A 57,671-nucleotide genomic window follows, 5' to 3' on the forward strand; every position below is an offset into this window, starting at 1 on the left:
CGGGAGACCGGGATGGTGATCGTCGTCCCCGTCTTCGAGGTCGAGCAGTCCGGCTTCTACTACAACACCGCCGCCGTGATCGACGCGGACGGCAGCTATCTGGGCAAGTACCGCAAGCACCACATCCCGCAGGTCAAGGGGTTCTGGGAGAAGTACTACTTCAAGCCGGGGAACCTGGGCTGGCCGGTGTTCGACACCGCCGTGGGCAAGGTCGGGGTGTACATCTGCTACGACCGCCACTTCCCCGAGGGCTGGCGCGAGCTGGGCCTGGCCGGGGCGCAGCTGGTCTACAATCCCTCGGCCACCTCCCGCGGCCTGTCGGCCTACCTCTGGCAGCTGGAGCAGCCCGCCGCGGCCGTCGCCAACGAGTACTTCATCGCCGCCATCAACCGCGTCGGCACCGAGGAGTACGGCGACAACGACTTCTACGGCACCAGCTACTTCGTCGATCCGCGCGGCCAGTTCGTCGGCGACGTGGCCAGTGACAAGGAGGAGGAGCTGATCGTCCGCGACCTCGACTTCGGCCTGATCGACGAGGTGCGCCGGCAGTGGGCGTTCTACCGCGACCGGCGCCCCGACGCCTACGAGGGGCTGGTGCGGCCATGAGCGGCGACGACGTCAAGGGCGACGTCAAAGGCGGCGCCAAGGGCGACATCAAAGGCGGCGTCAATGGCGGCGTCGAAGACGGCGCCCACGCCACCCTCCACGCCCGCCACCAGGCCGTACTCCCCGACTGGCTCGCCGTCTACTACCAGCGCCCCATCGAGATCACCCACGGCGAGGGACGCCACGTCTGGGACGCCGAGGGCAACCGCTACCTCGACTTCTTCGGCGGCATCCTCACCACGATGACCGCCCACGCCCTCCCCGAGGTCACCAAGGCGATCAGCGAGCAGGCCGGCCGGATCCTGCACACCTCCACGCTCTACCTCGACCGTCCCATGGTCGACCTGGCCGAGCGGGTGGCCGCGCTGTCCGGCATCCCGGACGCGCGGGTCTTCTTCACCACCTCCGGCACCGAGGCCAATGACACGGCCCTGCTGCTCGCCACCACCTATCGCCGCTCCAACCAGATCCTGGCGATGCGCAACAGCTACCACGGCCGCTCCTTCTCGGCCGTCGGCATCACCGGCAACCGCGGCTGGTCGCCGACCAGCCTGTCCCCGCTCCAGACGCTGTACGTGCACGGCGCGGTGCGCACCCGGGGCCCGTTCGCCGGGCTGTCCGACGGCGAGTTCGTCAAGGCGTGCGTGGCGGACCTCGAGGACGTCCTCGGTCAGGCGCACGGCAATGTCGCCGCGCTGATCGCCGAGCCGATTCAGGGCGTCGGCGGCTTCACCTCCCCGCCCGACGGGCTGTTCGCCGCCTTCCGCGAGGTGCTGGACCGGCACGGCATCCTGTGGATCACCGATGAGGTGCAGACCGGCTGGGGCCGCACCGGCGACCACTTCTGGGGCTGGCAGGCGCACGACGGCTCCGGGCCGCCCGACATCCTCACCTTCGCCAAGGGCATCGGCAACGGCATGTCGATCGGCGGTGTCGTCGCCCGCGCCGACGTCATGAACTGCCTGGACGCCAACTCGATCTCCACCTTCGGCGGCAGCCCCATCACCATGGCCGCCGGTCTGGCCAACCTCAACCACCTGGTCGAACACGATCTCCAGGGCAACGCCCGCCGGGTCGGCGGGCTGCTGATCGAGCGGCTGCGCGCCGCCTGCGCCGGTCTGGACGGCGTGCGCGAGGTCCGCGGCCGGGGGCTGATGATCGGCATCGAGCTGGTGGACCCGGGCACCGGCGGCCCGTCCCCCGAGGGCGCGTCCGCCGTGCTGGAGGCCGCCCGGGAGGGCGGGCTGCTCATCGGCAAGGGCGGCGGGCACAACAGCAGCGTGCTGCGGATCGCCCCGCCGCTCAGCCTCACCGTCGCCGAGGCCGAGGAGGGCGCGGAGATCCTCGAGGCCGCCCTCAGGACCGCACTGGAGACCACCCGGTCCGGAAGGAGCGCGAGCTGATGTCCCGTACCGTGATCCGCGGCGGGCTGGTCGTCACCGCCGCCGAGGAGACCCCGGCCGATGTGCTGATCGAGGACGGCAAGGTCGCCGCCCTCGCCGCGCCCGGCGGCGAGTGGGCCCAGGGCTGGACCGCCGACCGTACGATCGACGCCACCGGCAAGTACGTCATCCCGGGCGGGGTCGACGGGCACACCCATATGGAGATGCCGTTCGGCGGCACCTTCGCCTCCGACACCTTCGAGACCGGCACCCGGGCGGCGGCCTGGGGCGGCACCACCACCATCGTGGACTTCGCCGTCCAGACGGTGGGCCACGCCCTGCGCGAGGGGCTGGACGCCTGGCACCTCAAGGCGCGCGGCAACTGCGCCATCGACTACGGCTTCCACATGATCCTCTCCGATGTGAACGAGAGCACGCTCAAGGAGATGGATCTCCTGGTGGGGGAGGGCGTGACCAGCTTCAAGCTGTTCATGGCCTACCCAGGGGTCTTCTACAGCGACGACGGGCAGATCCTGCGGGCCATGCAGCGCGCCTCCGGCAACGGCGGGCTGATCATGATGCACGCCGAGAACGGCATCGCCATCGACGTCCTGGTGGAGCAGGCCCTGGCCGAGGGCAGGACCGACCCCCGCTACCACGGTGAGGTCCGCAAGGCGCTACTGGAGTCGGAGGCGACCCATCGTGCCATCCAGCTCGCCCGGGTGGCCGGCGCCCCGCTGTACGTCGTCCACGTATCGGCCCAGGAGGCCGTCGCGGAGCTGACCCACGCCCGTGACCTGGGGCTTGACGTCTTCGGCGAGACCTGTCCGCAGTATCTGTTCCTGTCCACGGACAACCTCGCCGAACCCGACTTCGAGGGCGCCAAGTACGTCTGCTCCACCCCGCTGCGGCCCGTAGAGCACCAGGCCGCGCTGTGGCGGGGGCTGCGGACCAACGACCTCCAGGTGGTCTCCACCGACCACTGCCCGTTCTGCTTCGCCGGGCAGAAGGAGCTGGGCCGGGGCGACTTCTCCAAGATCCCCAACGGCATGCCGGGCGTGGAGCACCGGATGGACCTGCTCCACCAGGCCGTGGTGGACGGCCACATCTCCCGCCGCCGCTGGATCGAGATCGCCTGCGCCACCCCGGCCAGGATGTTCGGCCTCTACCCGCGCAAGGGCACCATCGCGCCCGGGGCCGACGCCGACATCGTCATCTACGACCCGGAGGCCCGGCAGACCCTGTCCGCCCGGACCCACCACATGAACGTCGACTACTCGGCGTACGAGGGCAAGCAGATCACCGGGCAGGTCGAGACCGTGCTCTCGCGCGGCCTCCCCGTCATCGACCAGCGGGAGTACACCGGACGTGCCGGGCACGGCCAGTTCCTCATCCGCGACACCTGTCAGTACCTGAGCTGACCCAGGGAGCGAGCATGGACTTCGGACTCGTGCTGCAGACCGATCCACCCGCCTCGGCCGTCGTCGAGCTGATGCGCCGCGCCGAGCGCAATGGCTTCGGCTACGGCTGGACGTTCGACTCCGCCGTGCTGTGGCAGGAGCCGTTCGTCATCTACAGCCAGATCCTGGCCCGCACCGAGCGGCTGATCGTCGGCCCCATGGTCACCAATCCGGGGACCCGCACCTGGGAGGTGACCGCCTCCACCTTCGCCACGCTCAACGAGATGTACGGCAACCGTACGGTCTGCGGGATCGGGCGTGGGGACTCCGCGCTGCGGGTCGCGGGGCGCAGGCCCACCACCCTCGCCCGGCTCGAGGACGCCATCGACGCCATCCGCGATCTGGCGGAGGGCCGGGAGGCCGTCGTGGACGGCAGCCCGATGCGCATCCCCTGGATCGAGGACAGCAGGCTGCCGGTGTGGATGGCGGCGTACGGCCCCAAGGCGCTCGCGCTGGCCGGGCGGAAGGCCGACGGCTTCATCCTCCAGCTCGCCGACCCTTATCTGACGGAGTGGATGGTCAAGGCGGTGCGCTCCGCCGCCGCCGAGGCCGGGCGCGACCCGGACGCGGTCACCATCTGCGTCGCCGCCCCCGCGTATGTCGGCGACGATCTGGACCACGCCCGTGAGCAGTGCCGCTGGTTCGGCGGCATGGTCGGCAACCACGTGGCCGACCTGGTCTCCCGCTACGGGGAGCACTCCGGCGCCGTGCCCGAGTCCCTGACCGCGTACATCAAGGAGCGGCAGGGGTACGACTACGCCCACCACGGCCGGGCCGGCAACCCGGACACCGCGTTCGTGCCCGACGAGATCGTGGACCGGTTCTGTCTGCTGGGCCCGGCCGAGGCGCATATCGAGAAGCTGGAGCGGCTGCGCGAGCTGGGGGTCGGCCAGTTCGCGGTCTACGCGATGCATGACGCGAAGGAGCGCACGCTCGACGCGTACGGCGAGCACGTCATCCCCGCGTTCACCGGCTGACCGGATCGGCGGCTGACCGGCTGAGCCGCGCACCGGTAAGCCCCCTTTCCTCAAGGACGGGTCAATTCCGTTTTCCATGGCCGCTCGTCGACTATCGACGGGCGGCCGGAGAATAAAAAGCGGCCCCCTGGAAGCCTTCGAACCTGGCTACAATCACCCTCGGTTTTTGTGCTCTGATGTGCGGTCGGCCGAACGACTCCTTGCCACAGAAGGGTTGGGCATGACACAAACCGAGGTACCGATAGATGTGGAGCTCCGGGGGCTCTACAAGGCCCACTATCGGTTTCAGTTCCTGAGCGCGGCATTCCAGTTAGGACTCTTCGCGCGGGTGGAGAAGGAGCCCGGCCTGGCCGTGGGCGAGATAGCCACCCGACTGGGGCTCAAGGAGCAGCCCACCCGCATCCTCCTGCTCGGCTGTACGGTATTCGGGCTTTTGGGCAAGAAGGGCGACGGCTACCACATCACCCCTCTCTCGAAGCCGCTGACCGCCAACTTCGACGAGGCGCCCGCCTCCAATATTCCCTGGGAACAAGACGGTATCTACCGGGCGATGGCCTGGTTCTGTGAATCCCTCAAGGAAGACACCAACGTCGGACTGCGGCGGGAGATTCCGGGAACGGCGCCCACCCTCTACGGGCGGCTCGCCGAAAATCCCGAACTGGAAGCCACATTCCACACCATGATGTCCTCGGTGAGCAGGCTCGTGGGCGCCGAACTGGGAGAGAAGCTCGACCTGTCCGGGTGCACCCACCTCCTGGACATCGGCGGCGGAACGGCCATCAACGCCGCCAACTTCGCCGCCCGCCGACCGGATCTGCGCATCACCATCGGCGATCTGCCCTCGGTGGCGGCGGCCGCCAACCAGAAGATCGAGAAGCTGGGGCTGGCCGACCGGGTGCGGGCGGTGAGCCTGGACGCCTTCCACGACGAGTTCCCGACCGGCTGCGACGGAGTGCTCTTCGCGCACTTCCTGGAGATCTGGTCGCCCGAGCGGGTCCAGGAACTCCTCGCCAAGGCCGCCCGCGCCCTCCCTCCCGGCGGCGCGATCTACGTGGTCACCCCGCGCCAGGACGACGACGGCACCGGACCCGAGCGGGCGGCGCTGCTGTCCGCGTACTTCCACACCATCGCCTCCGGCGAGGGCATGGTCTACACGGGCGCCGAGTACGAGGAGTGGTTCCGCGCGGTGGGCATCGAGCCCGCCGGACGGGTGCCGCTCGGCGCGGACACCGTCGTGATCACCGGCCGCAAGGCATAGTCCGGAACCAGGCGAGGACACCCCCCCGGCGGGCGCGCCGTGCGATGCGGAGGTCGCGGCGGCCCGTGCGCCGGGGCACGACCCGCCCCGATCGGGAGGCGAACCATGGCCGGCGCCACGAGCCCAGCCACCCCGGGCCACGCGGACGGCGAGGGCGACCGCCCGCCGCCGCGCGCCCGCCACAAGTGGCTGATCCTGGGGATCTGCTGCATCAGCCTGTTCATGGTGGGCCTCGACACCACCATCGTGAACCTCGCCCTGCCGTCCATCCAGGAGGATCTGGACGCCACGCCCTCGGGGCTCCAGTGGACGGTGGACGCCTACACCGTGGTGCTCGCCAGCCTGCTGATGCTCTCCGGATCCATGGCCGACCGGTTCGGCAGGCGCAGAACGTTCCAGACCGGGCTGCTGCTGTTCAGCCTGGGGTCGCTGCTGTGCGGGCTGGCCTCCGAGACCGGTTCGCTGATCGCCTTCCGGATGGTGCAGGCCATGGGCGGCGCCATGCTCAACCCGGTCGCGGTCTCGATCATCGCCAACACCTTCACCGACCTCAAGGAGCGGGCCAGGGCGATCGGGATGTGGGGCGCGGTCGCGGGCGTGAGCATCGCGCTGGGGCCCGTCGTCGGCGGCGCGCTGGTGGACTCCACCGGCTGGCAGGCCGTCTTCTGGGTCAACCTCCCGGTCGCCGCCCTCGCCCTGGCCCTCACCGCGCTGTTCGTCCCCGAGTCCAAGGCCCCGCGGCCGCGCAGGCTCGATCCGGTGGGGCAGCTGCTGGTGATCGCGCTGCTGGCGACGCTCACGTTCGGCATCATCGAGGGCCCGGGCAAGGGCTGGGGCTCGGCGCCGATCGTCGGCTGCTTCACCGTCGCCGTGGCCGCCGCCGTCTCTCTCGTCCGCTATGAACTCCGCCGCGTCGAACCGCTGCTGGACGTCCGCTTCTTCCGCAGCCCCTCCTTCAGCGGCGCCATCGCCTCGGCGGTGTGCGGCTTCGCCGCGCTCGCCGGGTTCCTCTTCCTCAACGCCCTGTACCTCCAGGACGTCAAGGACTTCTCCCCGCTGCACACCGGCCTGCTCACGCTGCCGATGGCGGCCATGACCCTGGTCTCCTCCCCGCTCGCGGGCCGTATCGTCGGCGCCCGCGGCCCGCGCGTCCCGATGGTGATCGCCGGGGCCGGTACGGCGGCGTGCGGACTGCTGCTGACCCAGGTGCGGGCGGACACCCCGATCTGGTACCTCGTCATCGCCTATGTGGCGTTCGGCATCGGCTTCGGCATGCTCGACGCCCCGCTCACCTACTCCGCCGTGTCCGGGATGCCGCGCTCCCAGGCCGGGGTGGCCGCCGCGGTCACCTCCACCGGCCGCCAGGTGGGGGCGGCCCTCGGCGTCGCCGTGCTCGGCTCGGTCTCCACCGCCCGGGTGCACGGCCCCTTCGGCTCCGGGTTCCCCGGGGCCAGTCATCTGGGCTGGGCGATCATGGCCGGGTGCGGGCTCGCCATCGTGACGCTGGGCCTGCTCACCACCGGCGCCCGGGCCCGCCGCCCGGCGGGGCCCAGCCCCGAACCGGCCCCCGGCCAGCCCGCAGAACGCGTGCCCTGACCCGTGCGGCACCCTCGGCGAAGGGCGCCTACCAGCAGGTGACGCCCCCGTCGACCAGCAGATCCACCCCCGTGACAAAGCTCGCCGCATCGCTCAGCAGGAACACCGTCGGCCCGACCATCTCGTCCACCGTCGCCATCCGGCCCAGTGGGGTGTCCGCTTCGAACCGCGCGACGCGTTCGGCCACCTCGGGGCGGCGATTCATGGGGGTGGCCGTATAGCCGGGACTCACGCTGTTGACCCGGATGCCGCGGTCACACCACTCCGTGGCCAGGCTCTTGGTCAACTGCGTCACGGCGGCCTTCGACGCGTTGTAGTGGGCCTGGGTCAATCCCCGGTTGGCGATGGTGCCCGACATGGAGGCGATATTGACGATGGAGCCGCCGCCGTTGCGCAACAGCGCCCGGCCTTCGGCCTGACAGGAGAGGAACACACCGTTCAGGTTCACCTCGATCACCTTGTTCCACTGCTCGACCGGCATGTCCTCGGCCGGAGCGGCGTTGGCGATCCCGGCGGCGTTGACCGCCAGCCGGAGTGGACCCAGCTCGCGTTCGACCCGGGCCACGGCCTCCGCGAGAGCCTCGGCCCGCGTCACATCGGCAGGGAGCGCGACCGCTCGTCGCCCGGTCTCCCCGATCGCCTCGGCCGTACTCGCAAGATCGCTCTGCGGCAGGTCGAGGCAGCCGACATCGGCCCCCATCTCCGCGAGCCCGATCGCCAGGCGTCGGCCGATACCGCTGCCGGCTCCCGTGACGAGGGCGACGCTGTCATCGAGTCGGAACGAGGGGACGGCCATGGGTTCCTCCACAGTTCGGTCGGCCGGTTCCCCGGCGTGTGTCGGCCGGTTCTACGGCGCATGTCGGTCGGGCCTGCCGGCCAATCGGCCGGCGACCCCGAGATCGGTGATCAGGACATCGATCCAGCCGCCCAGCAGCGCCGCCCGTATCGCGGCGTACTTGCGGTCTCCGCCGGCCACCCCGATACGGCGCGGGACGGCTCGGTAGACGTCTGGGGTGATGCCGATGACGCGGTCGTTGAGATCGGTGTCGAGCAGGGTGCCGTTCTCGTCGAAGAAGTGCAGACAGATATCGCCCACCGCGCCGAGACTGCGCAGCTTCTCCTGGTCGTCGAGGGCGAAGATGTTGCCGCTGCGGCGCAGCAACGGTGAGGGTTCGAGACTGCCGATGCCCACGATGGCCAGGGTGAGGTTCTTCCAGGCCGCGGCCACGCTGCTCACCTTGGGGTCGGCGAGGATCGCGTCCCGGACGGTGGCGCCGGCGACCAGGCCCGGGGCCGACATGAAGACCGGTTCCGCCCCGGTCATCTCGGCGAGCCGCCCCATCAGCCGGGTCGCCTGGACCTGGACCTGCGGCTCGCCCACCCCGCCCATCAGTTGGACGACCTCCTCCAGGAACCGCCCGCCGGGCCGGGACCGCATGGCCTCGACGGCCGCCAGCAGGGTGGCGCTCCACGAGGAGATTCCCAGTCGGTCGCCCTCCATGAGCGTCGTCTCCAGATAGACGGCGGCCGCCGCGCCGAGCGCCGGGATGACGGTGTCGGCCTCGCCCTCGACGTCGACCACGACCACGTCTCGAAGCCCGTAAGCCGCCGCGATCTCCTCTTCCAGATCGGCGAAGACACCGTCGGGGGGGACCACGATGGTGCGGACGATGCCGAGCTTGGCGGCCTGGGCGAGCAGCCTGGAGACGCGCGCCTGGGAGATGTGCAGCTCCTCGGCGATCCGCGGCTGCCGCATGCCCTGTTCGTGGTAGAGGCGGGCGATACGGGTCATCAGACGCAGTTGCTCGTCGCTGGTCGCCATGCGGGTGGTGCGGCGGGTCATCGGCTGACCGGTCCGGCTGTGGGGATTCATGTCGTCCTTTCAGGCAGGCCCGAGCGCTCGGGCGACGGCGCCCGGGCGAAGGCGGGCCGCCCTGTGCATCATGCCGTGGCGAGGCGCATGACCGATGCGTCGGTGGCCTCGGCCGCCTGAAGGATCCCCCGCGGCCGTCCCCGGCTGAGGACGAGCACACGGTGGGACAGCCCCAGGACCTCGTCGAGGTCGGAGCTGACCACGATGACCGCCATACCGGACCGGGCCAGGTCCGCGATCACCTCGTAGATCGCGGCACGGGCACCGACGTCGATGCCGCGGGTCGGCTCGTCGAGGATGACGACCTTCGGCTTGCGCTCCAGCCACTTGGCGATGACGACCTTCTGCTGGTTACCGCCGGAGAGCGTGCGCACCGGCTGGCCCGCCCGCCCCTTGACCGTCATGACCTTGATGGCGTCGCCGGCCACCGACGCCACCCGCCGCGGGCTCAGCCAGCCCCGGCGGGCGATCCGGTCGAGGTTCGGCAGGGCCACGTTGTCCCCGATCGACAGGTCGAGTACGGCCCCCTGGGCCTTGCGGTCCTCGGGAACCAGCACCATGCCCGCCTCGATGGCGTCGCGCGGCCCGCGCAGCCGCAGCACCCGGCCCTCGACGGCCACCGACCCCCTGGTCACCGGGTCGACGCCGGCGATCGCGCGCACCAGTTCGGTACGGCCCGCCCCGACGATCCCCGCGACGCCGAGCACCTCGCCCTCGTGAACCGTGAACGAGACGTCCCTGAAGGAGGCGTTCGCCAGGTCGCGCACCTGGAGCACCTCCCGCGGCCGGGGGGCACCGGTGTCGGGGAAGATGCGCTCGATGCTGCGCCCGACCATTTCCTCCACCAACTGGGTCACGGGCACGTTCGCGGTCGGGTGCGTGGCGACGCACTGTCCGTCGCGCATCACCACCACCCGGTCGCAGATCCGGGCGATCTCCTCCAGCCGGTGGCTGACGTAGATGAAGGACATGCCGTCCTTCCGCAGCGCGTCGATCCGTTCGAAGAGGTGATCGGTCTCCTCGCCGCCGAGAGCGGCCGTCGGCTCGTCGAGGATCAGCAGGCGTGCGTCGAGGGTCAGCGCCTTGGCGATCTCGACCTGCTGCTGCTGGGCCACGCGCAGCGTGCGGACCAGCCGAGTGGGGGAGATGTCGAGCCCCAGCCGCCGCAGCTGTTCCCGTGCCCGCCGGTTCATCTCGGCGCGGTCGATACGCCCCCGGCGGCGGAGAAGCCGGCCGAGAAAGACGTTCTCGGCCACGGACAAGTCCGGGAGCAGACGCATCTCCTGGTGGATGAGTCCGATGCCGTGCTGGATGGCGTCCCCGGGGGACCCGGGTTCATAGGGTCGCCCCTGCCAGGTCATCCGGCCGGTATCGGAGGGGAAGGTGCCCGCGACGATGTTGGACACCGTCGACTTTCCGGCGCCGTTCTCGCCGAGCAGCGCCACCACTTCACCGGGGCGTACGTCCAGGTCGATCCGGTCGAGCGCCTGAGTGGCCCCGAAGCGCTTGGAAATCCCTCGTACGGTCAGGCCCTGGGAGGACCCCGCCGCCGGGTGTCGGCCGATGTCTGTCATCGCCGCGTCTCCTCCATGCCGCCCCTCACGGGTGGGTCTTGATGAACTCGGTGGCCTTCTTCTGGTCCTTGCTGGTCAGCAGGAACGCGGGCTGCAGCTGTACGGCCGGGACCTTCTTGCCCTTGATGATGTCCACAGCGGTGTCCACGGACATCCGGCCCATCTTCCGCGTCTGCTGGACCATCGTGGCGTCGACGGTGCCCTTGCGAACGGCCTTCAGCCCGGCGATGTCCCCGTCGAAGCCGACGATCAGATGCTTCTTGTGCGAACCGGACGCCTTGACGGCCTGGGCGGCGCCCAGCGCCATCGCGTCCGCCTGCCCCCACAGGATGTCGATGCCGGGGTGCGCCTGGAGCATGTCCTGGGCCACCGAGTACGCCTTGTCCTGCGCCCAGTCGGCGGGCTGCTGGGCCACTACCTTGATACCGGGCGTCTTCTTGAGTGCCTGGCCGAAGCCCTTCTGCCGGTCGACCTGCGGAGTGGTGCCGATCTGGCCCTGGAGGATCGCGAGTTGTCCCTTGCCGCCGGACTGCTTGCCGACCCAGTCGCCGAGAGTCCGGGCGGCCGCGACGCTGTCGCTGGCGATGAAGGACTTGCCGGGCTGGCCGGGTGGGTTGCGGTCGACCGTGACGACCGGGATGTGCGCGCGGTCCGCCGCCTTCACCGGTACGCCGGCGGCCGTGGCGCCCGCCGGGATGTAGATGATGGCGCTCACCTGGCGGCTGATGAAGTCCTGGATCTGGTTGACCTGGGTGGCCGCGTCGCCATGGGCATCGGAGACGACGACCTTGATGCCCTTCTTCTTGGCCTCGGCCGTCACGGACTGCTTGATCTGGTTGAAGAAGTCGGCCTGGAGGTTGGCCACGGCCAGGCCGATCGTGATCTGCTTGCCGTCGGCCGTCTTGGCGCCGTCGCCGCCCCGCCCGCAGGCGGCGACGCCGACCAGCATGGTGGCCGCGATCCCGGTGGCTATCACTCGTCGCGTTGTCATGGAACTACTCCTTGGTGGTGCCGGGATGAGCAAAGGGGGAGAGACCGGGGTGATCAGCGCGTTTCCCGTCGACGGAGGACGTCGAGCATGACGGCCAGCGCGATCACCAGACCGATGACGATCTGCTGAATGAACGGGGACACGCCCAGCAGGTTGAGTCCATTGCGCAGGACGCCGATGATCAGCACGCCGAACAGCGTGCCGCTGACCGAGCCGACACCGCCGCTGAGGCTCGCTCCGCCGATCACCACGGCGGCGATGGTGTCGAGCTCATAGCCGGTACCGGCGCTCGGCTGAGAGGAGTCCAGGCGCATCGTGAGGAACACTCCGGCGAGACCCGCCAACAGCCCGGTCACGGTGTAGACGAGCACCGTCCGCCGCTTCACGTCGATACCGGCGAGCCGGGCGACCTCGGCGCTGCCGCCGATGGCGTACAGGGCGCGCCCGCCGGCCCGGTACCGCATATAGGCCCAGCCGGCTACGTACAGCGCCGCCAGCACGGCGGTGGAGGCGGTGAAGACGCCGAGGTACCGGGAGGTGGACAGATTGTCGAACCAGTCGGGGAACCCGACGATCTGCTGTCCGTCCGTGATGACGTTGGCGAGCCCGCGCGCTATCGACATCATCGCCAACGTCGCGATGAAGGGCGGCAGTTTGGTGTACGTGATGCCCAACCCGTTGGCCAGGCCGCACGCCCCCGCGACGCCGATCGCGGCCAGCGCGCTCAGCCACAGCGGCCATCCCTCGTTGTGGGAGAGCCAGCCGACCACCATGGTCGCCAGCGCGAGCACGGCGCCGACCGAGAGATCGATGCCGCCCATGACGATCACGGCGGTCATGCCCAGGGCGAGCAGACCCAGGACGGCGGTCTGGTCGACGATGTTGAGCAGATTGCTCTGGGTGAGGAAGTACGGCGTCGCGATGAAGAAGACGACGCACATGGCGACCAGCCCGAGGGCGGGCCCGCGCGATCCCGTGAGCGTGCCCGTCAGCCAGGACGGTAGCCGTATGCGGTGGGTGTCCGGTGGTGTGTCGACAGCTGTCGCGGCGTTGCCGGTCGTGCTCATGGAAATCCTCCGAATGGCTTTCGGTTGCCGACGTCGGTCGGCGCTAGTTCATGAACATCCCGCCGTCGACGTTGATCGTCTGGCCGGTGATGTACTCCGCCTCCGGTGAGGCGAGGAAGAGCAGCAGATGGGCGATGTCGTCATGGGTTCCGGCGCGCCCGAGCGGGATTCCCGCGATCCACTCGGCCATCAGTTCCCCGGGCTCGTACGTGCCGAGGAGCCCGCCCCAGACGCGGTCGTTGTAGTCCCACATGTCGCTGCCGACGATGCCGGGGGCGTAGGCGTTCACCGTGATCCGGTCCTTGGCGAGCTCCTTGGCCAGGCTCTGGGTGAGACCGACGACCCCGAACTTGCTGGCCGCGTAGTGCGGCGTATAGATGAACCCCTGCCGTGCCTGTCCCGAGGCGGCGTTGAGGATGCGCCCGCCGCGGCCGTGCCGACGCATCGCCGCGGCCGCGGCCTGGGCGCACAGAAAGGTGCCGGTGGTGTTGACCGACAGGACCTTCTGCCAGGCGTCGTGGGTGAGGTCTTCGAGCCGGCTGATGGTGATGACGCCCGCGTTGTTGACCAGGACGTCGAGCCGGCCCCAGGTGTCCTCGGCGAGGGCGAAGGCACGGGCCACGTCCTCCGGCGAGGTCACATCGGCCCGGAGGCCGAGGGTCCCGGTGCCGCTTTCGGCGGCCAGGTCCCTTGCCCTGTCCACCACGGAACCGTCCGCGTCGACCATCAGGACGTCGGCGCCCTCCCCGGCGAACCGGGAGGCGATCCCCAGGCCGATCCCGCGCGCGGCTCCCGTGACGACGACGACCCGTTCCGTGTATCTCCCGGTCATGACGTTCCTCCGGTGGTCGAGGGCTCGGGTGTCCGAGGAGAAGCGGCGGGCTCCCGCGGCGCGGGTGCCGGTTCGGCGGCAGTCCCGGTGCCGACGGGCGGGGACACCACGGGGGCGGCCGGTGCGGGGCCGTCCTGCCCGGCGGGTGCTTGGAGACGGGCGCGCCGCACCGCCGCATGCCAGGACGCGAGCCTCCGGACGCGGATGGCCTCGTCGTCGACCGGCGTGGAGATCTCGCAGGGCCGGTTCAGCCGGTCCAGGTCGGCCCAGTCCCACACCCCCCGGGTCAGCCCCGCGAGGTGGGCGGCGCCCAGGGCCGACAGATCGCGGGCCAGGGCCCGCTCCACGGCGCGTCCGCTGGTGTCGGCCTGCAGCTGCATCAGCACCGGGTTGGAGCTCGCTCCACCGTCCGCGAGCAGCCGGGCCACCGGGCCGGTCTCCCGCTCGACCGCCGCCACCACGTCCTCGACCTGGAACGCGATCGACTCCAGCGCGGCCCGTGCGATATGCCCGGCCTCGGTGCCGAGGGTGATCCCGCTGATCAGGCCGACCGCGTTCTCGTCCCACCATGGGGCGCCCAGACCCCCGAACGCCGGGACCATGGTCACGCCCTCGCTGCTGTCGGCGGCCAGCTCCGCCAGTTCGGACGGGGGACGCCCGAGCAGGCCCGCCAGCCAGTTGACGGTGGCCCCGGTGGAGCGGATGTTGCCTTCCACCGCCCAGGTCGGGCAGCCGCCGGTCTGCCAGGCGACGGTCAGGCACAGCCCGGAGGACACCCTGGTCGCGGTGGGTATCACCGCCATCACCGACGAACCGGTTCCGTACGTCGCCTTGACCGTCCCCCGCCGCCAGCCCGCATGGGCGAACAGCGCCGCGTGGGAGTCACCGAGCACGGCGGTCACGGGCACCCCGTCGGGCAGCGGCGCCAGCCCGCGCGTCCCGGGGAACGGGCCCTGTGACGGCACGACCTGTGGCAGCACCTCATGCGGCACGTCGAAGATCCGGGTGAGCCGCTCGTCCCATACGCACCGGCGGACATCGAGCAGTTGGGTACGGGTGGCGTTGCCGACCTCGATGAGATGGGCCCCGCTGAGCTTGAACAGGAGCCACGAGTCGACCGTGCCCAGGCACAGTTCGCCCGCGCGGCTGCGGCGCCGATCGGGGTCGTGCCGGTCCAGCAGCCAGGCGGCCTTGGGCGCCGAGAACATCGGGTCCAGCGGCAGACCGCTGACCTCGCGGATCAGCTCCGCATCGGGCTCGGCGCGCAGGAGCGCGTGATCGCCCGCCGTGCGCCTGTCCAGCCAGCCGAGCAGTGGGCTCAGCGGCGCCCCGGTCGCCCGGTCCCACAGCAGCAGCGACTCGCGCTGTGTGCTCAGGCCGATGGTGGCGACGCGTGAGACGTCCTGCCCGTCGAGGCACGCGGCGACGACTCGTCGGCAGCTGTCCCAGATCTCCTCCGCCGACTGTTCGACCCACCCGGGGGCCGGGGTGGCGAGGGTGACGGGGACGGACGCACGGGCGACGATGTCCCCGTGCCGGTCGACCAGGATCGCCTTGGTCGCGCTGGTGCCCTGGTCCACGGCGAGGACGAGCGGTTCAGCGGTGCTCATGGGACAGCAGCTCCCGGGCGGCGCCGGCGATGCCGTCCGCGGTCAGGCCGAAGTGTTCCAGCAGGAAGGAGGTGCTACCGGTGGGGGCGAACTGCCGGGGCACCCCCAGGATGCGCATGGGGACCGGATGGTTCTGGGTCACCAGGCCGGCCACCGCCGCGCCCAGCCCGCCCGTGGTGGTGGCCTCTTCGGCCGTGACGAGGCCCATGGTCTCGCGGGCCGCGCGCAGCACCGCTTCCTCGTCCATCGGTTCGACGAAGGTCATGTTCAGCACGCGTACGCCGATGCCCTCGGCGCGCAGCGTCCGGGCCGCGGCCAGCGCACGGGAGACCAGGGTGCCGATGGCCAGCACCGTGATGTCATCGCCTTCGGTGAGCTGGATGGCCCGCCCGGGTTCGAAGGGGGCGCCCTCCGGAGTGACGGAGGGGATCTTGAAGCGCGGGATGCGCAGATAGACCGGGCCCTCATGGCCGGCCGCCCAGCGTACGGCGGCGCGGGTCTGGGCAGGGTCGGCCGGGACCGCGACGGCCAGATCGGCGATGGCCCGCATCCACGACAGATCCTCGATCGAGTGGTGGGTCGGCCCCAGCTCGCCGTACGCCAGGCCGGGGCTCTGGCCGCACAGCACGATGGGCAGACCGTTGTACGCGGCATCTGTCTTGATCTGCTCGGTGGCCCGGCCGGTGAGGAACGGGCCGGCCGCGCTCACGAAGGGAATCAGCCCGCCGTTCGCCAGCCCCGCGCCCACGCCGACGAGATCCTGTTCGGCTATGCCCACATTGATCAGCCGGTCGGGGTACAGCTCCCGGAAGCGTACGAGGTTGCTCGATCCCACCGAGTCATTGCAGACGGCGACGATCCGCGGGTCCTCGGCGGCCAGGGCGATGAGCTCCTCGGCGAAGGCCTGCCGGCAGTCATGGGTCCGGGTGGCGTTGTCGGTTATCAGATCGGCGGTCATCGGCTCAGCTCTTCCAGTGCGGCGTGGACCTGGCGGTCGTCGGGCACCTTGTGGTGCCACTCCACGCGGTCCTCGATGAACGACACGCCCTTGCCCTTGACGGTGTGGGCCACCACGGCGACCGGCCGGCCCGTGGTGGAGGGCCGCAGCGCGGACAGCAGCTTGGCGTGGTCGTGTCCGTCGGCCTCGCGCAGCTCCCACCCGAAACTGGTCCACTTGTCCGCCAGCGGCTCCAGCCGCTTGGTGTCCTCGGTACGGGCGCCCTGCTGGAGGCGGTTGCGGTCGACGATCGCGGTGAGGGAGCCGAGGTCGTAGTGGGCGGCGGTCATCGCCGCCTCCCAGTTGCTGCCCTCCTGCAACTCGCCGTCGCCGAGGACGACATAGGTGCGGTACGACCGGCCCGAGAGCCTGGCGGCCAGGGCACAGCCGACCGCGACGGGGAATCCGTGCCCCAGCGGCCCGGTGTTCGTCTCCACACCCGGGACTTTGGTCCGGTTCGGATGGCCGTTGAGCGGGGACAGCGGGGCCATGAAGGTGGACAACTCGGACAGCGGGAAGTAGCCGCAGTGGGCGAGCGTGGCGTACAGGGACGCCGAGCAGTGGCCCTTGCTGAGGATGAACCGGTCGCGGTCCGGTCTCCGGGGCTCGCCGGGGTCCACGTCGAGGACCCGTCCGAAGAGGGTGGCGAGGATGTCGGTCACCGACAGATCGCCGCCAATGTGGCCGAGTTGGGCCTTGTCGATCATGCGCACCACGCTGCGCCGGACTTCTGTGGCCAGAAGTTGTAGGTCGTGGGTGTCGGTGGGGCTGCCTTCGTCGGCGATGCGGCGGCGTCGCACCCGGAACCGTTCGGCGCCGTCGGGGTCTGGCTTGAGCATCTGAACGTCCTTGGTCGCTGACTTCGGTGGTGTCCGGCGGGTCTGGTGGCGCACCGTCGGGACCGCTCAAGGGGGCGGTGGGGAGTGCGATTCGGAGGGAAGGAGTGAATATCTATTCACTAGTGAATTACTGTGCCCGCAACGTAAGGCGGGTTTCAGCCATGTGTCAATGGGGTGAACCGGGGTCAGGCGAGAAAGAAGATGACCCGGGGCGGGCGAGAAGGGACTCGCGCGTTCCGCCGCGCTCCGATGCCTTCACCTCGATGACGCCGTCCGGTAGCCGCCATGCCACCGGTGGTCGCCGAGCCGTGGTTCGATGAACGCATGATCGATGAATTTCTCGCCGGTGATCTCGGCGCGGTGGAGAAGGCGGTCCGCGCGGCGGTCGCCGACGAGGTCATGCCGCGCTTCCGGCAGCTCGCCGCCCATGAGATCGTCGAGAAGCAGGGCCCGCACGACCTGGTCACCACCGCCGACCGGCAGGCCGAGGAGCGTCTGACCGACGCCCTCACCAAGCTGCTGCCCGGCTCCGTGGTGGTGGGCGAGGAGGCGGTGCACGCCGATCCGGCCGTGCTCACCGCCCTCGGCGGCGACGCGCCCGTGTGGATCGTCGACCCGGTCGACGGCACCCGGCAGTTCGTCCACGGCGACCCCGGCTTCTCGACGCTGGTCACCCTCGCCCACCGGGAAGAACTCCTCGCCTCCTGGACGTACGCCCCGGTGCTCGACCTGATGGCCGTCGCCCGCCGTGGCGGGGGCGCGCTGCTGAACGGCGAGCCGATCCACAGCGGCTCCCCGGAGCCCGGCACGGCCCTTCACGTCGCCATCTCCCACTTCGACTTCACCACCGACGCGGAGAAGCGCACCCTGTCGGGCCTGCGGGCGCCGGGCGCCGAGGTGCGACCCTGCGGCTCGGCCGGTCTGGAGTATCTGAACGTGGCCCGGGGGCTGCTCGACGCCGTCGCCTTCACCTGGGAGAACGCCTGGGACCACGCCGCCGGTCTGCTGCTGGTCGAGGAGGCGGGCGGGGCACACAGCACGATCGAGGGGAAGCCGTTCCGGATCAGCGGGGGCAACGCCCTTCCTTTCACGGCGGCCAGGGACGAGGCGGCCGTTCGGCATATCCTGGGCCTGCTGGCCGCCGCCGGCTGACCGTTCCACTGATACCTCGAGGACGAGGGGGAGCCGACGTGCCGTCCATGCTCGACGCGGTCGTAGTGGGTGCCGGGCCGAACGGGCTGACCGCGGCCGTCGAACTCGCCCGCCGCGGCTGCGCGGTGGAGATCTTCGAGGCCGCGGACACCATCGGCGGGGGCTCACGCACCGAAGAGCTGACCCTGCCCGGCTTCCGCCACGACCCCTGCTCCGCGGTGCACCCCCTCGCCATCGGCTCCCCGGCCTTCGACCGGATGCCGCTGGCCCGGTACGGCCTGGAGTGGCTCCACCCCGAGCTGCCGCTGGCCCACCCCTTCCCCGACGGCACGGCCGCGGTGCTGGCCCGCTCGGTCGGCGAGACCGCCATGTCGCTCGGGCCCCGCGACGCCGGCACCTACCGCCGGCTGCTGGCCCCCTACCTCGGCCGCTGGGCAACCCTCGCCCCCGATCTGCTGCGCGCCCACTGGGACGGGGTGCCCCGCGACCCGATCACCTGGGCCCGCTTCGGGCTGCACGCGCTCCTGCCGGTCTCGCTGCTCGCCGGTCCGCTCCGCTTCCGCGACGAGAAGGCGCGCGCCCTGTTCGCCGGGCTGGCCGGGCACGCCATCGCGCCCACCAGCGCACCGGCCACCGGCGGACCCGCCCTGATGTTCGCCGTCGCGGCCCACGAGGTCGGCTGGCCGATCCCGCGCGGCGGCTCCCAGTCGATCGTGGACGCGCTCGGCGCGTACGTGCGCGCCCACGGCGGGACGATCCACGTCTCCACCGAGGTCAAGCGGCTCGACGAGCTGCCGCCCGCCCGCGCCTACATCTTCGACACCTCGCCGCGCGCCCTGGCCCGTATCGCCGGTCTCGGCAACGCCTACCGCCGCTACCGCTACGGGGCCAGCGCCTTCAAGATCGACTACGCCCTGTCCGGCCCGGTCCCCTGGACCGCGCCCGACGCCCGCCGCGCGGGCACCGTCCATGTCGGCCCCACCTCCGGCGAGATCGGCGCGGCGCTACGGGCCGCCGTCGAGGGCCGCGACCCCTCCGTCCCGTTCCTGATCACCGCCCAGCCCAGCCTCCTCGACCCCTCCCGCGCCCCGGAGGGCAAGCACACCTTCTGGGCCTACGGCCATGTGCCCAGCGGCTGGAAGGGCGACGCCACGGAGGTGATCGAGCGTCAAATCGAGCGCTTCGCCCCCGGCTTCCGCGATCTGGTCCTGGCCCGCGCGGTGGCCGGCCCACCCGAACTCGCCGCCCGCAACGCCAACTACATCGACGGCGACATCGCCTGCGGCGCCTTCGAGGGCCTCCAGGCCGTCATACGCCCCAAGCTCGCCCGCGTCCCCTACGCCACCGCCCACCCCGCGGTCTACCTCTGCTCCTCCGCCACCCCACCGGGCCCCGGCGTCCACGGCATGTCCGGCCACCACGCGGCACGGGCGGTGTGGCGGCGGCTGCGGGCGCGGTAGGGCCCAACAGGGGCCCGCGGCCGACTCGGTGCGGGACGCCGACTCGGTGCGGGACGCGCCGCCTCAGTGCGGGATCGTGTCGATGACCTCGCGGGCGCCCTGACGGAGCAGTGCCACCGCGACCGATGTGCCCAGGGTGGCCGGGTCCAGCGGGCCCGCCCATTCGTGGGCGTCCAGGACCGTCTTGCCGTCGGGGCTGAAGACCCGGGCGCGCAGGGAGAGGCGGCCGTCGCGTTCGGCCCTGGCGTAGCCCGCGATGGGGGAGTTGCAGTGGCCCTGGAGCACATGCAGCAGCATGCGCTCCGCGGTGATTTCCTTCCAGACGGCGGCGTCGCCGAGCCCGGCCACGGCCTCGATCGTCTCGGTGTCGTCCTCCCGGCACTGCAGCCCCAGCACCCCGGCGCCGATCGGCGGGCACATGGTGTCCACCGGCAGGATCTCGCTGATCCGGTCCGTGCGGCCGATCCGCTCCAGACCCGAGACGGCCAGCATCAGCGCGTCGCACTCGCCCGCGTCCAGCTTCTCCAGCCGGCGGTTGGCGTTGCCGCGCATCGGCACGCATTCCACGTGCGGGTGGGTGATGGCCAGTTGGGCGACGCGGCGGACCGAGGAGGTGCCGATCCGGGTCCCCGCGGGCATCTCGTCGAGGGTCAGCCCGCCGGGGTGGATCACGGCGTCGCGGATGTCGTCCCGCTTGAGGTACGCGGCGAAGACCGTGCCCGCGGGCAGCGGACGGTCGGCGGGCACGTCCTTGATGCAGTGCACCGCGAGATCCGCCTCACCGGCCAGCAGCGTGGCGTCCACCTCCTTGGTGAACGCCCCCTTCCCGCCCAGCTTCGACAGATCGCCCATCCACCGGTCGCCGGAGGTGGTGACCGGCACGACCTCCGTACGGATCCCCGGCCGCAGCGCGGCCAGCTCGGTACGGACCCGTTCGACCTGGGCGAGGGCCATCGGGGAGGAGCGGGAGACGATGCGGATCAGTTCAGCGGAACCGGAGTCGGAGGCGGAAGACATGGGTAGAGGATAGGGCGTCCCGGACCCGCCCCGAGCCACGCCCCCGGCAGCTATGCCGTAGATCTCAGCCGTCCGCCCGGGGCCCGGAGGGGAAACCCTCGGCGACCATGGCCGCGAGATCGAAGTACGCCTCCTGGCTCTTCGGCCGCATCATCTCCAGGTCCACTTCGGCGCCCACCGCGAGATGCTCGTCGAACGGCACGACGACCACACCGCGGCAGCGGGTCTCGAAGTGCGACACGATGTCCTCGACCTTGATCATCTTGCCGGTCTCCCGCACCTCCGAGATGACCGTGACGCTGCGGGAGACCAGATCGGCGTAGCCGTGCGCGGCCAGCCAGTCCAGCGTGGTGCTCGCGCTGCTCGCACCGTCCACCGAGGGGGTCGAGACGACGACCAACTGGTCGGCGAGGTCCAGGACACCGCGCATGGCGCTGTAGAGCAGAGCGGTGCCGGTGTCGGTGAGGATGATCGGATACTGCCGGCCGAGCACGTCCATGACCCGGCGGTAGTCCTGGTCGCCGAAGGTCGTGGAGACCGCCGGATCCACGTCGTTGGCGAGGATCTCCAGCCCCGACGGCGCCTGTGAGGTGAACCGCCGGATGTCCATGTAGCTGTGGAGATACGGGATCGCGTTGACCAGGTCGCGGATGGTCGCGCCGGTCTCGCGCTGCACCCGGCGGCCGAGGGTGCCCGCGTCGGGGTTGGCGTCGAGCGCGAGGATCTTGTCCGGGCGCAGTGCGGCGAGGGTGGAGCCGAGGGCGGCGGTCGTCGTGGTCTTGCCCACACCGCCCTTGAGGCTGATCACCGCGATGCGGTAGCAGGAGAGCACCGGCGTACGGATCAGCTCCTGCTTGCGCTGCCGCTCCGCCTCGTCTCTCCGGCCGCCGAAGCTGAACAGGGAGGCGAGCTGCGCTCTTCTGCGCTTCTGCGGCCTGCCGCGCATCAGCCGGTCGGACGACAGCTCGACCGACGCGGAGTACCCGAGCGAGGAGCCCGTCACCGACGGCGTCTGCGCGGGCGGGGCGCCGGTGGGCCAAGCGGGCGGCGGGGGCGGGAAGGCCGCGGGCTCATGCGGTGGGAGCTGGTGGCCGCAGTGCCCGCAGTAGCGGTTGTACGGCGGCGCGACCGCCCCGCAGTCGGGGCAGTGGTCGGTCCGCGAGGCTGGCAGGGGAACGCGGAGATCCGTGCCGCAAGAGCCACAGAAGCGGTCGTCCTGCTCCAGCGGGCTGCCGCAGGACGGGCAGATGGCCCAGCGCGGCGGCTGCCATGCTTCCGTGTCCTGCCGCTGCCCCGGGCCGTCCCCGGCCGGCTGGGGAAAGAGGGCCGCGAAAGCGTCCCCGGTCTCCAAGGTCTCCCAGTTTTCCGGGGTCTCCCGGAAATCCGGGGCTTCCGGCGGCGCCGCCGCGACGAACCCCAGGTCTGCCGCCCAGTTTTCGACGTCGTCCGGGGGCCTCGGCCCCACCGGGAGTTCCACCACCGACGGCGGGGGCGGGGGTGGCGGAAGCGCGGGGGCGCCGAACCGCGCCGCCAGGCGGGATCCCACCTCGGCGAAGGCCCGCGCCCCGGGGGGAAGGCTGTCGGGGCCGTCCGGATGGGCCAGCCACGCGGGGAAGTCCGGTGCGCGGCCCGCCAGTTGTTCCAGCCTCTGCCCGATGTGCCGCCCGGTGCCGATGAGTTCGGCCGTCGGCACGGCGTCCAGCAGGGCGTCCCGCGCCGTCTCGGTGAAGTCGAAGACACGGTGCTGCGGCAGCGGCTCATCCGCCGGCGGCCCCGCCGCGACCGGCCGCATCAGCCCGCCCAGAAAGACCTCGGCGAGGTGAGCGGTCTCCGCCTGCCAGGGGACGGAGGCCTGCACCAGCCGCATGACCGGCACGGACACGGGGGCGACGGCGGCGAGGTGCGCGGCGAGGCGGTAGGCCTCCGGGGAGGCCGCGTCACGGAAGCGCTGGACGGCGCCGAGCCCGTCGGCGGGCGCCGCTCCGCCCTCAGGGGCCGGTTCCGGACGGCACAGAAGGGACATCAGCGCGCTTCCGCCCGGGGAGGCCACGAGCCGGGCCCAGGCGGTCATCGACGTGGGATCCGGTTCGATGACCGGCACCGGAATGCCGTCGAACGGGGCCAGGTCCGGCGGGAGCACGGGGTCGCTGACCCTCCACTCGGTGTTCGGCGCGCCGCTCTGCCGGGTCGTCACCTGCCACCGCTGCGCCCGGATGCCGGAGCCGTCCCACATCCGGCGCGGCAGCGCGTGCAGGATGGCCGTGGGCCCGCACCGCGCCCACCGCTCCACCGCCGCGTGCTTGCGGCCGTCCCGCCAGGCCGGACCCATGCCGTCGCTCAACACCAGGACCAGCGTCTGACCGGACGGATCGGCGAGCGTCTGCGACGGCCTCGCGGCCGACGACGGATCGAAGGGGCGGGCGCTCAGCTCGGGCGGGCCGGCGGGGCCGCGGGAGTGCAGCCCGTACGTCCGTACCACCCGGAAGGCGCCGAGCCGCTCCATCATCGCGCGGATCTCCGTGGCCAGCCGTTGCCAGAGCAGCATCGACATGCCGTCGTCGATGACCAGCGCCAGATCCAGCCAGCGCTCGCGGGCGGGGCGCAGGGCGACGTCCGGCAGACCGGTCTCGGCGAGCGCCGCCACCGTCGCGTCCACATCCAGCTCCCGCTTGGAGACGCTGGGCCGGTGTTGCTTGAGCGGGCGCAGCGCCCGGCCGATCCGCAGCTCGGCGCGGAGCGCCTTGCCCTCCGGGACGCGCAGCGGCAGCGCGCCGGCCGTATCCGGGGCGCGCCGGTCCGCCGGGCGGGAGCGGTTCGGCGCGGCGTGCAGCGGGCCCGCGGGCCCCGCGTCCGACCCCGACGGCGGGCCCAGGGCGCCGCGGGACGCCGGCGGGGCGAGGAGGTAGTCCCCGTCCGCGACCGCCTCCTCCTCCGGCGGGGCGTCGGGAGGCGCGGCAACCGGCGGCCGGGTCAGGCAGCGCAGTAGCGGCGCGTCCTCGGCCCCGGCGGGCAGCCGACCCGCCAGCCACAGCGCGTCCAGCAGCTCCTCCTGCGCCAGCGGGACGCCGCTGTCCGCGAGGACCGCGAGCAGCGCGCCCAGGTCCTCGCCGAGCCGGCCGGCGTCCCTGGCCATCGGACTACACCGCCCCGGTCAGCCGGTGCAGCACGGCGTCCAGCAGCCCGTCCGCGTCCAGGTCCACGCCTCCCGCGCGGAGGAAGACCGCGTTCAGCAACTGGTCGGTGGCCAGTTCGCCCGGGGCGCGCCGGCGCAGGAACGCCTGGAGCAGATCGTCCACCTCGTGCAGCGCGTCCTCGCCGAGGTGCGCGGTGACGATCGCACGCAGCCGGTGCTCGTCCGGCGGCGGCAGCTCCAGCCGCACGCAGCGGCGCAGAAACGCGGGCGGGAAGTCGCGCTCGCCGTTGCTGGTGATGACGACGACGGGGAACTCCTCACAGCGCACCCGGCCGCGCACCACGATCGTCTTCTCCTCGATCCGCAGCGTCGGAACGCGCACGTCGGGCAGTTCGTCGGAGAGCCGCGACAGCTCGGGGATCTCGAACTCGCCCTCCTCGAAGATCGTCAGCAGATCGTTGGGCAGATCCACATCGCCCTTGTCGAGCTCGTCGATGAGCAGCACCCGGGGCCGCGACCGGGGCACCAGGGCGGTGCCGAGCGGGCCGAGCCGCATGAAGGAGCCGATGTCCGGCTCGGGGCGGCCCTGATCCCTGCTCATGGTCGTCTCACGCAGCCGGCCGACCGCGTCGTAGCGGTAGAGCGCGTCCTGCACGGTGGAGCGGCTGTTGACCGGCCAGCGGAGCACCTCGCCGAGGCCCAGCTCATGCGCCACCGCCTGGGCCAGCGACGACTTGCCCGTGCCGGGCTGGCCGGTCACCAGCAGGGGGCGGCGCAGATGGAGCGCGGCGTTCACGATGTCGGCGTGGGCCGGTGAGATCAGATACGGCGGAGGGGCGCCCCCGTCGGTCCCCGGGCGCGCGGTGCCGCCGAACCGCCGCCAGGGCGGGGCCGGCGGCAGCGGAGTCGCGCGCGCCACGCCGTCCCCGCGGAAGAGCCGCCATTCCGCCGGCGCGGCCGGGGGCGGGTCCTGCCGCGCCGGCGGCGCGGGGGACGGCGACGGCCCGGAGTTCTGCTGGTACCAGGCGGGAGGCGAGAAATCGATGGAGAACTCCTCCGCGGGGGGAGCGGGTCCGTCCGGTGGAGGGGCGGAGCCGTCATCGCCCGGGACGCCGTCCCGGTCGCCGTCGCGTGCCGTCATGCGACCTCCATCGCGCTGTCGTCGGTGTTCATCACGGCTCCGTCGGGTCGGCCAATTCCAGCTGCGGCAGTTCACGACCGGGCTCGGCCCAGGCCAGCACCGGACGCCCCAGGGAGGCCTGCGGGCGGCCGAGCGTCCGGGCGCGGTAGGCGCGCACCGTCTCGGGGAGGCGGCCCGGCGGGGTGCCCGCGACCGCCCGCACGGCAGGGGAGCCGGACTCCCCGGCCTTGTCCCGGTCCCAGACCACGACCGGCACCCCCATCGCCAGACACAGCTGCACGATCTCCACGCGGACATCGGCCGGGACGCCGTCCACGGTGGCCAGCGGGGCGTCCAGGTGGTCCATGAGCAGCCCGTACACCCCGTTCTTGCCGCCCGTGGAGCGGTCGATGTGCACGGCGCCCCCGTCGTCCAGCCGCTCCCAGCGGTGGCGCCGCGCCGCCTTGAAGCGCTCACCCCGCAGCAGCTCCGGGCAGTTGACGACCAGCGGATACTCCGCGCCCAGCACTCCGGGGAGCAGCCCGGCCGGACCCGGCCACTCCCACTGGTCGACCGGGACCTCCAGCCCCTCACGGTCCACGATGAGTTCGATGACCGGGCGGATGCCCGCCGGGAGCGCCCGGTGCAGCGGCTCGATCACGGTCAGGATGTCCTCGGCCGCCTGCGCCGCGCTGCGGGGCCGGTCGCCGCCGTCCGAGACGCGCCGCGGCCCGGCCCCCTCGTCACACCACAGCCGCAGGCGGTAGTGGTGGGTGCCGTCGTGGTCGGGGTGGGCGGTGAGCCGTACGAGCACCCGGGGCGCCGCCATGGGTGCCCGCTGCCGCTCCGCCCACTCATGGGCGTCCGCCCGGCGCTCCGCCAGGGCCGCCTCGTGGACCCCGAGGCGGGCGGCGACCGCCGTGCTCCAGCGGCGCAGCCCGTCGCGCGGCCCGGACGGGCTCAGCGCCGCCACATAGGCGGCCACGCGCAGCAGCCCGGGGACGACCGAGGTGCCCTCCGGGACCGGGTGGCTGTCCCCGCGCAGCCCCTCCAGATACTCGACGAGCGCCGTGATCCGAGCCATGCGGACGGTGGCGTCCGGACTGCCCCAGTCGGCTCCGGCCAGCAGCGCCCCGGGCAGCTCGGCGACCGGCAGCGCGGCCCGTATGACCGAGGGGAAGCGGGCCGCCGTCGCCGCGGGCACCTGCCCGAGCAGTGCCAGCAACTCGTCCAGCTCGGCGGGGGAGAGCAGCCGTGGCACGCCCGACATCCGCCCCGCCGCGAGGAGTTCGGCGACCGCGCCCGGGGCGGCGGGATGCAGCACCTCGGTGAGGGCGGGCAGCGCGCGTCCGTCGGCCGTGAGCAACCGCGCGAACTCGTCGACCGACGGCGCGGATCCGTCCGCCCGGTGATGGTGCCCGCACCGCGCGGCGACGGCTCGCGCGCAGTCGGCCCGCCGGACCGGGTCCGCCAGCGCCCGGCCGAGCACGGCGGCCAGCGCCCGGTGGGCCGGGTCGACGGCCCCGCCGTCCGCCGGCGCCGGCTCGTCGAGGACGTGCTCGGCCCCCGCGCGGGCCAGCTCGGCCCGGATCCGCTGCCAGGGGATGCCCCAGCTGCGGCGGGCGACATGCTCCGGGGAGTACGCGAGCGGGGTGCCGTATCGCGGGTGGCGCGGCGGCGTGAGGGCGGCCGCCACCAGGCCGACCACCGCGCCCGCGTCCCCCGACCACAGCGGCCCTCCGCTGTAGCCGTGGTCGATGGCGACCCCGGTCAGCCCCTCGCCGTCCACATAGCCGATCCGGCCGTCGCACGAGGTCACCCGAGCGGTGGCGACGGTGGCGTGCAGCCCGCTGCCGTGCCACGCGCGGACGAACTGCCCCTCCGCCATGGCCTGCCAGCGCGGCGGCCGCACATCGCGGGGGAGGGGCTCGACGAACTCGAGCACGGCCAGGTCGCCGTCCCACTCCACACCGTTCGCCGCGCCGGGCGGTATCCACACCGCCAGCCGGGCCGTGCACGCGTGCGGCTCGCCGTCCGGGCCGTGCACCAGCACCTTCAGGGTCTCCTGCGCCGGGCGCTCGGCGCAGATCGTGTTCTCCTTCCCGAGCGCGCAGTTGATGACGTGCGCGCAGGTCAGGAAGCGGGCGCGGGGCAGCAGCACACCGGAGCCGACCGCCTCGCGGTCGGACTGGCTCAGCACCGACACCGTGGCTGGACGCTGCCCGGTGGACCGGACGGGGAGAAACCAATCCATCGATCAGGCCGTACGCGAACCCGATAGCTGCCAGGTGGCCGAAATGGTCATGCTCGCCTGGCCGTTCGCCCCGACGATGCCCAGCTTCAGGTCCTGCCCGACCTGCACCCCGAACTGCACCTGGATCTCATCGGGCGGATTTGGCGCGGCGGAGACGGCGTTGTGCACCTCCTGCAACAGCGGCCCCAGCGGCCGCAATACGGCCTGCAGCCCTTCGACGGCCAGCGCCGCCGCGCCCCTGGGCGCCCGCCCCACCGGCGTCACACCCCCGATACCCCCGGGCATCGCGGGCCCTTTCCCGCCCTCGCCCGAGCCGTTGGGAGGCGCCGGGGTGGAAGCGGTGGCCACCGGGGTCAGCTCCAGGCGCACGGGGGTGCCATCGGGCAGGGGAAACTCCGCGTAGTCCGTCACACCCCCATCATGCCCACCCACAAGCCGCTGGTCTCCCCTTTTGCGGCAACATCCCACGTGGGGGCCACGCGCACGGCGCGGCACATCGATGTCGGATTCCCGCGAGCCTGCCCCCACCCCGCTGACGGATGCTGGACCCATGCACACCGACACCGACCGGTGCCTCCGCGCCGCCCAGGCCAAGGACGCCCGCTTCGACGGGTGGTTCTTCATCGCCGTCGTGACCACCGGGATCTACTGCCGGCCGAGTTGCCCGGTCGTCGGGCCCAAGCCCGAGAACATGCGGTTCTACCCCAGCGCAGCGGCTGCCCAGCAGGCCGGTTTCCGGGCCTGCAAGCGGTGCCGTCCGGACGCCAGCCCCGGCTCGCCGCAGTGGAACGAGCGGGCGGATCTGGTGGCCCGCGCCATGCGGCTGATCGCCGACGGCGTGGTGGACCGGGACGGGGTGCCGGGCCTGGCGGCCCGGCTGGGATACAGCACCCGGCAGATCGAGCGGCAGCTGCTCGCCGAGCTCGGCGCGGGCCCGCTCGCGCTCGCCAGGGCCCAGCGGGCGCAGACCGCGCGGCTGCTGATCGAGACCAGCGCGCTGCCGATGGCGGACATCGCCTTCGCGGCCGGGTTCGCCAGCGTCCGCGCGTTCAACGAGACCGTACGGGAGATCTTCGCGCTCTCCCCGACCGAGCTGCGGCAGCGGGCGCGGCGGGGGCCGTGCGCCAGCGTGCCGGGGGCGCTTACGCTGCGGCTGCCGTTCCGGGCGCCGCTGTGCCCGGACAACCTCTTCGGCCACCTGGCCGCCACCGCCGTCCCCGGCGTCGAGGAGTGGCGCGACGGCGCGTACCGGCGCACCCTGCGGCTGCCGTACGGGCCCGGGGTGGTCACCCTGAGCCCCCGGCCGGACCACATCGCCTGCCAGCTCTCCCTCGCCGACCTGCGCGACCTGGCCGGGGCGATCAGCCGCTGCCGGCGGCTGCTGGACCTCGACGCGGACCCGGCCGCCGTGGACGACCTGCTGCGTACGGATCCGCAGCTGGCCCCGCTGGTCGACAAGGCCCCCGGGCGGCGGGTGCCGCGTGCGGTGGACGCGGACGAGTTCGCGGTGCGCGCCGTGCTCGGACAGCAGGTGTCCACGGCGGCCGCCCGCACCCACGCCGGGCGCCTGGTGGCGGCGCACGGCGAGCCCGTGGAGGACCCGGCGGGCGGCCTGACCCACCTCTTCCCGTCCATCCAGGCCCTCGCCGGGCTGGACCCCGAGAAGCTGGCCATGCCCCGCACCCGCCGCGCCACCCTCACCGGGCTGATCGGCGCGCTCGCCGAGGGCCGGGTCGCGCTCGGCGTCGGCAGCGACTGGGACGAGGCCCGCGCGAGCCTCGGCACGTTGCCGGGGCTCGGCCCCTGGACCGTCGAGGTGATCGCGATGCGCGCCCTCGGCGACCCGGACGCCTTCCTCCCGACCGACCTCGGAGTGCGCCGCGCCGCCGCCGAACTGGGCCTGCCCGCCACGCCCGGCGCCCTCACCCGCCACTCGACCCGCTGGCGCCCTTGGCGCGCCTACGCCGTCCAATACCTATGGGCCACGGATGGCGCCCACGCCATCAACCGCCTGCCCGCCGCCTGACCGGCCACCGGCCCGCACCCGGCAACGAAACGGCGGCCCGTGATACGGGGAAGCCGCCCGACCGTTACCGCATCCAGCACCCAGCACCCGGACCCCGCCGAGGAACACCATGAGCCGCACCCACACCACCATCGACAGCCCTTACGGCCCCCTCACCCTCGTAGCCACCGGCACCGACCTCTCCGGCCTCTACATGGTCGAGCAGCGCCACCGCCCACCCGAGGAGACCTTCGGCGGCCCCGGCGACCCAGCCGACGCCCCCTTCGCCGAGACCATCCGCCAGCTCACGGCCTACTTCGCGGGCGAGCTCACCGAGTTCGACCTGCCGCTGCACCTGGACGGCACGCCCTTCCAGCGCCGCGTCTGGGCCGAGCTGCGGGCCATTCCATACGGCGAGACCTGGTCGTACGGCCGGCTGGCCGACCGCATCGGGCAGCCGACCGCCTCCCGCGCGGTGGGCCTGGCCAACGGCAAGAACCCGGTCGGCATCATCGTCCCCTGCCACCGCGTCGTCGGCTCGACCGGCAGCCTCACGGGCTACGGCGGCGGCCTGGACCGCAAGCGGCGGCTGCTGGAGTTCGAGGCCCGGCAGGAACTGCCCGGCCTCTTCTGACGCCGAAGTCAGTGATCAGCCCGCAGCGATGCGATCCAACAACGTGGGCAGCGCCACACTGATGGGCTCGCGAACGACCTCGTCCGCGAGCTCGTCATACGGCGTCGGCTCGGCATTGACGATGATCAGCCGGGCACCATGCTCGGCGGCCAGCCCGGCGAGCGAGGCCGCGGGCTGAACCTGGAGGCTGGTGCCGACCGCGATGAAGATCTCGCACGCCTGCGCCACCGCGACCGCTTCCGTCAGCACCTCCGGATCGAGGCTCTCCCCGAACATCACCGTGGCCGACTTCAGGATCCCGCCGCACTCCCGGCACGCCGGATCCGCCTCACCCGCCGCGACCCGCTCCAGCGCCTCGTCCATCCCGGACCGCGCCTCGCAGTGGGTGCACCGCACGGCCCGCGCGGTGCCGTGCAGTTCCAGCACCTTGCGCGCGGGCATCCCGGCGATCTGGTGCAGCCCGTCCACGTTCTGGGTGATCACCCGCACCGGCACCCCCGAGCGCTCCAGCCGGGCGACGGCCTCGTGCGCCGCGTTGGGCCGGGCGTGCAGCGCCTCGCTGTCGCGCCGCATCTGCCAGGAGCGGCGCCGGATCTCGGGGTCGGTCATGTAGTACTCGTACGTCACGAGCTTCTCGGCCTCGGGGTCCTGCCGCCACAGCCCCTGCGGACCGCGGTAGTCGGGGATCCCGGAGTCGGTGGAGATGCCCGCCCCGCTCAGGATCGCCACCAGCGGCCGATGCGTCGTCTCGCTGCTCATGCGGCGAGCGTACGTGGCGTTCACCCTCTCGGTGGAGAATCGCCGATTCCGGTGACTCCGCGTGGTCGGACCGTCCTACGCTGCGGCTTCTTGACCGGGCCGAGAGGAATGGGGGTGGCGATGGCGGACCCGACGGACGAGGACGCGGGCGATGGCGCGGTGGATCTGTTCCGCGCGCTGGGCCGACAGATCAAGGTGTTGCGGGAGCGGGCGGGGCTGACCCAGAAGGAACTGGGGGAGCGGCTGGGATACGCGGAGGCGACTATCTCGTCAGCCGAGCGGGGACTGCGGATTCCGCAGCCGGAGTTGCTGGAGGCGGCGGACGATCTGCTGGGCGCGGGCGGGGTGTTGAAAGCCGCCAAGGAGGACGTCGAGCGGGCCAAGGTGAAGGCCCGGGTGCGGCATCCGACGTGGTTTAGGGATTATGCGCGGCTGGAGGCGGAGGCGGTGGAAATCCACGAGTACGGCAACCATGCGATCCCGGGCCTGCTCCAAACGGAGCCACATGCCCGAGCGCTGCACGCCATGCGTATGCCCCTCCTTGATGAGGAGACGATCGAGCAGCGAGTTGCTGCACGCCTGGCCCGGCAGGACGTGTTGACACGCTGGCCAGCGCCCATCGTCACGTGCATCATCGAGGAGTCCGTGCTGCGGCGCCCGATCGGGGGAGGCGAGGTGAGGACGGGGCAACTCGAACAGCTCCTCAGGCTGGGGCAGTTGCGAAGTCTCCAGCTCCAGGTCATGCCGATGGATCGGGAAGAGCACGCGGGCATGGGCGGCCCGTTCATCCTGCTGACGCCAAAAGGGCGTCAGCAGGTGGGATACCTCGAGGTGCAGAATTTCAGCAGGCTGATCACGGACGTCGAGGAGGTCCGTATGCTGGCGGCTCGATACAGCAGTATCCGCGCTCAGGCACTCACTCCGCGTGAGTCACTGACCTTGATAGAGAAGATGCTGGGGGAGACATGAACTCGGAAGCGTCCGCTGAGACCACGTGGTTCAAGAGCAGCTACAGCACGAATGAGGGCGGGGCCTGTGTCGAGGTGGCCGTCACGGAGCAGAGCGTGCGCATACGTGATTCCAAGGACCTGACACGTCCGGCACTCACTGTCGGGCGGGACGGGTGGACCCGGTTCATACGGCACGTCGGGCGCGGCTAGATGAAGCCCGTAGCGCCCTCTGGGCCTAGCTGGTTCAAGAGCAGCTACAGCAGTGGTGAGGGTGGGGAATGCCTGGAGGTCGCCATTACCGCGCACGCGGTCTCCGTCCGCGACTCGAAGGACACCACACGGCCCGGCCTCACCGTAGACCGGCCGCATGGGCCCGCTTCGTGCGGTACGTCACCGACGCGTCGTGAGCGCCGACTTCAGGTAGTCCGCCACGCGCACAACGGGTCGACCGAGACATACGCATCGCCGATCCGGCCCATACCGCCGGCGAGCGGACCGAACCCTCTAGCCCGACCTAACCCGACACCGCCAGCCGGTGCGTACGCGCCGCGAGGTCGCTGACGCGGGCCCCGTCGAAGCCGAAGACGGCGCTGCGCACCCGGTCCTCCAGCGGCTCGGTCCACTGCGGCGGGATGGCCGCCGCGCCGCACAGCACCCCCGCGACCGACCCGGCCGTGGCGCCGTTGGAGTCGGTGTCCAGGCCGCCGCGTACGGTCAGGGCGATCGTCGTGGTGAAGTCGCCCGCGCCGTAGAGCAGCCCGGCCGTGAGGACGGCGGCGTTCGGGACCACATGGATCCAGGGCAGCCCGGCGGTCTCCCGCTCCAGCTGGGCGAGCGCGTCCGCCCAGGCCACGCCCGCGTCGTGCAGGGACGCGACCCGGCGCACCGTACGGGCCAGGCGGCAGCGCGGCGGGATCCAGTCCAGGGCGCTGTCGACGGCGGCGCGCGGACCGTCCTCCGTGAACGCGGCCGCGATCAGCGCGGCCGCCCACATCGCCCCGTACACCCCGTTGCCGGTGTGGGACAGGACGGCGTCGCGGCGGGCCATCGCGGCGGCGCGCCGCGGATCGCCGGGGTTGACCCAGCCGTGGACATCGGCGCGGATCAGGGCGCCGATCCACTCCTGGTAGGGGTTGTCGAGGGTCGCGCTGAGCGGCGGTTTCACCCCGGCCGTGAGATTGCGGTAGGCGGCCCGCTCGGCGGTGAAGGTCTGCAGATACGGCAGCCGCAGCAGCCAGACCTCGCCGACCTGCTCGGTGCTGAAGTCGGGGCCGTGGGTCTCCAGCAGGTGCAGGCCGAGGACGGAGTAGTCCACGTCGTCGTCGCGGCAACTGCCGTGGATCCGGCCGCGGACGCAACTCTGCCACTCGGGGCGCAGCTCGAACTCCACCGGGTCGGGCGGCGGCTCCAGCGCGGGGAGGTAGTCGGTCAGCGGGAGGGCGTCGGCGCGGCGGAGATACCGGTCGATGCGGTCGCGGGTCCAATGCGCGCCGTTCTCGACGGGTTTGCCGAGCATGTTCCCGGCGATCCGGCCGAGCCAGCCGCCGAGGATCCGGTCCGCGAGTGCGCTCCCGCTGAGGGCCATGGGTCAGGTGTACCCATCTGAGGTGGGTGTACCGGTGCGGCCGCGCCGGATAGGGTCACAGCGGCGCGACTGCCTGTGCGAATGCGAGGGGTTACGAAGGTGACGGACGCTTCGACGGAGGCTTCGGAGGACCCGGCGGCCTCGAAGACGGAATCCGCGGCAGAGACCAGGACATGGGCGCAGGGGCAGGCGACGCCCCCGAAGCGCGTGCTGATCGCCGCGGACAAGTTCAAGGGCTCGCTCACGGCGGTGGAGGTCGCCGAGCGCGTCACGGCGGGCCTGCGCCGCGGCGCGCCCCGTGGCGGCGAGGGGCTGCGGATCGCGGCGCTGCCGGTGGCCGACGGCGGGGACGGCACGGTGGACGCGGCGGTCGCGGCCGGGTTCGAACGGCGCGAGGCGCGGGTCACCGGGCCGCTGGGCGCGCCGGTGACGGCGGCGTACGCGCTGCGCGGGACCACGGCCGTGGTGGAGATGGCCGAGGCCTCCGGGCTGCGCCATCTGCCGAAGGGGGTCTTCGCGCCGCTCACCGCGACCACGTACGGCAGCGGGGAGCTGCTGCGGGCGGCGCTGGACGCGGGCGCCCGCACGATCGTGTTCGGCGTGGGCGGCAGCGCCACGACGGACGGCGGCGCTGGGATGCTCAGCGCGCTGGGGGCGCGCTTCCTGCGGGAGGACGGCACCCCCGTCGCACCGGGCGGAGGCCCGCTGCGCGACCTCGCCACGGCCGATCTGTCCGGCCTCGACCCGCGTCTCGCCGCGACCGAGACCGTGCTGGCCAGCGACGTCGACAATCCGCTGACCGGGCCGAAGGGCGCGGCGGCGGTCTACGGCCCGCAGAAGGGCGCGGGCGAGGACGATGTGGCGGCCCTGGACGCCGCCCTCGCCCACTACGTACGCGTCCTGGAGCGCGCGGTCGGGGCGTCGGCCGCCGACTACGCCCTCGCGCCCGGCGCGGGCGCGGCGGGCGGCATCGGCTTCGGCGCCCTCGTCGGCCTGGGCGCGACCTTCCGCCCCGGCATCGAGGTGATGCTCGATGTCCTCGGCTTCCCCGCCGCGCTGGAGGGCGCGGACCTGGTGATCACGGGGGAGGGCTCGCTGGACGAGCAGACCCTTCACGGCAAGGCCCCGGCAGGCGTCGCGGCGGCGGCCCGCGCGCGGGGCATCGAGGTGGTCGCGGTCTGCGGCCGCCTGGCCCTGGCTCCGGCTGCCCTGGGCAACGCGGGCATTCGCCGCGCCTACGCCCTCACCGAGCTGGAACCGGACCCGGCCCGGTGCATCGCCGAGGCCGGCCCCCTCCTGGAACGCACCGCGGAACGCCTGGCGGCGGACTTCCTCGGCTGATTTCGGCTTTCGGCGCATCTTCCCGAATTCGGGTACGGGTACGGGTACGGGTACGTACCCGTACCCTGGTGTCATGAGTGGAGGGAGCCTCACCATGGCCGATGCCAACGTACGAATTCCCACCGAGGCACGAGACCGGCTGGCCGAGATAGCGGCTTCGGAGGGGCTTTCCCTGCGGGCGTATCTGGCCCGCCTCGCCGACACCCTGCTCACCCCGGCCGAGCGGGCCGAGCGCGCTGAGCGAGCTCGCGCCGTGTTGCGGGAGTGGAACGGGTACAACCCCAGCGAAGCCGAGATCGCAGACTTGGACGCCGACCTGGATCGGCGTCTGGCCGAGGCGGACGCTCGGTGACCGAAGCTCTGCACATCGTGCTGGACGACACCGCCATGGTGGCCGCCGGGCGCGGCAATATCCTGCTCTCCCGCCTGATCCACCGTGCTCACGCCGAGCCGGGCTGGTTCCTCTACGCTCCCGCCTGTGCCCTTGTGGAGGCCGACCGGGCCCGTCCCGGAACGGCGGAGCACATCGCCGCCCTGCCCAGCCTCACCGTCCTGGACCTCGACCTGCCTGCCGCCTTGGCGGTGGCACGCGCTCCCGCCGGATGGGCGGCTGCCCACACCGCGTACGTGGCCCAGCCGACTCCTGAGCGCCCTGCCGGGGCGGTGGTCGCGACGGCTGCGGCGGATGGGTGGAAGGGGCAGCCGGTGCGGATCCTCGACATGGGGCCGTAACCCCGGTCGTCACCAGAAAACGCCGTGGGGCCCGAGCGGGAAGCTCGGGCCCCACGGCGTTCCGTCCAAGGGACGGGCGGCCTTACGGCCGCTACGGCAGCTGCGCTGCCCTCGCCTCGCGGCGGTTGTCGCGGAACGCGTTCACCCGGCGGGCCGTGGCGAAGAGCGGGATCACCGCGCCCATGACGACCTGAAGGGCGCAGGCCGACTGGAGCAGGAGCTCACCGCCGGGGGCCTCGAAGGCCCAGGCGGCCAGCAGGGCCATGCTGGTGACGATCCAGCCGAGCATGGCCACCGCGAGCCGGCCGCGCGGCTTGGGGTACTCCACCCGGCTCACCATCAGCCACGCGACGCCCACGATCGCGAGCAGCGTCGGCACGAACGGCAGCCCCAGCAGGACCACCGAGACCACCGTCAGGGCGCCGAAGGGACTCGGCATGCCCTGGAAGACGCCGTCCCGCAGCGTGACACAGGAGAATCTGGCAAGCCGCAGCACCACCGCCAGCAGCACCACGATCGCGCCCACCACCGAGACCCGCTGATACGCGTCGTCGGACACCATCCCCCAGACGAGGACGAAGTACGCGGGGGCCAGCCCGAAGCTGATCAGGTCGGAGAGGTTGTCCAGCTCCGCGCCCATCGCCGAGCTGCGCAGCTTCCGCGCGACGAGCCCGTCGAAGAGGTCGAAGACGGAGGCGAGCAGCATCAGCATCACCGCGGAGGCGGCGCTGTGCCGGGTCATCCCGCCGTCCTCGCTGCCCGTGAGGTGCGGGATGAGGACGCCGGTGGTGGTGAAGTAGACCGCCAGGAAGCCACACGTGGCGTTGCCCAGGGTCAGCGTGTCGGCTATCGACAGGCGCGTCGACAGCGGCATGTCGTCCGCCTCGTCGACATCGGCGGCGTCCACCTCGGCCTCGGGTACCCAGGCGGCCTGCGTATCGGGATCAATCACGGTCAAGGCGAGTCACCCCCGCGGTGGTGGCCTGGCCGACCTCGACCGCGACATCGACACCCTCGGGAAGGTAGACGTCGACCCGCGAGCCGAAGCGGATGAGACCGATCCGCTCACCCTGTTCGACCTTCGTGCCCTGTGGCACATACGGCACGATACGCCGGGCGACGGCGCCGGCGATCTGGACCATCTCGATGTCGCCGAGCTCGGTGTCGAAGTGCCAGACGACCCGCTCGTTGTTCTCGCTCTCCTTGTTGAACGCGGGAACGAAGCCGCCGGGGATGTGCTCCACGGAGGTCACCGTGCCGGCCAGCGGGGCGCGGTTGACGTGGACGTTGAGCGGGCTCATGAAGATGGCGACGCGGGTGCGCCCGTCCTTCCACGGCATGATGCTCTGCACCACACCGTCGGCCGGGGAGATCACGCGGCCCTGCGTGATCTCTCTCTCGGGGTCGCGGAAGAACCACAGCATGCCCGCCGCGAGCGCGGTGGCGGGCACGGCGACCGCCGCCCAGCGTCCGGAGCGGCGGGACCGAGCGAGACTGACCGCCGCGGTGGCGACGGTCGGGAGGAGCCACGGCGACGCTCCGCGCGCGAGGCGGACGCGGCCGCGTTGTGCAGAGGATTGGCTGTGGGGCATGGATGACCTTCGTAGCGGAGGATGCCGCGACGCAAGACTGGGGACGGCGGCTTTACGGGATGGTATCGGTTGCGAGCGGTAACTGGGCAAGCGCCAGGGCCCGTCGGTGGCTGGTCAGTGACCGAAGACCCTCGGCGCGGTGTGACCTTCTTCTCTCGGATACCACCCCAAAAGGGACGTTCAGTCTTGGGTTCGGTATTCCTCGAGAAGCCTCCGTCCAATAATCATTTTCTGAATCTCGGCGGTTCCTTCGCCGATGAGAAGCATCGGCGCCTCTCGGTAGAGCCGCTCGATCTCGTATTCCTTGGAGAAGCCGTACCCGCCGTGGATGCGGAAGGCGTCCTCCACGACCTCTTTGCAGTACTCGGACGCCAGGTACTTCGCCATTCCCGCCTCGAGGTCGTTGCGCGCGCCCGAATCCTTCTTCCGGGCCGCATTGACCATCATCGCATGCGCCGCCTCGACCTTTGTTCCCATTTCAGCCAGTTTGAACTGGATGGCCTGGTGCTGGGCGATCGGCTTACCGAAGGTATGCCGCTGCTGTGCGTATGCGACGCCCAGCTCGAAAGCGCGCCGCGCCACTCCGCAGCCGCGGGCGGCGACATTCACCCGGCCGACCTCGACGCCGTCCATCATTTGGTAAAAACCTCGGTTCGGCGCCCCGCCGAGCACCCGATCGGCCGGAATGCGCAGTCCGTCCATGATGAGCTCGGTGGTGTCGACCCCCTTGTAGCCCATCTTCTCGATCTTGCCGGGGATGGTCAGACCGGGCCGGACCTCCCCGAAGCCGGGCTCCTTCTCGACCAGGAAGGTGGTCATCGCCTTGTGCGGCGCGACCCCCTCCTGGGCCTCGCCGGTCCGGCACAGGACCGCCACCAGGGTGGAGGTGCCGCCGTTGGTCAGCCACATCTTCTGGCCGTTCAGGACGTAGTCGTCGCCGTCCCGCACCGCCTTGCTGGTGATGGCCGACACATCCGAGCCCAGGCCCGGCTCCGACATCGAGAAGGCGCCCCGGATCTCGCCCAGCGCCATCTTGGGAAGGAAATACTCCTTCTGCTCCTCGGTGCCGTGCTGCTTGAGCATGTACGCCACGATGAAGTGGGTGTTGATGATGCCCGACACGCTCATCCAGCCGCGGGCGATCTCCTCCACGCACAGTGCGTAGGTGAGCAGTGACTCACCCAGGCCGCCGTATTCCTCCGGGATCATCAGCCCGAAGACGCCGAGCTCCTTCAGTCCCTCGACGATCGCGGTCGGATATTCGTCGCGATGTTCCAGTTCGGTCGCGACCGGCAGGATCTCCTTGTCGACAAAATCCCTGACCGTGGCGAGGATCTCCCGCTGGATGTCGGTCAGGCCCTCCGTCTGCGCGAGGCGGCTCATTTCACTGCCCTCCCAGCTCCGGGCGGCCCGGCTGCTCTCCGCCCCGCTCCTTGATGTAAGTGGCGGTCGGCACCATCACCTTGCGCCGGAAGACACAGACCAGAGTGCCGTCCTGCTTGTAGCCCTTGGTCTCCACGTGCACGATGCCCCGGTCGGTTTTGGACTTCGACGGCGTCTTGTCCAGGACCGTGGTCTCGCCGTAGATCGTGTCGCCGTGGAAGGTGGGCGCCACATGCCGCAGTGACTCGACCTCCAGATTGGCGATGGCCTTTCCGGAGACATCGGGCACGGACATGCCCAGCAGCAGGGAGTAGATGTAGTTACCGACCACCACGTTCTTGCCGAAATCGGTCGTCTTCTCGGCGTAGTTGCTGTCCATGTGCAGCGGGTGGTGGTTCATGGTGAGCAGACAGAAGAGGTGGTCGTCGTACTCGGTGACCGTCTTCCCCGGCCAGTGCCGGTAGACGTCGCCCACCGTGAACTCCTCATAGGTACGGCCGAACTGCATGGCTCACGCCTCCGGGGGCTGGAAGGTGGAGGTACGGCTCATCCCGGCGGCGCGGCCCTTGCCCGCGACGACCAGGGCCATCTTGCGGCTGGCCTCGTCGATCATCTCGTCCCCGAGCATCGCGGAGCCCTTCATACCGCCCTCCGCCGAGGTGCAGTAGTCATAGGCGTCCAGGATCAGCTCGGCGTGGTCGTAGTCCTCCTGCGACGGCGAGAAGACCTCATTGGCCGCCTCCACCTGGCCGGGGTGCAGCACCCACTTCCCGTCGTAGCCGAGGGCGGCCGCGCGCCCGGCCACCTCGCGGAAGCCGTCCACGTTCCGGATCTGGAGGTACGGGCCGTCGATCGCCTGGAGGTCGTGCATACGCGCCGCCATCAGGATCCGCATCAGGATGTAGTGATACGCGTCCGCCGGATAGCCGGGCGGCTGCTCGCCCACGACCAGCGACTTCATGTTGATGGACGCCATGAAGTCGGCCGGGCCGAAGACGATGGTCTCCAGACGCGGCGAGGCGCCGGCGATCTCGTCCACGTTGACCAGGCCCTTGGCGTTCTCGATCTGCGCCTCGATGCCGATCCGCCCGATCTCGAAGCCCATCGTCTTCTCGATCTGGGTGAGCAGCAGGTCCAGCGCGACGATCGCTTCAGCGTCCTGCACCTTGGGCAGCATGATGCAGTCCAGGTTCGGGCCCGCGCCCTCGACCACCGTGATGACGTCCCGGTACGTCCAGTGGGTGGTCCAGTCGTTGACCCGCACCACCCGGGTCTTACCGGTCCAGTCGCCCTCGTTCAGCGCCTTGACGATGGTGTGCCGGGCGTCCTCCTTGGCCAGCGGCGCGCAGGCGTCCTCCAGGTCCAGGAAGACCTGGTCGGCCGGGAGCCCCTGGGCCTTCTCCAGGAAGCGCGGATTGGAGCCGGGGACGGCGAGGCACGAGCGGCGCGGCCGGAGGCGACTGGCGGCATCGGCGCGGTCGGGGGCGGTCATACGAGAACCTCCAGAGGGGGAAGCGTGTTCGCGGCGCGGATCTCATCGACGATACGGCCGATGATCTCCGTGATACCGAAGTCCTTGGGGGTGAAAACGGCGGCGACACCCGCCGCGCGCAGGGCGGCCGCGTCCGAGGACGGGATGATCCCGCCGACGATGACGGGGATGTCCTGGGCACCCGCGGTGCGCAGCCGCTCCAGGACGTCGGGCACCAGCTCGGCGTGCGACCCGGACAGGATGGACAGCCCGACGCAGTGCACGTCCTCGGCCACGGCCGCCGAGACGATCTGCTCCGGGGTGAGCCGGATCCCCTGGTAGACCACCTCGAAACCGGCGTCCCTGGCCCGTACGGCGATCTGCTCGGCGCCGTTGCTGTGCCCGTCCAGACCGGGCTTGCCGACCAGCAGCCGCAGCCTGCCGCCGCCGAGCTCGGCGGCGGTCTTCCCGACCTTCTCGCGGACCGAGGCCAGCAGGGAGCCCGCCTCCGCGGGGACGGACAGGGGCGCGCCGCCGACCCCGGTGGGGGCGCGGTACTCGCCGAAGACATCGCGCAGCGCCCAGGCCCACTCCCCGGTGGTCACGCCCGCGCGGGCACAGCGCAGGGTCGCCTCCATCAGGTTGTCGGTCCCCACGGCGGCCTTACGGAGGGCACCGAGGGCCTCCTGGGCGGGTCCCTCGTCGCGCTGCTCGCGCCAGGCGTGCAGGGCCGAGACCACCCGCGCCTCGTTCTCCGGGTCCACCGTCATGATCGCGGTGTCGAGGTCGGCGGTGAGCGGATTGGGCTCGGTGGACTCGTAGCAGTTGACGCCGACGATCTTCTCCTCGCCCGCCTCGATCCGCGCCCGGCGCTCGGAGTGGGAGGCCACCAGCCGCGCCTTGAGATAGCCGGACTCGACGGCGGCCATCGCCCCGCCCATCTCCTGGATCCGCTCGATCTCGGCCTCGGCCTTCTCCACCAGCGCGGCGACCTTGGACTCGATCACATGCGAGCCCTCGAAGATGTCGTCGTACTCCAGCAGATCGCTCTCATGGGCGAGGACCTGCTGGATGCGCAGCGACCACTGCTGGTCCCAGGGGCGGGGCAGGCCCAGCGCCTCGTTCCAGGCCGGGAGCTGGACGGCGCGGGCGCGGGCGTCCTTGGAGAGGGTGACGGCCAGCATCTCCAGGACGATGCGCTGGACGTTGTTCTCCGGCTGGGCCTCGGTCAGGCCGAGCGAGTTCACCTGGACGCCGTAGCGGAACCGGCGGTGCTTGGGGTTCTCGATGCCGTACCGCTCGCGGGTGATCCGGTCCCAGATGCGGCCGAAGGCGCGCATCTTGCACATCTCCTCGATGAAGCGGACGCCCGCGTTCACGAAGAAGGAGATCCGGGCCACCACGTCGCCCTTACGGTCCTCGGGAACCTGGCCGGAGGCGAACACCGCGTCCAGTACGGCGACCGCCGTGGACATCGCGAAGGCGATCTCCTGCACCGGAGTGGCCCCGGCCTCCTGGAGGTGGTAGCTGCAGATGTTGATCGGGTTCCACTTGGGGATGTGGTGGACCGTGTACGCGATCATGTCGGTGGTCAGCCGCAGGCTCGGGCCCGGCGGGAAGACATGCGTCCCCCGCGACAGGTACTCCTTGACGATGTCGTTCTGCGTCGTCCCCTGGAGCTTGCCGATATCGGCGCCGTGCTCCTCCGCGACGACCTGGTACAGCGCCAGCAGCCACATCGCCGTCGCGTTGATCGTCATGGAGGTGTTCATCCGCTCCAGGGGGATGTCCTGGAACAGCCGTCGCATGTCGCCCAGGTGCGAGACCGGGACCCCGACCCGGCCCACCTCGCCGCGGGCGAGGATGTGGTCCGGGTCGTAGCCGGTCTGGGTGGGCAGGTCGAAGGCGACCGAGAGCCCGGTCTGGCCCTTGGCCAGGTTGCGCCGGTACAGCTCGTTGGACGCCTCGGCGGTGGAGTGCCCGGCGTAGGTGCGCATCAGCCAGGGCCGGTCCTTGGGGCGGGGTGTGTCACTCATCGGACATCCCGGCCGTTCTTGTGGTCGTCACGGAACAGGTTGATGGCGTCGATGTGCTGCTCGCGCATCGCCTGGTCGCGCACGCCCATGCCCTCCTCGGGGGCCAGGCACAGCACGCCGACCTTGCCCTGGTGGAGGTTGTGGTGGACGTCGTACGTGGCCTGGCCGGTGTCCTCCAGCCGGTACGTCTTGGACAGCGTCGGGTGGATCCTGCCCTTGGCGATCAGGCGGTTGGCCTCCCACGCCTCGCGGTAGTTGGCGAAGTGCGAGCCGATGATCCGCTTCAGCGACATCCACAGGTAGCGGTTGTCGTACTCGTGGGTGTAGCCGGAGGTCGAGGCGCAGGTGACGATCGTGCCGCCCTTACGGGTGACATAGACGGACGCGCCGAAGGTCTCCCGGCCCGGGTGCTCGAAGACGATGTCCACGTCCTCGCCGCCGGTCAGCTCGCGGATCTTCTTGCCGAACCGCTTCCACTCGCGCGGGTCCTGGGTGCCGTCGTCCTTCCAGAACGCGTAGTCCTCGGCGGTGCGGTCGATGATCGCCTCGGCGCCCATCCGGCGGCAGATCTCGGCCTTCTGCGGCGAGGAGACCACACAGACCGGGTTGGCCCCGCCGGCCAGCGCGAACTGGGTGGCGTACGAGCCGAGCCCGCCGCTCGCGCCCCAGATCAGGACGTTGTCGCCCTGCTTCATCCCGGCGCCGTTGCGGGAGACCAGCTGCCGGTAGGCGGTGGAGTTGACCAGGCCCGGGGCGGCCGCCTCCTCCCAGCTCAGATGGTTGGGCTTGGGCATCAGCTGGTTGGACTTGACCAGTGCGATCTCGGCGAGCCCGCCGAAGTTGGTCTCGAAGCCCCAGATGCGCTGCTCGGGGTCGAGCATGGTGTCGTTGTGGCCGTCGGCGCTCTCCAGCTCGACCGACAGACAGTGCGCGACGACCTCGGCGCCCGGCTTCCAGGAGTTCACACCGGGGCCGGTGCGCAGCACGACGCCCGCGAGGTCGGAGCCGATGATGTGGTACGGCAGGTCGTGCCGCTTGGCCAGGGGGGAGAGCTTGCCGTACCGCTCCAGGAAGCCGAAGGTCGGCAGCGGCTCGAAGATCGAGGTCCACACGGAGTTGTAGTTGACCGAGCTGGCCATCACGGCGACGAGCGCCTCTCCGGGGCCCAGCTCGGGCACCGGCACCTCGTCCACGTGCAACGACTTGCGGGGGTCCTTCTCCCGGGTGGTGAGGCCGGCGAACATCTCGGCCTCGTCCTTGCGCACGGTCACCGCGCGGTACGACTCGGGGACGCGCAGTGCCGCGAACTCCTCGGGTGCTGTGTCCGACGCCAGGATCGCGTCAAGTATCTCGTTCATCGGTGCCTCCGGCGAAGCGTCCATGGGGGACGCCTGAGGGAACGCTGGGCTCGTGACGGGTGATGCTGATGCGGTGCCGTCGGTTCGGCGGAGGTGGTGCTCGATGCGGCGCGGGTGGCGCCGGGTGCCTGGTGACGCAGGCGTCGTCCGGGCGCGCAAAGCGGCTTGCGGGGACAGCCGACGCACGGAGGTTGGCAGTGCGCCGGCCGCCCGGACACCCTCACCGTATGGCACGCTGTGCCACCTCGCAAGACACTGGGTGCCAACAATTTCCCTCAGTTGTCATCTCCGGTGCACACATGAGCAACAACGGCCGCCCCAAGCGGGGCGGCCGTCGCGGTGTGTATCGGTGGTGCCGGTGCCTGTCAGTCGCCCTTTTCCAGCGAGAGCGCGAAGATGTGCGCCCGTGCGGTGCCCGAGGGGGCGCCCAGGGTGATCGCCGACAGCTCCTTGCCCGGGTCCAGCTCCACCACCTGGTGGAAGATCGCGGCCTTGGTGCCCAACGGGCCGGTGCGGGTGTGGATCTGACTCGTCCGCACCGCCTCCGTCTCCCCGTACGCCGGACCCGACATCCAGGCCGTCAGCCGGATGGTCAGCTTGCCCGTGGAGCCGTCGGCGTACGTGGCCTCGGCGGGGACGGACACGTTGCCGGTGTCGCCCGCGCCCAGCACATGCAGCTTGGTGTAGCCGCCCGCCGTGACCGCGACCTTCTGACCCGCGGCGATGACGTTGTTGTTGGAGCCCTCGCTGCCGTTGGTGAACGCGAAGGTGATCCCGTCGTCCTCGGTCTGCCCGGTCTGCGGCAGCTGCGCCATCGGATAGGTGCGGCCCGTGCCGTCGAAGTCGCCGTCCCCGTAGTACATCTCGGTGGTGATGGCGTCGTTGTCGAAGTGCCCGGTCAGATCGACCTGGGTGACCGCGCCGGCCTGCGGCAGCTCCGGCAGGCCCCAGGGCTCGGCCGGGGTGGTGACCTTCACCGGGGCGATCCGGAAGTCCGGCTCGGTGCCGGCCGGGTAGATCACCGCCTCGTCCTCCCGGCCCAGCTCCAGCTCGATCTCGCCGTTCCCCAGGTCACGCCACTTCGGTGCCGGGCCGCCGACCCCGGCGACCGTGACCCGGCCGCCGATCGAGTGGCGCACGCGGCAGGGCTCCCCGGCCAGGCTGCGCACCCGCACCCAGCGCGTCGTCCCGCCCGTACGCACCCCGCTGACCAGGAACGCGCCCTGGGTACGGAAGTCGTGCAGCGTGACGTCCTTCCACTCGCCCGGCACCCCGGGGAAGAAGCGGATGGTCCCGCCCCAGCTCTGGCAGAGCATGTCGTGGATCGCCTGTGCGCCCGACAGCGGGGTCTCGATCACCGGACCCGCCTCGTAGTAGTGGGTGTTGGGCTGGATGAACCGCGCCACCAGCTCCCGCAGATACTTCAGCGCGTCATCGCCGCGCCCCATCTGCGTCGAGATCGAGGCCGCGCCCGAGAAGCTGTAGCCGCGCAGCGCGCCCTCGAAGCTGATCCAGTGCTCCAGCGAGCGGGCGATCAGGTCCCGGTGCTCCTTCTGGTCCCAGTTGACCAGGTAGAGCGGGTAGACCGAGAGCATGTGGGAGTAGTGGCGGTGGGACTTGGCGAAGGGGACCCCGGCGCCGATCATGAAGCCGTTCTCGTCCACCGGATAGTCGACCAGCTTCTCCAGCACCTCGCGCCACTTGGGCACTAGCGGATCGTCCTTGTCCAGCAACTCGACCGTGGTCAGCAGGGTCTGGCAGGACCAGCGCAGCAGCGCCAGGTCGTAGTTGCAGTCCGGGGCCGCGCCGTACTCGGGGGAGAAGGTCTTCGGCAGGTGCAGTCTGCCGTCCGGCTGCTGGGTGAGGAAGTGCAGGTAGTAGTTGGTGGAGCGGCGCAGCAGCGGATAGAGCACGTCCTCCAGCAGCCCACGGTCCATGGTGTGGCGGTAGGTCAGCCAGACGTTGTGCAGCGCCCAGGGCAGATTGCCGACCTCGGGGGAGTCCCCGACGCCCGGCACCGGCACCGTGCCGTTGTCCTCGCACTGCGCGTCCGTGGAGCGGCGCAGCCCGGCCGAGTCGGCGCGGTACTCGGGCTTGAGGCCACTGATGAGCACATCGGTGTTCTCGGCGAGGGTGCGCGGAATCGCGTCCAGTTCCAGGTGGTTGGAGCCGTGCACCGGCCAGTACTCCAACTGGACGTTGAGGTTCCACCACACTCCGGGCCACGGGGTCGGCTCCACCCACGGGCCGGTGGTGGCCATGACGGGGGCGTGCTCACGGGCGGCGCAGGCCAGCTTGTAGAGCTGGATCCAGTAGAAGCTCTGGAGCATCCCGTCGGGCACCGAGATGAAGCTCTTGCGGTAGAAGCGGTGCCACCACTCGTAGTGGGTGCGCCGCAGGCTGGAGACCGGCAGCGCGGACGCCTTGCGCACGGTGGTCCGCGCCCGGCCCTCCGCGTCCGTACCCGGGAAGGAGTGCGCCACGGCCAGGTAGTACGTGCGCTCCCGGCCGCTGCCGCGCTGCTTGTACGCGGTCACCGTCTGCCCGCCCGCCACCAGCGACTGGACGGTGATGCCCAGCCCGTCCTGGGTGCGGCTGACCGGGGCCGGGTTGGGCTCGAAGCCCTTCGGCGGATCCTCGCGGACGATGCGCGGGCTGACCGCCGGTGAGGGCTTGAACTCCCAGCGGAACCCCTCCTCGCCGGCGCTCGCCTCGACGGTGGCCAGCAGCATGGTGCGGTCGTTGTGCACCAGCGCCCGGAGCTTCAGCTTCCCCTTGTCCGTGGTGACCGTGCCGCGCAGCTCGGCGTTCCACAGATCCAGCCGCAGATCGACGCCGCTGATGGCGCCGACCGGGCGCAGCAGCAGATTGCCGACCGGGAGCCGTGCCACGCCCCAGTCGCTGCCGCCTTCGGTGGGCCGGTGGTCCTGGACCTCGCTGTGGTGGACCGTGAAGCGCAGCGCGTTCTCGCCGGGCTCCTGGTAGATCATCGAGCCGAGCAGGCCATTGCCGAGGAACGGCCCCTCGTACCACGTTCTCGGCAAGCGCTTCCAGAGCAGATCCTGGCCGCTGAGGAACCGCTCCCACTCCTGGTCGGTGCGCATGCCCCGCAGCGTCACCGATTGCTGTGGCCGGGCCGCCGCCTCCTGCTCGGGGAGGGCCGCGCCGACGGCCGTGCTCGCGGCCGCGCCCGCCGCCACCCGGCCCAGGAACCCGCGTCTGCTGACTGGCATCCCGATCTTCTCCCGTCCCCGAAGCGACCAGATTGCTCCGATGATTTGGCTAGACGGGAGCGTAGAAAGGGCCTGATGATGCGTCAAGGGACGCGATTGATCTGATGTATCAAGCAAGGAGGAACGATGCAGACGGCACGATCCAAGGTGGCCGGAGCCGTGGCCGCCCTCGCCTGCGCGGCGGCCGTGCTGGTGCCGCTCCGGGCGGCGGCGGCATCGGAAGACGCCGCACGGGACTGGCGGCTGACCGGCAAGGGGCAGGTCAGCGGCGAGCTCAGGCTGAACGGGGAGGGGGCTCTGACGCTGTCCGCGCGCCATGGCGACACCACCGTCCTCCGGCCGTCGGGGTTGGGCATCCGCACCGCCGACACCGATTTCAGCAAGGGCTTGCGCTTCGAGGGGCGCAGCGACCGGAAGATCCACGAGACCTACACGACCACCACCGGCCGTCGCACCCGGCACACGTCCGACGCCTCCGAGTCGACCTTCACCTTCCGCAAGGAGGGCCGGACGCTGAAGGTGGTGGTCCGGGTCTCCGCCGACGGGCTGGCCTACCGCTACGTCCTGCCGGGCAAGGAGACGGTCACCGTCCTCGGCGAGACCTCGGAGTTCGCCGTCCCGCCGACGGCCGACTCCTATCTGCTGCCGTACGACAACGGCCGCTCGGACTACGAGTCCGTCCATGACCGCGGGAGCGTCGCCGACGCCAAGGCGGGCGACTACGGCTATCCGTCGCTCTTCCACATCGGCTCCAGCTGGATGCTGATCGAGGAAGCGGACCTCAACAGCTCCTACGGCGGCTCCCGGCTCACCCTCGACTCCGCCACCGACCGCTTCAAGCTGACCCTTCCCGACCCCGCCGAGGTCAGTAGCCCCGGGCTGACCACCCCCTGGCGGACCATGGTCATCGGGGACCTCGCCACCGTCACCGAGAGCGATCTACCGACCGATCTGGCCGCCCCCTCCAAGGTCGCCGACACCTCGTGGATCAAGCCCGGCAAGGCGGCCTGGTCCTGGTGGTCGGACGGCAACAGCCCGACCAGCCTCGCGGCGCAGAAGAAGTTCGTGGACTTCGCGGCCCGCGAGGGCTGGGAGTACGTCCTGGTTGACTCCGGCTGGAGCAACGACTGGATGCCCGAGCTGACCGCGTACGCCAAGGAGAAGGGCGTCGGCATCTGGGCCTGGGTGCGCTGGCAGACCATCGACCAGCAGAGCGAGCGGGACCGGCTGTTCCCGCTCTGGAAGTCCTGGGGCGTCGTCGGGCTGAAGATCGACTTCCTGGAGTCGGACGGCCAGGACCGGATGCGCTGGTACGACGGGGTCTTCAAGGACAGCGCGAAGCACCAGCTCATGCTGAACTTCCACGGTGCGACGATTCCGCGCGGCCAGGAGCGGACCTGGCCGCAGATGATGAGCGTCGAGGCGGTCAAGGGCGCCGAGGGCACCCGTCCCAAGCCCGGCCGCGAGCCCTTCCCGGCGGCGCACTACACGACCCTGCCCTTCACCCGGAACCTCATCGGGCCCATGGACTTCACGCCCGTGACCTTCACCGGCGTACGGCCCACGAGTGACGCGGCCGAGCTCGCGTTGTCGGTCGTCTACGAGTCCGGGGTGCAGCACTTCGCCGACAGCGTGGAGTCCTACGAGAGCAGGCCGGCCGAGCTGACGTTCCTGAACCAGGTGCCCACGGTGTGGGACGAGACGAAGCTGGTCGACGGTGACCCCGGCGACCGCGCCGTCCTGGCCCGCCGCTCCGGCGACACCTGGTACCTGGGCGCGATCACCTCGGGCGCGGCCCGCACGCTGGAGGAGCCGCTGAGCTTCCTCGGCAAGGGCGGCTGGCGGATCGAGGTGTGGAAGGACGGCCCGGACGGCAAGGTCGTCACCGAGACCCAGGACGTCACGGCGACCTCACGGCTGAAGGTGGACGTCCCGAAGAACGGCGGCTTCGCGGCGAAGCTGACGAAGACCGACTGAGACGCCCGCGCCGACGCCGCCCGACCCACCGGGCCGGGGCGGCGTCGGCGCGGCCGCCCGGGCGGGGCCTGCCTGTGGGGGGCGGGCCCCGCCCCTCGTCCCCGCCGCGACGGCACACGGGAACCACCTGCGGGGAGGGGCCGACCGCGAGGACGCGCGGGACCCACCCGCGGGGGCGGATCTGCCCCTCCTCTCCGCCGCGACGGCGGGTTGCCAGACGGCGCGGTCCGGCGGTGCCGAGCCGCCTGCTCGGCGGGTCGCCGGGGCTGGGGGTCGGTCTGTGGGAGGGGCGGGTGTNAGGACGTCACGGCGACCTCACGGCTGAAGGTGGACGTCCCGAAGAACGGCGGCTTCGCGGCGAAGCTGACGAAGACCGACTGAGACGCCCGCGCCGACGCCGCCCGACCCACCGGGCCGGGGCGGCGTCGGCGCGGCCGCCCGGGCGGGGCCTGCCTGTGGGGGGCGGGCCCCGCCCCTCGTCCCCGCCGCGACGGCACACGGGAACCACCTGCGGGGAGGGGCCGACCGCGAGGACGCGCGGGACCCACCCGCGGGGGCGGATCTGCCCCTCCTCTCCGCCGCGACGGCGGGTTGCCAGACGGCGCGGTCCGGCGGTGCCGAACCCACCGCATGGGCGGGCGACCCCAGCCCAGGACGAGGGTCACCAAGCCCGGGCGCGAGCCCAGAACCGGCGAACCCCGGCTAACCCAAGCGGCAGCGTTACCGCTGCAAGGCTTCCTTGATCGTCCGCATGACCTCCGTCAGCGGTGCGTCCGTCCGCGCCACCATCACCACCACCTCGTCCTCCTCCGACGCCGAGACCGCCGCCGCGGGGCGCCCGCCGGCCACGGCGGGGCGCCCCCCGATGCCGCTCCCGAACGTTTCGCGGACGATCGCGAAGGCGTGGTCCAGCTGGGACTCCACATCGCCCTGGCCGCCCGCCCGCAGCCAGCGCCGCAGCACATGGTTGTGGGCCGTGACCACGGCCGACGCGGCGACCTCGGCCAGCAGCGGATCGTCGTCGCCGTCGTGGTGGGCGCCCTCGTCGAAGTGGCCCAGCAGATAGCGGGTGAACAGCCGCTCGTAGCGGGCCACCGAGGCGATCTCCCGCTCCCGCAGCGCCGGTACCTCACGGGTCAGCCGGTAGCGCTCCACGGAGACGGTCGGCGAGGCCGCGTACATCCGCATGACCTCCTTGATCCCGCGGCACACGGTGTCCAGGGGGTTCTCATGCGGAGGCGCCGCGTCCAGCACCGCCGCCGCCCGCACCAGCGTGTCGTCGTGGTCCGGGAAGATCGCCTCTTCCTTGGAGCGGAAGTGCCGGAAGAAGGTGCGCCGGGCCACCCCCGCCCTGGCCGCGATCTCGTCGACGGTCGTCGCCTCGTACCCCTGCGTCGCGAACAACTCCATTGCCGCGGCCGCGAGTTTGCGGCGCATGGACAGACGCTGAGCCGCGGCGCGGCGGCTTCCCGCGCTCTCACCGCCACCGGATGAGGGGGTTCGCTTCGTACGCTCCGTACGCATGGCCTTCACGGGCTGGGACATGTGGGGAACGTAACACGCTTGTGAGTGCCGGTGCGGGGGCAGACCGACGGTCGGCTCCAGCAGCCCGCCCCACCGGGAACCGGAGTCAGACGGTCCGCCCCACCCCGAGGCGTACTCAGGCTTTGGCATACTCGCGGAAGCCGCGCCCGGTCTTGCGCCCGAGGCAGCCGGCGGCCACCAGATGCTCCAGCAGCGGCGCCGGCGCCAGGCCCGGCTCGCGGAACTCCCGGTGCAGCACCCGCTCGATGGCCAGCGACACATCGAGCCCCACGACGTCGAGCAGTTCGAAGGGGCCCATCGGATAGCCGCCGCCCAGCTTCATCGCGGCGTCGATGGCGTCCGGGGTGGCGTAGTGCTCCTGGACCATCTTCACGGCGTTGTTGAGGTACGGGAACAGCAGGGCGTTCACGATGAACCCCGCCCGGTCGCCGCAGTCCACCGGGTGTTTGCGCACCGCCGCGCACACCGCGTGCGCGGTCGCGCGCACATCGTCCGCGGTCAGCACGGTGTGCACCACCTCGACCAGCTTCATCGCGGGCGCCGGGTTGAAGAAGTGCAGGCCCACCACGTCCTGCGGGCGCGAGGTCGCCCGCGCGCAGGCGACGACCGGCAGCGAGGAGGTGGTCGTGGCCAGCACCGCGCCCGGTTTGCAGACCTTGTCCAGCACCCGGAAGAGTTCCTGCTTGACCACCAGGTCCTCGGCCACCGCCTCCACGGCCAGGTCCACGTCGGCGAACGCGTCGAGCGCGTCGGCCGGGGTGATCCGCGCCAGCGCCCGCTCCCGGGCCTGCTCGGTCATCCGCCCCTTGGACACCGACCTTTTCAGGGATTTCCCTATGCGGGCCTTCGCCGCCGTGGCCTTCTCCAGGGTCCGGCCGGCCAGCACCACCTCCAGGCCCGCCTTGGCGAAGACCTCGGCGATCCCGGAGGCCATCGTGCCCGAGCCGGCGACGCCGACCGCGCGCACGGGGCGCGCCCCTTCCGTGGAGTGCCCCACCTCGGCCGTCGCGGCGTCCGGGACGACGGTGCCGCTGCCCGGCGCCTCGTACGTGTAGAAGCCGCGGCCCGCCTTACGGCCGGTGAGCCCGGCCTGGGCGAGCTGCCCCAGGATGGGCGCGGGCGCGTGCAGCCGGTCGCCGGAGGCGGCGTACATGGCCTCCAGGACGGTGCGGGCGGTGTCGACGCCGATCAGGTCGAGCAGGGCCAGCGGGCCCATCGGCAGCCCGCAGCCGAGCTGCATCGCGGCGTCGATGTCCTCCCGCGCCGCGTACTTGGCCTCGTACATCGCGGCGGCCTGGTTGAGATAGCCGAACAGCAGCCCGTCGGCGACGAACCCGGGCCGGTCGCCGAGCGCCACCGGCTCCTTGCCCAGGTCGCGGGCGAGCGCGGTGACCGCCTCGACCGCCGCGGGGGCGGTCAGCACGCTGGAGACGATCTCGACGAGCTTCATCGCGGGCGCCGGATTGAAGAAGTGCAGGCCCAAGACCCGCTCCGGATGGGCCGATTCGGCGGCCAGCCGGGTCACCGACAGCGCGTTGGTGCCGGTCGCGAGGATCGCGGCGGGGCTGACCACGGTGTCCAGCTCGGCGAAGACCGCGTGCTTGGTGTCGTAGTCCTCCGGCACCACCTCGATCACCAGCTCCGCGCCGGCGGCGGCGCGCAGATCGGTGGAGACGCGGAAGCGGTCGAGGGTTCCGGCCCGCTCCCGCTCGCTGATCCGCTCGCGGTGCACGGCGCGGGCGGTGGCGACCTCGAGCGCGGTGACGGCCCGGCGGCAGGCGCCTTCGCTGATGTCGATGCCGATCACCTCGCGGCCCGCCCGGGCCAGGATCTCGGCGATGCCGGTGCCCATCGTGCCGAGCCCGACGACGGCGACAGTAGTGAGCGGGGCCCGGGAGGGGGAGAGATCAGAGGGGGACGTAAGTGTGACGCCGGTGTGTGGGAGACGGTCCATCGCGGACTCCAGAGGGTGTTCCCCGGACGCGGGGATGAAGTGACGACTGAGGGGAGCTCGTGTCATGCCACTGCTGCCGTTCACGCCACGCACGCGCGGGGGGCTGACGCGGCTGACACAAATCCCCGATGGAAGGGCTTGCACGCTCCCTTACGGACAGCGCCGCACGGAGGAAACTGCCCGTGGGAGACACGCGGCCGGCCCTGTCCCGGGGCCATGCCTCAACTGCTGTTCTGGAACTGCCGAACCGACGTCACACAAGGCGGCTGCGTCACCAGGCCGCCGGAGCAGGGGTGCTGCTCGTGTCGCCATATTAACTCGCGGGTAACCAAGATGCCAGAGCACATAGTGCGGCCGTGCCGGGACGCGGCCCACCGGGGAGGGGAGACCTCGTATGGACGATGAATTCCGGACGCTGACGGAGCGGGTACGGGCCTCGCTCTCAACCCCGCAGGAGACGGCGGCCCATGCCTCGCTGCTCGCGCTCGTGCGCCAGGGCACCCCCGCCGCGCGCGAACAGCTGGCCCGCATCCTGGTCGCGCCGGAGCAGCCGCTGTGGGCACGGGAGACGGCCGCCTTCGTGCTCGGCAGCGCCAAGGACCGCCGGGCCTTCGAAACCCTCGTCCTCCTGCTCAACTACCGCGAGCCGGCCCGCTGTGCGACCGCCGCCCGGGTGCTGGCCCGGCTCGGCGATCCGCGCACCGCGCGGGCCGCCGCCGCCCTGGCCACGAACCCGCTGCGCACCGCGTACTCCCTGCACCCCATCCGGCTGCTGGTGGAGCTGCGGGCCCCCGAGTCCGTACCGGCCCTGGTGGCCGCCTTAGAGCGGCAGTTGGCGGCCCGCGACCGGCACTGGGCGATCGCCCGCGCCTGTGTGGAGGGCCTGGGCGCGATCGGCGACGAGCGCGCCATCCCGGCCCTGACCGCCGCCGCCCAGCACATACGCCTCAGCGCGGCGGCGGCCGCCGCGCTGGCGCGCATCACCGGCGAGGGCGCCGTCACGGGCGGGGGCGCTCCGGAGCCGGCGGGCAAGGGCGGCGCGGCGGAGAAGGTGGGTGAGGCGCGGGTGCCGTGAGAGGGAGCGGGGGCGGCGGGTCCTCAGAGCAGTGACAGCTGGGCCGGCGGCGAGTCGGCCCGGGCGCCCGGCTCCTCTTCGGGGCGGGCGTCTTCGGAGTGGGCGTCTTCGGGGCGGGCGTCTTCGGGGCGGGCGTCCGGCTTCTCGGGCACGTTGCGGTGGGTGCCCGGCGCGTACGGGCCGATGCCGTACTCGGCGGCGAAGTCGTGCACCATCCCGGTGATCCGCCGCTGGTACCACTTCGGGGCGTAGGACCCGCCCTCGTAGAGCGCGTCGTACCGCCGCAGCAGCCGGGGGTGGTGGCGGGTGAGCCAGGCGGTGAACCACTCACGGGCGCCCGGGCGCAGATGGAGCACCAGTGGGGTCACGGAGCTGGCCCCGGCCTCCGCGATCGCCCTTACGGTGGCCCGCAGCTGCTCGGGGGAGTCGCTGAGGAAGGGGATCACCGGGGCCATCAGCACCCCGCACGGGATGCCGTGGGTGGACAGCGTCCTGACGACGTCCAGGCGCCGCTCCGGCGAGGGCGTGCCCGGTTCGACGGTGCGCCACAGCTCGCCGTCGGTGAAGCCGACCGAGACCGAGACGCCGATGTCGGTGACGCGCGACGCCCGCCGCAGCAGCTCCAGATCGCGCAGGATCAGGGTGCCCTTGGTGAGGATGGAGAAGGGGTTGGCGCGCTCCGTGAGCGCCGTAAGGATGCCGGGCATGAGCCGGTAGCGGCCTTCGGCGCGCTGGTAGCAGTCCACGTTGGTGCCCATGGCGATGTGCTCGCCGGTCCAGCGGCGGGAGGCCAGCTCGCGGCGGAGCAGCTCCGGCGCGTTGGTCTTCACCACGATCTGGGAGTCGAAGCCGATCCCGGTGTCCAGGTCGAGATAGCCGTGCGTCTTGCGCGCGAAGCAGTAGACGCAGGCGTGGGTGCAGCCGCGGTACGGATTCACCGTCCACTCGAACGGCATCCGGGAGGCCCCGGGCACCCGGTTGACGATCGAGCGCGCCCGGATCTCGTGGAAGGTGATCCCGCGGAACTCCGGGGTGTCGAAGGTGCGGGTGGTCACCGCGTCCGCGGCGAAGAGGGCCGGGGTGGCCGCCGTGTCGTCTCGGGTCAGGTTGTCCCAGCGCATCGCAGGCACCTCCGGGTCTCGCTCGATACCACAATAGAACACATGTTTGATTGGTTTTCGTCAACCCCGGATTTGGGTCGGTGCCCCTGAGGTGGTTGGCTTGCGCTTGTCAGGGCGTCATGGGCTCAAGGCGCCACGTCGAGGGCGGAAGGAAATGCGATGGGGCAGGTCGAGGCCACCACGGAGCGGATCGTCACGGGTAAGCCCGAGGATGTGTTCGACGCGCTCGCCGACTACCGCGACACCCGCCCCCGGCTCCTCCCGCAGCAGTTCAGCGAGTACGAGGTGCGCGAGGGCGGCGACGGCGAGGGCACCGTCGTGCACTGGAAGCTCCAGGCCACCAGCAAGCGGGTGCGCGACTGCCTGCTGGAGGTCTCCGAGCCGTCCGACGGCCAGTTGATCGAGAAGGACCGCAACTCCTCGATGGTCACCACCTGGACCGTCACCCCGGCGGGTGAGGGGAAGTCCCGGGTCGTCGTCACCTCGACCTGGACCGGCGCGACCGGCATCGGCGGCTTCTTCGAGCGGACCTTCGCACCCAAGGGGCTGGCCCGGATCTACGACGAGCTGCTGGCCAAGCTCGCCGCCGAGACGGCCGAATAGCGCCCATGGTGCCCATGGCGTCCTTGGTTTCCATGGCACCCATGGCACCCATGGCACCCATGGTTTTCATGGCGCCCTGATCCCGCGCCCCCGTCCTCGTCCCCGGTCCCGGTCCCGGTCCCGTCCTCGGCCCTGTCTCCCGGGCCGAACGTCGCACTCACCGGTTCGGGTGGTTTTCTCCGCGGTCCCGCATGCCCCCGTACACACTCTCACCGGCGCGAATACCGTCTGCGACCCCTCGTCGGCGATTCGTTGCTGTTTGCCCCCCGTTGCGCGTGATGCGAGAAATGGGCGGCGCAGACGTGACGAGGGGAGTAGGACGTGGGCGGCACCACCGGGACCACCGGGGCCACCGTGCCGAAGCGGCGAGAGAGCCGCGAGCACGGCGGGTACGAACCGGCGGGCCCTCCCGCCCACGCCACCGAGGACGGAACCGGCGGCGCCGGGGCGGGTGCGGCGCCGCCCCCGGCGGACGGCGCCGCACCGGCGCCCGCCCCGCTCAGCCCGGCCCGGGTGCGGATGGTCTTCTTCGGGCTGATGCTCGCGCTGCTGCTCGCGGCCCTCGACCAGACCATCGTCGCCACCGCCCTCCCCGAGGTGGTCGGCGAACTCCACGGCCTGGGCAAGATGTCCTGGACCGTCACCTCCTACCTCCTCGCGGTCACCGTCGTGCTGCCGCTCTACGGCAAGCTGGGCGATCTCATCGGCCGTAAGAGCGTCTTCGTCTTCGCGATCGTCGTCTTCATCGCCGGATCCGCGCTCGCGGGCTGGTCACGCACGATGGAGGAGCTGATCACCTTCCGTGCGGTGCAGGGCGTGGGCGCCGGGGGTCTGATGATCGGCGTCCAAGCGATCATGGCCGATATTGTTCCCCCGCGGGAACGTGGCCGCTACATGGGGCTCATCGGCGCCGCGTTCGGTCTCGCCTCGGTGGCCGGGCCGCTGCTCGGCGGATTCTTCACCGACCATGCCTCCTGGCGCTGGTGCTTCTACGTCAACGTCCCCTTCGGGCTGCTCACCCTCGCCGTCGTGGCCGCCGTCCTCAAGGTGCCGGAGCCGCCGCGGCGCGCCCGCTTCGACTATCTGGGCGCGCTGTTCCTGTCCCTGTTCTCCACCTGCGCGGTGCTGCTGACGAGTTGGGGCGGCACGGAGTACGCGTGGGGCTCCCGCGTCATCCTCGGGCTCGCCCTGGGGGCGGCGGGTTCGGCGATCCTCTTCGTCGTCGTGGAGTGCGTCGTTCCGGAACCGATCATCCCCATGCGGCTGTTCCGCGACTCGGTCTTCTGCGTCAGCGGGCTGATCGGCGCCGTCATCGGCGTCGCCCTCTTCGGCGCCGCCAGCTATCTGCCGACCTTCCTCCAGATGGTCGACGGCGTCTCGGCCACCGAGTCGGGGCTGCTGATGGTGCCCATGATGGGCGGCATGGTGCTGGCCTCGATCCTCTCCGGCCACCTCATCAGCACCACCGGCCGCTACAAGGTCTTCCCCGTCGTCGGCGGGCTGATCTCCATCGCGGGCATGTGGCTGCTCTCCCGGCTGGAGGAGGACACCTCCCGTCAGGACTACAGCCTGTGGATGGGCGTTCTCGGGCTCGGCATCGGGCTCGTCCTGCCGGTGCTCGTCCTCGCCGTGCAGAACTCCGTGCCCGCGGCCGACCTCGGCTCGGCCACCAGCGCCAACAATTACTTCCGGCAGATCGGCGGCAGCGTCGGCGCGGCCGTCTTCGGCACGCTCTTCGCCAACCGGCTCACCGACCGCCTCCAGGTCGACCTGCCCTCCGGGGCGGCGTACGGGAGCGGCGGCGACGGAACCGGTCTGCCCGACCCCGACTCGGTCACCCCGCAGATGGTGCACGCCATGCCGGGCGCCCTGCGTGACGGCTACATCGCGGCGTACGCCCACGCCATGCCGCGGATCTTCCTCTATCTCGTGCCGGTGCTCGTCCTGGGCTTCCTGCTCGCCTTCCTCCTGAAGGAGAAACCTCTGGTGTCCCACACCGACTATGCCGTCCAGCAAGACCCGCAAGATGTGCACGACCCCGTGGTGCCGGCCGCGCGCACGGGCACCCGGCCCCGGCACGCCGCGGCCGCCTCGCCCACCGCGCCGCCGCCCACCGCGGGCGTCCCGGTCTGCGGCACGGTCCAGCACCACGACGGCACCTCGGTCCCACGGGCCGCCCTGACCCTCATCGACGTCGGCGGACGCCAGATCGGGCGCGGTGCCACCGGGGAGGACGGGCGGTACGCGCTGAGCACGCCCGGCGCCGGGTCGTACGTCCTGATCGCGGCGGCCGGCGGCCACCAGCCCCGGGCGGTCAGCGTCACCGTCGGGGACCGGCCGGTCGAACTGGACGTGGTGCTCGGCGGCGCGGGCCGGCTCGCCGGTGCCGTCCTTACGGCGGACGGCACGCCCGTAAGGGAGGCGACGGTCACCCTGACCGATGTGCGCGGCGAGGTCGTCGCGGCCACCCGCAGCGGACGCGAAGGGGGCTATGTGATGGACGAGTTGGTGGCGGGTGAGTACACCCTCGCCGCCAGCGCCCCCGCGTTCCGCCCCGCCGCCCTCCCCGTCACCGTCCAGGCCGCCCGCGAGACCCGGCAGGACATCGAACTGGCCGGTGGCGCGGTCCTGCGCGGGGTCGTCCGGGCCACCGGCGGCCGGGTGGTGGAGGACGCCCGGGTCACGCTGCTGGACGCGGCGGGCAATGTGGTCGACACGGCGACCACGGGCCCCGACGGCGCCTTCCGCTTCATCGACCTGTCGGCGGGCGAGTACACGGTCATCGCGGCCGGCTACCCGCCGGTGGCGACGGTCCTCCAGGTAGCGGGCGGCGGCCGTACGGAGCGCGATCTCCAACTGGGCTACGAGGATTAGGGAGTGCCCGGCGGATTGCCCGGCGGCTCGTGCCGCCTGCGGCGGGCTGTCCCCTCCCCGCCCCTTCCCGCAACTGGGGCTCCGCCCCATACCCCGTGCCTGCCGGGCTGACGCGGTCGGCGTCCTGGCCGATGAGCTGATCGCGGCGGCGGTCGGCTCGTCGGCTCCCGGGGTCCGGGGGCTCCGTCTCGGCCCCGGGCCCGACGGCCGGGGTATGCGTGGTCATTCGCTGCGTCGGTGTGCCG

The 57,671-nt window shown here is 71.6% G+C and carries 47 protein-coding genes; 20 read left to right on the forward strand and 27 right to left on the reverse strand.

Annotation, left to right across the window (positions count from 1 at the left end; translation table 11 throughout):
- The 6 genes from IEJ02_RS18725 to IEJ02_RS18750 form a co-directional block, all read left to right on the forward strand.
- Positions 1-606: nitrilase-related carbon-nitrogen hydrolase (locus IEJ02_RS18725; RefSeq protein WP_191065930.1), on the forward strand; the 606-nt coding region annotated here is incomplete at its 5' end.
- Positions 603-2,009: an aspartate aminotransferase family protein gene (locus tag IEJ02_RS18730; RefSeq protein WP_223864059.1), complete on the forward strand. Its 1,407-nt coding sequence runs from the start codon at positions 603-605 to the stop codon at positions 2,007-2,009. The genes IEJ02_RS18725 and IEJ02_RS18730, both read left to right, overlap by 4 nt.
- Complete coding sequence (gene hydA / locus IEJ02_RS18735) at positions 2,006-3,409, forward strand: dihydropyrimidinase (RefSeq protein WP_191066039.1); 1,404 nt, start codon at positions 2,006-2,008, stop codon at positions 3,407-3,409. Before IEJ02_RS18730 ends, hydA begins: the two co-directional genes overlap by 4 nt.
- 14 nt (positions 3,410-3,423) lie before the next feature.
- Positions 3,424-4,425 carry a TIGR03842 family LLM class F420-dependent oxidoreductase gene (locus IEJ02_RS18740; protein ID WP_191065931.1) on the forward strand — a complete coding sequence of 334 codons (1,002 nt, stop codon included), beginning with the start codon at positions 3,424-3,426 and terminating at the stop codon, positions 4,423-4,425.
- Positions 4,426-4,645: 220 nt separating this feature from the next.
- On the forward strand, positions 4,646-5,683 hold the full coding sequence (locus IEJ02_RS18745; RefSeq protein ID WP_191065932.1) for a methyltransferase: 1,038 nt from the start codon (positions 4,646-4,648) through the stop codon (positions 5,681-5,683).
- A gap of 105 nt (positions 5,684-5,788) precedes the next feature.
- The gene (locus IEJ02_RS18750) at positions 5,789-7,279 is read left to right on the forward strand and encodes an MFS transporter (protein WP_191065933.1); all 1,491 of its coding nucleotides are present in this window, start codon (positions 5,789-5,791) and stop codon (positions 7,277-7,279) included.
- Between the two features lie 28 nt (positions 7,280-7,307).
- Here the strand turns inward: IEJ02_RS18750 and IEJ02_RS18755 are convergent, their stop codons facing one another.
- The 9 genes from IEJ02_RS18755 to IEJ02_RS18795 all read right to left on the reverse strand — a co-directional run bounded on the left by IEJ02_RS18755 (position 7,308) and on the right by IEJ02_RS18795 (position 17,062).
- A complete protein-coding gene (locus IEJ02_RS18755; RefSeq protein WP_137980026.1) occupies positions 7,308-8,075 on the reverse strand; it encodes an SDR family oxidoreductase in 768 nt (255 codons plus the stop codon).
- Between the two features lie 51 nt (positions 8,076-8,126).
- The gene (locus tag IEJ02_RS18760) at positions 8,127-9,152 is read right to left on the reverse strand and encodes a sugar-binding transcriptional regulator (protein ID WP_223864060.1); all 1,026 of its coding nucleotides are present in this window, start codon (positions 9,150-9,152) and stop codon (positions 8,127-8,129) included.
- A 68-nt stretch (positions 9,153-9,220) separates the two neighbouring features.
- Positions 9,221-10,726: a sugar ABC transporter ATP-binding protein gene (locus tag IEJ02_RS18765; protein ID WP_191065934.1), complete on the reverse strand. Its 1,506-nt coding sequence runs from the start codon at positions 10,724-10,726 to the stop codon at positions 9,221-9,223.
- A 25-nt stretch (positions 10,727-10,751) separates the two neighbouring features.
- Positions 10,752-11,717 carry a sugar ABC transporter substrate-binding protein gene (locus tag IEJ02_RS18770; protein WP_223864061.1) on the reverse strand — a complete coding sequence of 322 codons (966 nt, stop codon included), beginning with the start codon at positions 11,715-11,717 and terminating at the stop codon, positions 10,752-10,754.
- Positions 11,718-11,770: 53 nt separating this feature from the next.
- A complete protein-coding gene (locus IEJ02_RS18775; protein ID WP_191065935.1) occupies positions 11,771-12,784 on the reverse strand; it encodes an ABC transporter permease in 1,014 nt (337 codons plus the stop codon).
- Between the two features lie 43 nt (positions 12,785-12,827).
- Positions 12,828-13,616: an SDR family oxidoreductase gene (locus tag IEJ02_RS18780; protein ID WP_191065936.1), complete on the reverse strand. Its 789-nt coding sequence runs from the start codon at positions 13,614-13,616 to the stop codon at positions 12,828-12,830.
- The gene (locus IEJ02_RS18785; RefSeq protein WP_191065937.1) at positions 13,613-15,226 is read right to left on the reverse strand and encodes an FGGY-family carbohydrate kinase; all 1,614 of its coding nucleotides are present in this window, start codon (positions 15,224-15,226) and stop codon (positions 13,613-13,615) included. Before IEJ02_RS18785 ends, IEJ02_RS18780 begins: the two co-directional genes overlap by 4 nt.
- Positions 15,213-16,184 carry a transketolase family protein gene (locus IEJ02_RS18790; RefSeq protein WP_191065938.1) on the reverse strand — a complete coding sequence of 324 codons (972 nt, stop codon included), beginning with the start codon at positions 16,182-16,184 and terminating at the stop codon, positions 15,213-15,215. Before IEJ02_RS18790 ends, IEJ02_RS18785 begins: the two co-directional genes overlap by 14 nt.
- Positions 16,181-17,062 carry a transketolase gene (locus IEJ02_RS18795; protein ID WP_191065939.1) on the reverse strand — a complete coding sequence of 294 codons (882 nt, stop codon included), beginning with the start codon at positions 17,060-17,062 and terminating at the stop codon, positions 16,181-16,183. Before IEJ02_RS18795 ends, IEJ02_RS18790 begins: the two co-directional genes overlap by 4 nt.
- A gap of 324 nt (positions 17,063-17,386) precedes the next feature.
- Between IEJ02_RS18795 and IEJ02_RS18800 the strand changes: the two genes are divergently transcribed.
- Positions 17,387-18,214, forward strand: coding sequence for an inositol monophosphatase family protein (locus IEJ02_RS18800; protein WP_191065940.1), 828 nt, complete (start codon positions 17,387-17,389; stop codon positions 18,212-18,214).
- Positions 18,215-18,261: 47 nt separating this feature from the next.
- Positions 18,262-19,674 carry a phytoene desaturase family protein gene (locus tag IEJ02_RS18805; RefSeq protein WP_191066042.1) on the forward strand — a complete coding sequence of 471 codons (1,413 nt, stop codon included), beginning with the start codon at positions 18,262-18,264 and terminating at the stop codon, positions 19,672-19,674.
- Positions 19,675-19,737: 63 nt separating this feature from the next.
- Here the strand turns inward: IEJ02_RS18805 and hemC are convergent, their stop codons facing one another.
- The 5 genes from hemC to IEJ02_RS18830 form a co-directional block, all read right to left on the reverse strand.
- Positions 19,738-20,691, reverse strand: coding sequence for a hydroxymethylbilane synthase (gene hemC / locus IEJ02_RS18810; RefSeq protein WP_191065941.1), 954 nt, complete (start codon positions 20,689-20,691; stop codon positions 19,738-19,740).
- A 64-nt stretch (positions 20,692-20,755) separates the two neighbouring features.
- Positions 20,756-23,824, reverse strand: a complete 3,069-nt coding sequence (locus IEJ02_RS18815; protein ID WP_191065942.1) for an SAV_2336 N-terminal domain-related protein — start codon at positions 23,822-23,824, stop codon at positions 20,756-20,758.
- Positions 23,825-23,828: 4 nt separating this feature from the next.
- Positions 23,829-24,965, reverse strand: a complete 1,137-nt coding sequence (locus IEJ02_RS18820) for an AAA family ATPase (protein ID WP_223864062.1) — start codon at positions 24,963-24,965, stop codon at positions 23,829-23,831.
- Positions 24,966-24,996: 31 nt separating this feature from the next.
- The gene (locus IEJ02_RS18825; protein WP_191065943.1) at positions 24,997-27,198 is read right to left on the reverse strand and encodes a VMAP-C domain-containing protein; all 2,202 of its coding nucleotides are present in this window, start codon (positions 27,196-27,198) and stop codon (positions 24,997-24,999) included.
- 3 nt (positions 27,199-27,201) lie between these two features.
- Entirely contained in the window at positions 27,202-27,609 is a 408-nt protein-coding gene (locus tag IEJ02_RS18830; RefSeq protein WP_191065944.1) for a CU044_2847 family protein, read from the reverse strand.
- Positions 27,610-27,748: 139 nt separating this feature from the next.
- On the opposite strand from IEJ02_RS18830, the gene IEJ02_RS18835 reads away from it, so the two are divergent.
- A complete protein-coding gene (locus IEJ02_RS18835) occupies positions 27,749-29,224 on the forward strand; it encodes a DNA-3-methyladenine glycosylase 2 family protein (protein WP_191065945.1) in 1,476 nt (491 codons plus the stop codon).
- 109 nt (positions 29,225-29,333) lie between these two features.
- Entirely contained in the window at positions 29,334-29,837 is a 504-nt protein-coding gene (locus IEJ02_RS18840; RefSeq protein WP_191065946.1) for a methylated-DNA--[protein]-cysteine S-methyltransferase, read from the forward strand.
- A 15-nt stretch (positions 29,838-29,852) separates the two neighbouring features.
- Here the strand turns inward: IEJ02_RS18840 and IEJ02_RS18845 are convergent, their stop codons facing one another.
- Entirely contained in the window at positions 29,853-30,596 is a 744-nt protein-coding gene (locus IEJ02_RS18845; RefSeq protein WP_191065947.1) for an SIR2 family NAD-dependent protein deacylase, read from the reverse strand.
- 108 nt (positions 30,597-30,704) lie between these two features.
- Between IEJ02_RS18845 and IEJ02_RS18850 the strand changes: the two genes are divergently transcribed.
- From IEJ02_RS18850 to IEJ02_RS51085, 3 genes are read left to right on the forward strand one after another with little or no spacing between them, the layout of a single operon-like run.
- Positions 30,705-31,565, forward strand: coding sequence for a helix-turn-helix domain-containing protein (locus IEJ02_RS18850; protein WP_191066044.1), 861 nt, complete (start codon positions 30,705-30,707; stop codon positions 31,563-31,565).
- Entirely contained in the window at positions 31,562-31,756 is a 195-nt protein-coding gene (locus IEJ02_RS18855) for a DUF397 domain-containing protein (RefSeq protein WP_191065948.1), read from the forward strand. Before IEJ02_RS18850 ends, IEJ02_RS18855 begins: the two co-directional genes overlap by 4 nt.
- The gene (locus tag IEJ02_RS51085) at positions 31,757-32,107 is read left to right on the forward strand and encodes a DUF397 domain-containing protein (protein WP_370467077.1); all 351 of its coding nucleotides are present in this window, start codon (positions 31,757-31,759) and stop codon (positions 32,105-32,107) included.
- Here IEJ02_RS51085 and IEJ02_RS18865 read toward each other — a convergent pair.
- Complete coding sequence (locus IEJ02_RS18865) at positions 32,061-33,131, reverse strand: ADP-ribosylglycohydrolase family protein (protein ID WP_191065949.1); 1,071 nt, start codon at positions 33,129-33,131, stop codon at positions 32,061-32,063. The two genes, IEJ02_RS51085 and IEJ02_RS18865, sit on opposite strands and share 47 nt — an antisense overlap.
- Before the next feature lie 207 nt (positions 33,132-33,338).
- On the opposite strand from IEJ02_RS18865, the gene IEJ02_RS18870 reads away from it, so the two are divergent.
- The 3 genes from IEJ02_RS18870 (at position 33,339) to IEJ02_RS18880 (ending at position 35,204) form a co-directional block, all read left to right on the forward strand.
- Complete coding sequence (locus IEJ02_RS18870) at positions 33,339-34,472, forward strand: glycerate kinase (protein ID WP_191066045.1); 1,134 nt, start codon at positions 33,339-33,341, stop codon at positions 34,470-34,472.
- A gap of 94 nt (positions 34,473-34,566) precedes the next feature.
- The gene (locus IEJ02_RS18875) at positions 34,567-34,824 is read left to right on the forward strand and encodes a hypothetical protein (RefSeq protein ID WP_182473691.1); all 258 of its coding nucleotides are present in this window, start codon (positions 34,567-34,569) and stop codon (positions 34,822-34,824) included.
- Positions 34,821-35,204, forward strand: a complete 384-nt coding sequence (locus tag IEJ02_RS18880) for a PIN domain-containing protein (protein WP_191065950.1) — start codon at positions 34,821-34,823, stop codon at positions 35,202-35,204. The genes IEJ02_RS18875 and IEJ02_RS18880 overlap by 4 nt, the downstream gene beginning before the upstream one ends.
- A 91-nt stretch (positions 35,205-35,295) precedes the next feature.
- On the opposite strand, the gene pssA is transcribed toward IEJ02_RS18880, so the two are convergent.
- From pssA to IEJ02_RS18920, 8 genes are all read right to left on the reverse strand, one after another.
- A complete protein-coding gene (gene pssA, locus IEJ02_RS18885) occupies positions 35,296-36,162 on the reverse strand; it encodes a CDP-diacylglycerol--serine O-phosphatidyltransferase (protein ID WP_191065951.1) in 867 nt (288 codons plus the stop codon).
- Positions 36,149-36,796, reverse strand: coding sequence for a phosphatidylserine decarboxylase (locus IEJ02_RS18890; RefSeq protein WP_037958795.1), 648 nt, complete (start codon positions 36,794-36,796; stop codon positions 36,149-36,151). The genes pssA and IEJ02_RS18890 overlap by 14 nt, the downstream gene beginning before the upstream one ends.
- Before the next feature lie 180 nt (positions 36,797-36,976).
- Positions 36,977-38,179, reverse strand: a complete 1,203-nt coding sequence (locus IEJ02_RS18895; protein ID WP_137980044.1) for an acyl-CoA dehydrogenase family protein — start codon at positions 38,177-38,179, stop codon at positions 36,977-36,979.
- Between the two features lies 1 nt (position 38,180).
- Positions 38,181-38,687, reverse strand: a complete 507-nt coding sequence (locus tag IEJ02_RS18900; protein WP_046089195.1) for a MaoC family dehydratase — start codon at positions 38,685-38,687, stop codon at positions 38,181-38,183.
- A 3-nt stretch (positions 38,688-38,690) separates the two neighbouring features.
- On the reverse strand, positions 38,691-39,671 hold the full coding sequence (locus tag IEJ02_RS18905; RefSeq protein WP_191065952.1) for an HpcH/HpaI aldolase/citrate lyase family protein: 981 nt from the start codon (positions 39,669-39,671) through the stop codon (positions 38,691-38,693).
- Positions 39,668-41,686 carry a protein meaA gene (locus IEJ02_RS18910; RefSeq protein ID WP_191065953.1) on the reverse strand — a complete coding sequence of 673 codons (2,019 nt, stop codon included), beginning with the start codon at positions 41,684-41,686 and terminating at the stop codon, positions 39,668-39,670. The genes IEJ02_RS18905 and IEJ02_RS18910 overlap by 4 nt, the downstream gene beginning before the upstream one ends.
- On the reverse strand, positions 41,683-43,044 hold the full coding sequence (ccrA, locus tag IEJ02_RS18915) for a crotonyl-CoA carboxylase/reductase (RefSeq protein WP_191065954.1): 1,362 nt from the start codon (positions 43,042-43,044) through the stop codon (positions 41,683-41,685). The genes IEJ02_RS18910 and ccrA overlap by 4 nt, the downstream gene beginning before the upstream one ends.
- A gap of 365 nt (positions 43,045-43,409) precedes the next feature.
- Positions 43,410-46,277: a glycosyl hydrolase family 95 catalytic domain-containing protein gene (locus tag IEJ02_RS18920; RefSeq protein ID WP_191065955.1), complete on the reverse strand. Its 2,868-nt coding sequence runs from the start codon at positions 46,275-46,277 to the stop codon at positions 43,410-43,412.
- Positions 46,278-46,403: 126 nt separating this feature from the next.
- On the opposite strand from IEJ02_RS18920, the gene IEJ02_RS18925 reads away from it, so the two are divergent.
- A complete protein-coding gene (locus IEJ02_RS18925) occupies positions 46,404-48,254 on the forward strand; it encodes a glycoside hydrolase family 97 protein (protein WP_191065956.1) in 1,851 nt (616 codons plus the stop codon).
- A gap of 720 nt (positions 48,255-48,974) precedes the next feature.
- On the opposite strand, the gene IEJ02_RS18930 is transcribed toward IEJ02_RS18925, so the two are convergent.
- Both IEJ02_RS18930 and IEJ02_RS18935 read right to left on the reverse strand, forming a co-directional pair.
- Positions 48,975-49,799, reverse strand: coding sequence for a TetR family transcriptional regulator (locus tag IEJ02_RS18930; RefSeq protein WP_137980048.1), 825 nt, complete (start codon positions 49,797-49,799; stop codon positions 48,975-48,977).
- 115 nt (positions 49,800-49,914) lie between these two features.
- On the reverse strand, positions 49,915-51,753 hold the full coding sequence (locus IEJ02_RS18935; protein WP_191065957.1) for a 3-hydroxyacyl-CoA dehydrogenase family protein: 1,839 nt from the start codon (positions 51,751-51,753) through the stop codon (positions 49,915-49,917).
- Positions 51,754-52,147: 394 nt separating this feature from the next.
- Between IEJ02_RS18935 and IEJ02_RS18940 the strand changes: the two genes are divergently transcribed.
- The gene (locus IEJ02_RS18940; RefSeq protein WP_137980050.1) at positions 52,148-52,828 is read left to right on the forward strand and encodes a HEAT repeat domain-containing protein; all 681 of its coding nucleotides are present in this window, start codon (positions 52,148-52,150) and stop codon (positions 52,826-52,828) included.
- Between the two features lie 23 nt (positions 52,829-52,851).
- Here IEJ02_RS18940 and IEJ02_RS18945 read toward each other — a convergent pair whose 3' ends face one another.
- Positions 52,852-53,949 (reverse strand): Rv2578c family radical SAM protein, encoded by a 1,098-nt coding sequence (locus tag IEJ02_RS18945; protein WP_191065958.1) that lies wholly within the window; start codon positions 53,947-53,949, stop codon positions 52,852-52,854.
- A 159-nt stretch (positions 53,950-54,108) separates the two neighbouring features.
- On the opposite strand from IEJ02_RS18945, the gene IEJ02_RS18950 reads away from it, so the two are divergent.
- Positions 54,109-54,552: an SRPBCC family protein gene (locus tag IEJ02_RS18950; RefSeq protein ID WP_137980052.1), complete on the forward strand. Its 444-nt coding sequence runs from the start codon at positions 54,109-54,111 to the stop codon at positions 54,550-54,552.
- 321 nt (positions 54,553-54,873) lie between these two features.
- On the forward strand, positions 54,874-57,426 hold the full coding sequence (locus IEJ02_RS18955) for an MFS transporter (RefSeq protein WP_191065959.1): 2,553 nt from the start codon (positions 54,874-54,876) through the stop codon (positions 57,424-57,426).
- Positions 57,427-57,671: the final 245 nt, after the last annotated feature.

The sequence above is a fragment of the Streptomyces sp. 5-10 genome (genome assembly GCF_014712245.1).
Classification (GTDB): domain Bacteria; phylum Actinomycetota; class Actinomycetes; order Streptomycetales; family Streptomycetaceae; genus Streptomyces; species Streptomyces violaceusniger.

Coding starts and splice junctions, on each gene's coding strand:
- IEJ02_RS18890 (WP_037958795.1), bottom strand. CDS start 36,796: ATGCCCCACAGCCAATCCTCTGCACAACGCGGCCGCGTCCGCCTCGCG.
- IEJ02_RS18945 (WP_191065958.1), bottom strand. CDS start 53,949: ATGCGCTGGGACAACCTGACCCGAGACGACACGGCGGCCACCCCGGCC.
- IEJ02_RS18835 (WP_191065945.1), top strand. CDS start 27,749: ATGCACACCGACACCGACCGGTGCCTCCGCGCCGCCCAGGCCAAGGAC.
- IEJ02_RS18815 (WP_191065942.1), bottom strand. CDS start 23,824: ATGGCCAGGGACGCCGGCCGGCTCGGCGAGGACCTGGGCGCGCTGCTC.
- IEJ02_RS18840 (WP_191065946.1), top strand. CDS start 29,334: ATGAGCCGCACCCACACCACCATCGACAGCCCTTACGGCCCCCTCACC.
- IEJ02_RS18875 (WP_182473691.1), top strand. CDS start 34,567: ATGGCCGATGCCAACGTACGAATTCCCACCGAGGCACGAGACCGGCTG.
- hemC (WP_191065941.1), bottom strand. CDS start 20,691: ATGTCTTCCGCCTCCGACTCCGGTTCCGCTGAACTGATCCGCATCGTC.
- IEJ02_RS18755 (WP_137980026.1), bottom strand. CDS start 8,075: ATGGCCGTCCCCTCGTTCCGACTCGATGACAGCGTCGCCCTCGTCACG.
- IEJ02_RS18805 (WP_191066042.1), top strand. CDS start 18,262: ATGCTCGACGCGGTCGTAGTGGGTGCCGGGCCGAACGGGCTGACCGCG.
- IEJ02_RS18760 (WP_223864060.1), bottom strand. CDS start 9,152: ATGAATCCCCACAGCCGGACCGGTCAGCCGATGACCCGCCGCACCACC.
- IEJ02_RS18845 (WP_191065947.1), bottom strand. CDS start 30,596: ATGAGCAGCGAGACGACGCATCGGCCGCTGGTGGCGATCCTGAGCGGG.
- IEJ02_RS18895 (WP_137980044.1), bottom strand. CDS start 38,179: ATGAGCCGCCTCGCGCAGACGGAGGGCCTGACCGACATCCAGCGGGAG.
- IEJ02_RS18800 (WP_191065940.1), top strand. CDS start 17,387: ATGATCGATGAATTTCTCGCCGGTGATCTCGGCGCGGTGGAGAAGGCG.
- IEJ02_RS18785 (WP_191065937.1), bottom strand. CDS start 15,226: ATGAGCACCGCTGAACCGCTCGTCCTCGCCGTGGACCAGGGCACCAGC.
- IEJ02_RS18750 (WP_191065933.1), top strand. CDS start 5,789: ATGGCCGGCGCCACGAGCCCAGCCACCCCGGGCCACGCGGACGGCGAG.
- IEJ02_RS18730 (WP_223864059.1), top strand. CDS start 603: ATGAGCGGCGACGACGTCAAGGGCGACGTCAAAGGCGGCGCCAAGGGC.
- IEJ02_RS18925 (WP_191065956.1), top strand. CDS start 46,404: ATGCAGACGGCACGATCCAAGGTGGCCGGAGCCGTGGCCGCCCTCGCC.
- IEJ02_RS18780 (WP_191065936.1), bottom strand. CDS start 13,616: ATGACCGGGAGATACACGGAACGGGTCGTCGTCGTCACGGGAGCCGCG.
- IEJ02_RS18920 (WP_191065955.1), bottom strand. CDS start 46,277: ATGCCAGTCAGCAGACGCGGGTTCCTGGGCCGGGTGGCGGCGGGCGCG.
- IEJ02_RS18905 (WP_191065952.1), bottom strand. CDS start 39,671: ATGACCGCCCCCGACCGCGCCGATGCCGCCAGTCGCCTCCGGCCGCGC.
- ccrA (WP_191065954.1), bottom strand. CDS start 43,044: ATGAACGAGATACTTGACGCGATCCTGGCGTCGGACACAGCACCCGAG.
- IEJ02_RS18820 (WP_223864062.1), bottom strand. CDS start 24,965: ATGACGGCACGCGACGGCGACCGGGACGGCGTCCCGGGCGATGACGGC.
- IEJ02_RS18790 (WP_191065938.1), bottom strand. CDS start 16,184: ATGACCGCCGATCTGATAACCGACAACGCCACCCGGACCCATGACTGC.
- IEJ02_RS18745 (WP_191065932.1), top strand. CDS start 4,646: ATGACACAAACCGAGGTACCGATAGATGTGGAGCTCCGGGGGCTCTAC.
- IEJ02_RS18910 (WP_191065953.1), bottom strand. CDS start 41,686: ATGAGTGACACACCCCGCCCCAAGGACCGGCCCTGGCTGATGCGCACC.
- IEJ02_RS18795 (WP_191065939.1), bottom strand. CDS start 17,062: ATGCTCAAGCCAGACCCCGACGGCGCCGAACGGTTCCGGGTGCGACGC.
- IEJ02_RS18865 (WP_191065949.1), bottom strand. CDS start 33,131: ATGGCCCTCAGCGGGAGCGCACTCGCGGACCGGATCCTCGGCGGCTGG.
- IEJ02_RS18950 (WP_137980052.1), top strand. CDS start 54,109: ATGGGGCAGGTCGAGGCCACCACGGAGCGGATCGTCACGGGTAAGCCC.
- IEJ02_RS18850 (WP_191066044.1), top strand. CDS start 30,705: ATGGGGGTGGCGATGGCGGACCCGACGGACGAGGACGCGGGCGATGGC.
- IEJ02_RS18855 (WP_191065948.1), top strand. CDS start 31,562: ATGAACTCGGAAGCGTCCGCTGAGACCACGTGGTTCAAGAGCAGCTAC.
- IEJ02_RS18765 (WP_191065934.1), bottom strand. CDS start 10,726: ATGACAGACATCGGCCGACACCCGGCGGCGGGGTCCTCCCAGGGCCTG.
- IEJ02_RS18930 (WP_137980048.1), bottom strand. CDS start 49,799: ATGTCCCAGCCCGTGAAGGCCATGCGTACGGAGCGTACGAAGCGAACC.
- IEJ02_RS18825 (WP_191065943.1), bottom strand. CDS start 27,198: ATGGATTGGTTTCTCCCCGTCCGGTCCACCGGGCAGCGTCCAGCCACG.
- IEJ02_RS18770 (WP_223864061.1), bottom strand. CDS start 11,717: ATGACAACGCGACGAGTGATAGCCACCGGGATCGCGGCCACCATGCTG.
- IEJ02_RS18775 (WP_191065935.1), bottom strand. CDS start 12,784: ATGAGCACGACCGGCAACGCCGCGACAGCTGTCGACACACCACCGGAC.
- IEJ02_RS18935 (WP_191065957.1), bottom strand. CDS start 51,753: ATGGACCGTCTCCCACACACCGGCGTCACACTTACGTCCCCCTCTGAT.
- IEJ02_RS18940 (WP_137980050.1), top strand. CDS start 52,148: ATGGACGATGAATTCCGGACGCTGACGGAGCGGGTACGGGCCTCGCTC.
- IEJ02_RS18900 (WP_046089195.1), bottom strand. CDS start 38,687: ATGCAGTTCGGCCGTACCTATGAGGAGTTCACGGTGGGCGACGTCTAC.
- IEJ02_RS51085 (WP_370467077.1), top strand. CDS start 31,757: ATGAAGCCCGTAGCGCCCTCTGGGCCTAGCTGGTTCAAGAGCAGCTAC.
- IEJ02_RS18740 (WP_191065931.1), top strand. CDS start 3,424: ATGGACTTCGGACTCGTGCTGCAGACCGATCCACCCGCCTCGGCCGTC.